We start from the raw sequence: 53,602 nt of genomic DNA, 5'->3' as shown, positions 1-53,602 counted from the left end.
ACTCGGCAGCGGCTTCGGCAGGAGCGGCTTCCGACGCTTCCGGACGGTCCACCAGCTCGACGAAGGCCATCGGCGCGTTGTCGCCAACACGGAAGCCCATCTTCAGGATGCGGGTGTAGCCGCCCGGGCGCGCGTTGAAACGCGGGCCCAGCACTTCGAACAGCTTCACCACGTTGTCGCGATTGCGCAGGCGGTCGAAGGCCAGACGCTTGTTGGCGACGGTCGGCTCCTTGGCCAGCGTGATGAGGGGCTCGACCACACGGCGCAGTTCCTTGGCCTTGGGCACGGTGGTCTTGATGGCCTCGTGCTCGATCAGGGAATTGGCCATGTTGCGCAGCATCGCCAGGCGGTGCGCAGAGGTACGGTTCAGTTTACGGAGGCCATTACGGTGGCGCATGGTGCTTTCCTTTCTTTATTGAACCCCGGCCGTATCAGGTACCGGGGGTTGCACGCACCCCGGTGGAACCGGGGCGACGGGGTGGCCACAGAAGGGTCCACCCCGGTTTTCCTAAACAGGATTAACGCTTGTCCAGGCCGGACGGCGGCCAGTTTTCCAGGCGCACACCCAGCGTCAGACCACGGGAAGCCAGAACTTCCTTGATCTCGTTGAGCGACTTGCGGCCCAGGTTCGGCGTCTTCAGCAGCTCGGTCTCGGTGCGCTGGATCAGGTCGCCGATGTAGTAGATGTTCTCGGCCTTCAGGCAGTTGGCCGAGCGCACCGTCAGCTCCAGCTCGTCCACCGGACGCAGCAGGATCGGGTCGAACTGCTGGCTGCGTTGCGCCGGCTGGTCGAAGGCGGCAATCTCGCTGCCTTCCAGCTGTGCGAACACGGCCAGCTGCTCAACCAGGATCTTGGCCGACGCGCGGATCGCTTCCTCCGGCGAAATCGCGCCGTTGGTCTCGATCTCCATCACCAGCTTGTCCAGGTCGGTACGCTGCTCGACGCGAGCGCTTTCCACCGTGTAGCTGACGCGCTTGACCGGCGAGAACGACGCATCCAGCACGATGCGGCCAATCGACTTGGTCGGCTCGTCACCAAAGCGGCGCAGGTTGCCCGGCACATAGCCACGGCCCTTCTCGACCTTGATCTGCATGTCGAGCTTGCCGCCTTGCGACAGGTGCGCGATCACGTGGTCCGGATTGATGATCTCCACATCGTGCGGCGTCTGGATGTCGCCGGCCGTGACCGGGCCTTCGCCTTCCTTGCGCAGCACCAGCGTGACTTCCTCGCGGTTGTGGAGGCGGAACACCACACCCTTGAGGTTCAGCATGATGTGGACGACGTCTTCCTGCACGCCGTCGATCGTCGAGTACTCGTGCAGCACGCCGGCGATCGTCACTTCGGTGGGCGCATAGCCGACCATGGACGACAGCAGCACGCGGCGCAGTGCGTTGCCCAGCGTGTGGCCATAGCCCCGCTCGAACGGCTCGAGCGTGACCTTCGCGCGGTGGCCGCCCAGCGGCTCCACGTTGATGGCTTTGGGTTTGAGCAAATTGGTTTGCATGAGGTCTTCCTGTCAATACCCTCGGCTCGTTACACCGATAAGGCTGATGGACCACCCGGGGGGCACTGCCCCTCCAGGGCCGGAACATGGCAAAACCCGCCAACGCACGGCGGGCCGCCGGGCGTTTGCGGGTTTCGGATCGAGAGAATCAACGCGAGTACAACTCGACGATCAGCGATTCATTGATCTCGGCGCCGAATTCGTCGCGGTCCGGGGCTTTCTTGAAGACGCCTTCCAGCTTGGCACCGTCGACCTGCACCCAGCCGGGCAGGCCGATGGAGTCCGCCAGCTTGAACGCGTCCTGGATGCGCAGCTGCTTCTTCGCCTTCTCGCGCACCGCCACCACATCGCCGGCCTTCACCAGGTAGGACGGGATGTTGACGACTTCACCGTTCACGGTGATGCCCTTGTGCGACACCAGCTGGCGCGCTTCGGCACGGGTCGAGCCGAAGCCCATGCGGTACACCACGTTGTCGAGGCGCGATTCCAGCAGCAGCAGCAGGTTCGCACCGGTGTTGCCGCGGCGACGCTCGGCCTCGGCGAAGTAGCGGCGGAACTGGCGTTCCAGCACGCCGTACATGCGCTTGACCTTCTGCTTCTCGCGCAGCTGCAGACCGTAGTCGGAGGTGCGGGAGCCGGAGGTGCGGCCGTGCTGGCCGGGCTTGGAGTCGAACTTCGCCTTGTCGCCGATGGCGCGACGAGCGCTCTTCAGGTAAAGGTCGGTGCCTTCGCGGCGGGACAGTTTGGCCTTGGGGCCGAGGTAACGTGCCACTTGAGTGTGTCCTCTGAGTGCTGACGTGTCCGGGCCTGGGGCCACAGGTCACGCGAGTCTGGCATGGTTGGAGAAAGTTCTTCGATGCGCAGACGGTGGGCTTCAACGAAACCGCCGGCCCGGGGTTTGCACACCGGCCGGCGAACCAAAAGCTTCGAATTCTAGCTTAGATGCGGCGACGCTTTTGCGGGCGGCAGCCGTTGTGCGGGATCGGCGTGACGTCCGAGATCATGTTGATCCGGATGCCCAGCGCGGCCAGCGCACGAACTGACGACTCGCGACCCGGGCCAGGGCCCTTGATCTCGACGTCCAGGTTCTTGATGCCTTGCTCTTGGGCGGCGCGACCCGCCACTTCCGCAGCCACCTGGGCAGCGAACGGCGTGGACTTGCGCGAGCCCTTGAAGCCTTGACCACCGCTGGACGCCCAGGACAGCGCATTGCCTTGGCGGTCGGTGATCGTGATGATCGTGTTGTTGAACGACGCGTGCACGTGGGCGATACCGTCCGCAACGTTCTTGCGGACCTTCTTGCTCACGCGGCGTGCCGCGGAATTCGCAGGGGCTTTAGCCATGGTGACCTTCTTTCAATCAGCTAGTGCGGCGGCTTACTTCTTCTGCGCGACGCCGGACTTGCGCGGACCCTTGCGGGTGCGGGCGTTCGTGCGCGTGCGCTGGCCGCGCATCGGCAGGCCGCGGCGATGACGGAAACCGCGGTAGCAACCGAGGTCCATCAGGCGCTTGATGTTCATCGTCGTTTCACGACGAAGGTCGCCTTCGATGGTCAGGCGGCCGACTTCTTCACGGATCTTTTCCAGATCGGCGTCGGTCAGGTCCTTGATCTTCTTGCTGCGCTCGATGCCGCAAGCGTCACAGATCTTCTGCGCCGTGGTGCGACCGATCCCGTAGATCGAGGTCAGACCGATTTCCGCGTGCTTCTGGGGCGGAATGTTGATACCAGCAATACGTGCCATGGGGTCCTCTAATTCGCGTTCATCAGATCGATCGGACTAGCCGATCAGCCCTGGCGTTGCTTGTGACGCGGGTCGGTGCAAATCACGCGAACCACGCCATTGCGACGGATGATCTTGCAATTGCGGCAGATCTTTTTGACGGATGCCGAAACTTTCATGGTCTTCTCCTTGACCTGTTGTGTTGCTCGCTACACCGACCTGCGGGCCTGATGAACGCTCTAGAAATTCCGGGTAGGAAGGGTTGCTCACTTCGCCCGGAACACGATGCGAGCTCGACTCAAATCGTAGGGCGTCAGTTCGACGGTCACTTTGTCGCCGGGAAGGATGCGGATGTAGTGCATGCGCATCTTTCCGGAGATATGACCGAGCACGACATGCCCGTTTTCCAACTTCACGCGAAACGTTGCATTGGGCAAGTTCTCTAGAATCTCGCCCTGCATCTGAATGACGTCGTCTTTCGCCATGCGTCGTTCGTCCGTTTCGCGTTGGAGCCGGCCTCAGCCAGCCTTGAAATTTGCCTTCTTCAGCAGCGACTCGTACTGCTGGGACATCACGTACGACTGCACCTGAGCCCAGAAGTCCATGGTCACCACCACGATGATCAACAGAGAGGTCCCACCGAAGTAGAACGGTACGTTGTACTTCAGGATGAGGAACTCCGGCAGCAAGCACACCGCCGTGATGTAGATCGCACCGGCCAGCGTCAGACGCGCCAGGATGCGATCGATGTAGCGAGCCGTCTGGTCCCCCGGGCGGATACCCGGGATGAACGCACCGCTCTTCTTCAGGTTGTCTGCCGTCTCGCGGCTGTTGAACACCAGCGCGGTATAGAAGAAACAGAAGAAGACGATCGCGGCCGCATACAGCATCACGTACACCGGCTGGCCGGGGTGCAATGCATCGGCAATGTTCTTCAGCCAGCGCAGGCTGTCACCGGTGCTGAACCAGCTCACCACGGTCGCCGGCAGCAGGATGATCGACGACGCAAAGATCGGCGGAATCACGCCGGCCATGTTCAGCTTCAAGGGCAGGTGCGACGATTGGCCGCCATAGACCTTGTTGCCGACCTGGCGCTTGGCATAGTTGACCAGGATCTTGCGCTGCCCCCGCTCGACGAACACCACGAAGTAGGTCACCAGACCCACCAGCGCAATGATCACCAGCGCTGCCACGACGCTCATCGCACCGGTACGCACCAGCTCGAAGAAGCCGCCGATCGCACCCGGCAGGCCGGCCGCGATCCCGCCGAAGATCAGGATCGAGATACCGTTGCCCAGACCCCGCTCCGTGATCTGCTCGCCCAGCCACATCAGGAACATGGTGCCGGCCGTCAGGCTGATCACCGCGCTCATGCGGAAACCAAAGCCCGGGCTGATCACCAGGCCCTGCGAGCTTTCCAGCGCGATCGCGATGGACAGCGACTGGAACAGGGCCAGGCCCAAGGTGCCATAGCGCGTGTACTGCGTGATCTTGCGCCGGCCCGCCTCGCCTTCCTTCTTCAGCTGCTCGAGCGAAGGCAGCACATAGCCCATCAGCTGCATGATGATCGATGCAGAGATGTACGGCATGATGCCCAGCGCGAACACCGTGAAGCGCGACAGCGCGCCGCCGGAGAACATGTTGAACAGGCTCAGGATGCCGCCGGCCTGCCCCTGGAAGAGCTGCTGCAGCTGCTCCGGGTTGATGCCCGGCACAGGGATGTGGGCACCGATCCGGTACACCACGAGCGCCATGACCAGGAACACGAGACGGCGACGCAGGTCGCCGAACTTCCCCGTCTTGGCCAGCTGGGTTGCGTTGGTTGCCACTGCTTGCTTGTCCTAGAGCCTGTTGCCTGCCGTCACTCGGCCAGGGAACCGCCGGCCGCCTCGATGGCTGCCTTGGCACCTGCCGTCGCGCCGATCCCCTTCAGAACGACCTTCTTCGTCAGTTGACCGGCTGCGATCACCTTGACGTTCTTGGCCAGTTCGGGAACCAGGCCCGCTTGCTTCAGCGCCAACAGGTCGACTTCCGCGGCGTCCAGGCGCTCGAGGTCCGTCAGGCGGATTTCGGCGTTGAACTTCAGCGACTGCGACTTGAAGCCACGCTTGGGCAGGCGGCGTTGCAGCGGCATCTGGCCGCCTTCGAAGCCCACCTTGTGGTAGCCACCGGCACGCGACTTCTGGCCCTTGTGGCCACGACCTGCCGTCTTGCCGAGGCCGGAACCGATACCGCGACCCACGCGACGCTTGGCGTGCTTGGCGCCAGCTGCCGGCTTGATGGTATTGAGTTGCATCTTGTCCTCAGCCGCTTCAGAGCACCTGAACCAGGTAGCTCACCTTGTTGATCATGCCGCGCACCGCAGGGGTGTCTTCCAGCACGGACTCGCTGTTCAGGCGGCGCAGGCCCAGACCACGCACGGTGGCGCGGTGGTCGGCACGGGTGCCGATCGGGCTGCGAACCAGCTTGATCTTCAGGGTTTTCTTCAAATCAACCATGACTTGCTCCCGGTGCTCAGCTGAAGAGCTCTTCGACCGTCTTGCCGCGCTTTGCAGCGATTTCGGCAGGCGTCGTCGAGTTGGTCAGCGCATCCAGCGTCGCGCGCACCATGTTGTAAGGGTTGGTCGAACCATGGCTCTTGGCCACGATGTCGGTCACGCCCATGACTTCGAAGACAGCACGCATCGGGCCGCCTGCGATGATGCCGGCACCGGCGGGAGCCGGTGCCATCAGCACGCGGGCCGCGCCGTGCTCGCCGTTCACCTTGTGGTGCAGCGTGCCGTTCTTCAGGCTCACCTTGATCATGTTGCGGCGGGCCTGCTCCATCGCCTTCTGGACAGCGACCGGCACTTCACGCGCCTTGCCCTTGCCCATGCCGATGCGGCCGTCGCCATCACCCACCACGGTCAGTGCAGCGAAACCGAGGATACGGCCGCCCTTCACCACCTTGGTGACGCGGTTCACCGCGATCATCTTCTCGCGCAGACCGTCGTCGCGACCTTCGTCGGCCACTTTCGGTTGAAACTTTGCCATTTCAGATTCCTTGAGGTCGTGCGCTTAGAACTGCAGGCCGCCTTCGCGGGCCGCCTCGGCCAGCGCCTTGACGCGGCCATGGAAGGCGAAGCCAGCGCGGTCGAACGCCACCTTCTCGACGCCGGCAGCCTTCGCCTTTTCGGCGATGCGCTTGCCAACCAGGGTGGCGGCATTCACGTTGCCGCCCTTGCCGGCACCACCCAGTTGCTCGCGCACTTCCTTCTCGGCGGTCGAAGCGGTCGCGAGGACCTTCTGGCCGTCTTCGGAAATCACGCTGGCATAGATGTGCGTGTTCGAGCGAAACACCGTCAGGCGCGCAACGCGCAGCTCGGCGATGCGGGCACGGGTCTGGCGGGAGCGGCGCAGGCGCTGTTCTTTCTTGGTCAACATCTCGCAGCTCCTTACTTCTTCTTGGTCTCTTTGATAGAGACCTTCTCGTCGGAATAGCGGATCCCCTTGCCCTTGTAGGGCTCGGGCGGACGGAAAGCGCGCACTTCAGCGGCGAGCTGGCCCACCACCTGACGGTCCGAACCCTTGATCAGGATTTCGGTTTGCGTCGGGGTTTCCACCTTGATACCTGCCGGCATTTCCTTCACCACCGGGTGAGAGAAACCGATTTGCAGGTTCAGCTTCTGGCCTTGTGCCTGAGCGCGGTAACCCACGCCCACCAGGTTCAGCTTCTTCTCGAAGCCCTTGGTGACACCGTTGACCATGTTCGCGACGAGCGCACGCATCGTGCCGGACATCGCATTGGCTTCAGCCGATTCGTTCACCGGAGTGAACGTCAGCTTGCCGCCTTCATTCTTGACCGTGACCAGCGAGTTCACGGGACGCACCAGCGTGCCCAGCGAACCCTTGACGCTGATCTGCTCGGCCGTGATCGCCACATCCACGCCTTGCGGGACGGCGACCGGCATTTTTCCAACGCGGGACATTGATTAGCCTCCCTCGATCAGGCGACGTAGCACAGCACTTCGCCGCCGATACCGGCTTGACGTGCTTTGCGGTCGGTCATCACGCCCTTGGGCGTCGTCACGATCGCCACGCCCAGGCCATTCATGACCTGAGGAATGTCGTGGCGGCCCTTGTAGATGCGCAGGCCGGGACGGCTCACGCGCTCCAGGCGCTCGATCACCGGACGACCGGCGTAGTACTTCAGCGAAATCTCCAGCTGCGGCTTGGCTTGTTCGCCACGCACCGCGAAACCGTCGATGTAGCCCTCGTCCTTCAGGACCTGGGCGATCGCCACCTTCAACTTCGAAGCGGGCATCGAAACGCTGGCCTTCTCAACGGTCTGTGCGTTGCGAATGCGGGTCAGCATATCGGCGATAGGATCACTCATGCTCATTGGATGTCTCCCTGCCGATTACCAGCTGGCTTTGACCACGCCCGGGATGTCACCCGAGAAGGCCAGTTCACGAATCTTGTTGCGGGCCAGGCCGAACTTGCGGAACGTGCCACGGGGACGGCCGGTCAGTTCGCAACGGTTGCGCTGGCGGGTCGGGTTGGCATTGCGCGGGAGCTTCTGCAGCTCCAGGCGAGCCAGGTAACGCTCTTCGTCGGACTTCTTGGCGTCGTTGGCGACCGCCTTCAGCTCGGCATATTTCTTCGCGTACTTGGCAGCCAGGTCGGCACGCTTCTGTTCGCGTTGCTTCATCGAAACTTTAGCCACGAGCCACCTCAGTTCTTGAACGGGAAACGGAACTCGGCGAGGAGCGCCTTGCACTCGTCGTCCGACTTCGCCGTCGTGGTGATGCTGATATTCAGGCCGCGCAGCGCATCGACCTTGTCGTACTCGATCTCGGGGAAGATGATCTGTTCTTTGACGCCGACGTTGTAGTTGCCGCGACCGTCGAAGGAACGACCCGAGATACCGCGGAAATCGCGCACGCGGGGCAGAGCCACGGTGACGAAGCGGTCCAGGAATTCATACATCTGGACGCCGCGCAGGGTGACCATGCAGCCGATGGGCACGCCGTCACGGATCTTGAAACCGGCGATTGCCTTGCGGGACTTGGTGACCACGGGCTTCTGGCCGGCGATCTTGGTGAGGTCGCCCACGGCGTGTTCCATCACCTTCTTGTCGGCGACCGCCTCGCTCACGCCCATGTTCAGCGTGATCTTGGTGATGCGCGGGACTTCCATCACCGACTTGTAGCCAAACTTCTGAACGAGGTTCGGCACCACTTTTTCGCGGTAAAACTCTTGCAAACGAGCCATCTCGAACCTCTTTAAGCCTTGATCTCTTCGCCGCTCGACTTGAAGACGCGCACCTTCTTGCCATCAGCCAGGAGCTTGATGCCAACGCGGTCGGCCTTGCCGGAAGCGGGATTGAAGATCGCAACGTTCGACTGGTGAATCGGCATGGTCTTGTCGACGATGCCACCGGTCGTGCCCTTCATCGGGTTCGGGCGCACGTGCTTCTTGACGACGTTGATGCCCTCCACCGTCAGGTGGTCGGCGTCGATGCGCGCGGACACGGTGCCGCGCTTGCCCTTGTCGCGGCCGGTCAACACGATGACCTGGTCGCCTTTACGAATTTTGTTCATGGCCTGCCCTCGCTCGCAGCTCAGAGAACTTCCGGGGCCAGCGACACGATCTTCATGAAGCGCTCGGTACGCAGCTCGCGCGTGACCGGGCCGAAGATACGGGTGCCGATGGGCTCCAACTTGGCGTTCAGCAGCACCGCAGCGTTGCCGTCGAACTTGATCAGCGAGCCATCCTGACGGCGCACGCCCTTGGCGGTACGCACGACCACAGCGCTGTAGACCTCGCCCTTCTTGACGCGGCCACGCGGTGCGGCTTCCTTGATGCTCACCTTGATGATGTCGCCGATACCGGCGTAACGACGCTTGGAACCGCCGAGCACCTTGATACACATGACGGACTTCGCGCCAGTGTTGTCGGCGACGTCCAGTCGCGATTGCATTTGAATCATTTATGTCCCCAACTTTTCCCGCTGCGCTCCTGCGCCCATCGCAGGAAGCTAGTGCGGTCAGTCTTGGGCCCGTCAGACCGAGCGAGCCCGGCCACTGGGCGAAGCCGGCTCGTCTTGCGTGCCTGCCATGTGCATGGCGACACCCACCCGAATTCCGGCGAAGCTGCAAATTATGAAGGGCGCCCTCAGCAATGTCAACTGCCGCTTGCGTGAAGGCGCAGGGAGAGCGGTCGGCCGCCCGTCAAGCGCGCAGTTGCCGCGCCTGCTCCAGCAGCGTCCGGGCGTCGCTCACCTCGAACTTGCCCGGCGCTTCGACATTGAGCGTTTTCACCTCGCCGTCGACCACCAGCATCGAGTAGCGCTGCGAGCGCACGCCCATGCCCTTGGCCGTCAGGTCCAGCGTCAGGCCGGCGGCGCGCGCGAAATCACCGCTGCCGTCCGCCATCATCCGCACCTTGCCGGCCGTTTGCTGGGTCCGCCCCCAGGCGCCCATCACGAAGGCATCGTTGACCGAGATGCACCAGATCTCGTCGACGCCGGCGGCCTTGAAGGCGTCCGCGCTCTCGACAAAACCAGGGACATGCTGCGCCGAGCAGGTCGGCGTGAAGGCGCCAGGCAGGGCAAAGATCGCAATGGTCTTGCCGGCCGTGGCCGCGTCGATATCAAAGGTGTTGGGCCCGAGCGAGCAGCCGTTGCCTTCGACCTCGATGAACTCCTGCAGCTTGCCCGCGGGCAGCTTGTCGCCAACTTTCAACATGATGGGGGCCTCCTCGTGTCAATGAAATCCAAATAAAAAACGGCCGGGCGCCAGGCGGCGCACGACCGTTCTCGTGCCGCAGCGCCGGACTGTGACGTCCGCCGCCGCATTGCATCACCTTCAGACGATGCGAGCCTTCTCGATCAGGCGCGTGACGACCCAAGATTTGGTCTTGGAGATCGGACGGCCTTCCGAGATCTCGACCAGGTCGCCCATCTTGTACTCGCCATTCTCGTCATGGGCGTGGTACTTGCGCGACCGGGCCACGATCTTGCCGTACAGCTCGTGCTTCACGCGGTTCTCGACCAGGACCGTGACGGTCTTGGCGCGCTTGTCGCTCACCACGCGACCAACGAAGGTGCGGGTGTTCTTCTGAGCGGCTTGAGCTTCCGTCATTTGGCGGCTCCTTCTTTCTTCTTCTCGGCCAGGATGGTCTTGGCGCGAGCGATGTCACGGCGGGTCTTCTTCAGCTGGGTGTGATCGCTCAGCTGTTGAGTCGCCTTTTGCATGCGCAGGCCGAAGTGGGCCTTCAACAGGTCCTTGACCTCCTGGTCGAGGCCGGCGACGTCCTTGCTGCGCAGTTCAGATGCTTTCATACAGTTCTCCGAATGCGTCGGTCAGGTACCCATCTGGCGCGCCACGAAGATCGTGCGCAGCGGCAGCTTGGCGGACGCCAGTTGGAAGGCCTCGCGGGCGAGTTCTTCCGGCACGCCGTTGATCTCGTAGAGCACCTTGCCCGGCTGGATCTCGGCCACGTAGTACTCGGGGTTGCCCTTGCCGTTACCCATACGGACTTCAGCCGGCTTTTGCGAGATCGGCTTGTCCGGGAAGATGCGGATCCAGATGCGGCCGCCACGCTTCACGTGACGGGAGATCGCACGACGGGCTGCCTCGATCTGGCGCGCCGTCAGACGACCGCGCTCGGTGGCCTTCAGGCCGAAATCGCCGAACGAGACGTTGGTGCCGCGCGTGGCGATCCCGGTGTTACGGCCCTTCTGCTCTTTGCGGAACTTGCGACGAGCGGGTTGCAACATGTTCTATTCTCCTTACGCCTCGCCCGTGCCGGAGCCCGGGGTGGCGGCTTTGCGCACGCGCTTGACCGCAGCGGTCTTGGCGTCGGCGGCTTCTGCAGGCTTGTCGCTGCCATCGGCCGGAGCTTCGTTACGGCCAGCGCCGGCACGAGCACCGGGGCCACCCCGCGGCGGGCGGCGGTCGCCGGACGGGCGATCACCACGCGGGCCACGGCGGTTGCGGCGGTCGTCTTCCGGACGCTCGTCGGTCTTGGCCGCCGGCGCTTCGCCACGGCCCAGACGGTCGCCCTTGTAGACCCACACCTTGACGCCGATGACGCCGTAGGTGGTCTTCGCTTCCGAGAAGCCGTAGTCGATGTCAGCACGCAGGGTGTGCAGGGGCACACGGCCTTCGCGATACCACTCGGTACGTGCGATTTCGATACCGTTCAGACGGCCAGCGGACATGATCTTGATGCCCTGCGCGCCCAGGCGCATCGCATTCTGCATCGCGCGCTTCATCGCACGACGGAACATGATGCGCTTCTCGAGCTGCTGGGTGATCGAGTCGGCGATCAGCTGGGCATCGATTTCGGGCTTGCGCACTTCCTCGATGTTCACTGCGACCGGCACGCCCAGGCGGCGCGTCAGTTCAGCCTTCAGGTTCTCGATGTCCTCGCCCTTCTTGCCGATCACCACACCCGGACGGGCGGAGTAGATCGTGATACGGGCGTTCTTTGCCGGACGCTCGATCAGGATGCGCGACACCGCAGCATTCTTCAGACGCGCCTTGAGGAACTCGCGAACCTGCAGGTCTTCAGCCAGCATGGTGCTGAAGTTGCGGTTCGACGCGTACCAGCGCGACGACCAGGCACGGGTGACGGGCAGCCGGAAGCCGGTCGGATGGATTTTCTGTCCCATAGTCTTCCTGTCTGCCTATCAGTTGCCGACGGTCACGAAGATGTGGCAGGTGGGCTTGCTGATGCGATTGCCGCGGCCCTTGGCGCGCGCGGTGAAACGCTTCAGCGTGGCGCCTTGCTCCACATAGATCGTCTTGACCTTCAGTTCGTCAATGTCGGCACCATCGTTGTGCTCGGCATTGGCGATTGCGGACTCCAGCGCCTTCTTGATGATCACGGCAGCTTTTTTCTGCGTGAACGTCAGGATGTTGAGCGCCTGGTCGACCTTCTTGCCGCGGATCAGGTCTGCCACCAGTCGACCCTTGTCGACCGACAGACGCACGCCGCGAACACTTGCACGGGTTTCCATGGCCTCTCCTTACCGTTTCGCTTTCTTGTCCGCCGGGTGACCCTTGAACGTGCGGGTCAGCGCGAACTCGCCGAGCTTGTGGCCGACCATCTGGTCGGTCACGTACACCGGCACGTGCTGCTTGCCGTTATGCACGGCAATGGTCAGGCCGATGAACTCGGGCAGGATGGTGGAACGGCGCGACCAGGTCTTGATCGGCTTCTTGTCCTTGGCCGCAACCGCCTTGTCCACCTTGTTTTGCAGGTGGTGGTCGACGAACGGACCCTTTTTGAGTGAACGAGCCATAGCCTACCTCTTACTTCTTGCGACGCGACACGATCATGTTCTGCGTGCGCTTGTTGTTGCGGGTGCGGTAGCCCTTCGTCAGCGTGTTCCACGGAGAGACCGGAGCACGTGCTTCGCCGGTGCGGCCTTCGCCACCACCGTGCGGGTGATCCACCGGGTTCATCGCCACACCGCGAACGGTCGGACGGATGCCCTTCCAGCGGATCGCACCGGCCTTGCCGTATTGGCGCAGGCTATGCTCTTCGTTGGACACTTCACCAATCGTGGCGCGGCACTCGACGTGAATGCGGCGCACTTCACCGGAGCGCAGGCGAACCTGAGCGTAGGTACCTTCACGAGCCATCAGCACCGCCGACGCACCGGCCGAACGCGCGATCTGCGCGCCCTTGCCCGGCAGCATCTCGATGCAGTGGATGGTCGAACCCACCGGGATGTTGCGGATCGGCAGGGTGTTGCCAGCCTTGATCGGCGCTTCCGAGCCGCTCAGGATGGTGGCGCCCACGTCCAGACCGCGCGGAGCGATGATGTAGCGACGCTCACCGTCGGCATAGCACACCAGGGCGATGTGAGCCGTGCGGTTCGGGTCGTACTCGATGCGCTCCACCTTCGCCGGGATGCCGTCCTTGTTGCGACGGAAATCGACCACGCGGTAGTGATGCTTGTGACCACCGCCCTTGTGGCGGGTGGTGATGTGGCCGTTGTTGTTGCGGCCAGCATTCTGCTTCTGCGGCTCGAGCAGCGACTTCTCGGGCGCGCCCTTGTGCAGGTGCTTGTGCACCACCTTCACCACGGCACGGCGGCCAGGCGAAGTGGGCTTGAGTTTGACGACGGCCATTTACGCAGCCTCCCCGGAGAAGTTGAGCTCTTGGCCTTCCTTCAGCGACACGTAGGCTTTCTTGACATGGTCACGACGCCCGATCGTGCGGCCAAAGCGCTTGACCTTGCCCTTCTGGTTCACCACCTGAACGGCATCCACTTCGACCTTGAACATCAGTTCAACGGCAGCCTTGATTTCCGGCTTGGTGGCGTCGCGCAGGACCTTGAACAGCACCTGGTTGTGCTTTTCCGCAATCGAGGTGGCCTTCTCGGACACGATCGGAGCGACCAGCACCTGCATCAGGCGGCCTTCATCGAATTTCAGAGTGCTCATGCGAACATCTCCTTGAGCTTCTCCATCGCGGCCTTGGTCACCAGCACCTTCTTGTAGAAGACCAGCGACAGCGGATCGGCGTAACGCGGCTCGACGACGAGCACGTTGGCCAGGTTGCGCGAAGCGAGATACAGGTTTTCGTCGACCTGGTCGGCGATCACCATCACCGACTCCAGGCCCATGGCCTTGAACTTCTGTGCCAGCGCCTTGGTCTTGGGCGACTCGACCGTCAGGGAGTCCACCACGGCCAGGCGGCCATCACGGGCCAGCTGCGAGAAGATGGCGGCCATGCCGGCGCGGAACATCTTCTTGTTGACCTTCTGGGTGAAGTTTTCGTCGGGGCTGTTCGGGAAAATCCGACCGCCTCCACGCCACAGCGGCGAGGACGTCATACCGGCACGAGCGCGGCCGGTGCCCTTCTGGCGCCACGGCTTCTTCGTGGAGTGCTTGACCGTCGCGCGATCCTTCTGGGCACGGGTGCCTTGGCGGGCGTTGGCTTGGTAAGCCACCACCACCTGGTGCACCAGGGCTTCGTTGTAATCGCGACCGAACACGGTGTCAGGAGCGTCCACCTTCGAGGCGGCCTGACCTTGTTCGTTCAGGAGCTCGAGCTGCATTACTGGGCCCCTTTCTTGACCTTGACCTTGACGGCGGGACGCACGACAACGTGGCCGCCCTTGGCGCCCGGAACGGCACCCTTCACCAGCAGCAGCTGGCGGGCTTCGTCGATACGCACGATGTCGAGGTTTTGCGTGGTGGTGGTCTCGTCGCCGAGATGACCGGACATCTTCTTGCCCGGGAACACGCGGCCGGGGTCCTGCGCCATCGAGATCGAGCCGGGCACGTTGTGCGAGCGGCTGTTACCGTGGGAGGCGCGCTGCGAACCGAAGTTGTGGCGCTTGATCGTGCCGGTGAAGCCCTTACCGATCGAGGTGCCCTGCACGTCGACCATCTGGCCCACGGCGAACATCGTCAGCGGCAGCTGGGCACCCGCCTTGTACTCGGCAGCGACTTCGGCACTCACGCGGAATTCTTTGAGCAGTTCGCCGGCTTCGACGCCCGCTTTCGCGAGGTGGCCAGCTTCGGGCTTGGTGACGCGCGAGGCTTTGCGCGTACCGAACGCCACCTGGATGGCGCTGTAGCCGTCGGTCTCAACGGTTTTCACCTGGGTCACGCGGTTGTTGGACACGTCCAGCACCGTCACGGGCACGGCGTCGCCGTCGTCCGTGAAGATGCGCATCATGCCCACCTTGCGGCCCAGCAATCCGAGGCGATTGCTAAGACTCATTGTTTTCTCCAATGTCCGACAGCGATTGGCCGGACTGACTGATTTGCGGCACCCCGCAGGGGCGCCACCGTAGAAACCACAAAGGCCCACCGAAGTGGGCACTTGTGGAAAAGCCGGGGATTATAGCAACCGCGGCCGTCGCCGCAATTGCCATGACCCCACGAGCGTCTAGTTTTGCCGCTTACTGCAGCTTGATCTCGACGTCCACGCCAGCCGGCAGGTCCAGCTTCATCAGCGCGTCGACGGTCTTGTCGGTCGGGTCGACGATGTCCATCAGGCGCTGGTGGGTGCGGATCTCGAACTGGTCGCGCGAGGTCTTGTTGACGTGCGGCGAACGCAGGATGTCGAAACGCTGCAGGCGGGTCGGCAGGGGCACGGGGCCCTTGACGATGGCGCCGGTACGCTTGGCGGTGTCGACGATTTCCAGGGCCGATTGGTCGATCAGCTTGTAGTCGAAGGCCTTGAGGCGGATGCGGATCTTTTGCTTTTGCATGACTCTGTCCTAAAGAGCGTTGCCGTTGGAGCGGCGGGGGTTCGGGGCTGCGCGCGAAGCGCTTGCGCGCCCCGCACTGAAGTCACGCAGACGCTTATTCGATGATCTTGGCAACGACGCCGGCGCCGACGGTGCGACCGCCTTCACGGATGGCGAAACGCAGGCCTTCTTCCATGGCGATCGGGGCGATCAGCTTGACGGTGATCGACACGTTGTCGCCCGGCATCACCATCTCCTTGTCCTTCGGCAGCTCCACGGCGCCGGTGACGTCGGTGGTGCGGAAGTAGAACTGGGGACGGTAGTTGTTGAAGAACGGGGTGTGGCGGCCGCCCTCTTCCTTGCTCAGCACGTACACCTCGGCGGTGAAGTGCGTGTGCGGCTTGATGGAGCCCGGCTTGCACAGCACTTGGCCGCGCTCGACGTCTTCACGCTTGGTGCCGCGCAGCAAGATACCCACGTTGTCGCCAGCCTGGCCCTGGTCCAGCAGCTTGCGGAACATCTCCACGCCCGTGCAGGTGGTCTTCTGCGTGGCCTTGATGCCGACGATTTCGATTTCTTCGCCGACCTTGATCACGCCGCGCTCGACGCGACCGGTCACCACGGTGCCGCGACCGGAGATCGAGAACACGTCTTCCACCGGCATCAGGAAGGTGCCGTCGATGGCACGCTCAGGCGTCGGGATGTAGGTGTCCAGCGCTTCGGCCAGGCGCATGATCGCCTGCTCGCCCAGCTCGCCCTTGTCGCCTTCCAGCGCCAGCTTGGCCGAACCCTTCACGATCGGGGTGTCGTCGCCGGGGAAGTCGTACTTGCTCAGCAGCTCGCGGACTTCCATTTCCACCAGCTCCAGCAGCTCGGCGTCGTCCACCATGTCGCACTTGTTCAGGAACACGATGATGTACGGCACACCGACCTGACGCGCCAGCAGGATGTGCTCGCGGGTCTGCGGCATCGGGCCGTCAGCCGCCGAGCACACCAGGATCGCGCCGTCCATCTGGGCCGCGCCGGTGATCATGTTCTTCACGTAGTCGGCGTGCCCCGGGCAGTCGACGTGCGCGTAGTGGCGGTTCTGCGTCTCGTACTCGACGTGCGCGGTGTTGATCGTGATGCCGCGCGCCTTCTCTTCCGGCGCCGCATCGATCTGGTCGTAGGCCTTCGCTTCGCCACCGAACTTGGTCGACAGCACCGTCGTGATCGCTGCCGTCAGCGTCGTCTTGCCGTGGTCCACGTGACCAATCGTGCCCACGTTGACGTGCGGCTTGGTCCGTTCAAACTTGCCTTTTGCCATTTCTTTTCTCCTCGAAAAAGAGCAACACCAGTGCTCGGTTTAAGGTCTCCACCGGGCCGCGGGCTCGCACGCCACTGGCAGCGTGCGGCGCCCCGACGAAGACCGGCTTGAAAATTACTTGCCGCGAGCGGTGATGATCGCGTCGGCCACGTTCTTCGGAGCTTCAGCGTAGTGCTTGAACTCCATCGTGTACGTGGCACGGCCTTGCGACATCGAGCGCAGCGTGGTCGAGTAGCCGAACATCTCGGACAGCGGGACTTCGGCCTTGATGACCTTGCCGCCGCCAGGCATGTCGTCCATGCCCTGGACCATGCCACGACGGGACGACAGATCGCCCATGACGTTGCCGGCGTAGTCTTCCGGGGTCTCGACTTCCACCGCCATCATCGGCTCCAGGATCACCGGGTTGGCCTTGCGGCAACCGTCCTTGAAACCGATGGACGCGGCCATCTTGAACGCGTTTTCGTTCGAGTCCACTTCGTGGTACGAGCCGAAGGTCAGCGTGACCTTGACGTCCACCACCGGGAAGCCGGCCAGCACGCCGTTCGGCAGCGTGTCGATCAGGCCCTTTTCCACCGCGGGGATGAACTCGCGCGGGACCACACCGCCCTTGATGGCGTCGACGAACTCGAAGCCCTTGCCCGGCTCCTGCGGCTCGATCTTCAGCACGACGTGCCCGTACTGACCCTTACCGCCGGACTGGCGCACGAACTTGCCTTCGACATCGGACACCGCCTTGCGGATGGTCTCGCGATAGGCCACCTGCGGCTTGCCGACGTTGGCCTCGACACCGAACTCGCGCTTCATGCGGTCGACGATGATTTCGAGGTGCAGCTCGCCCATGCCGGAGATGATGGTCTGGCCGGATTCTTCGTCGGTGCGCACGCGGAAGGACGGGTCTTCCTGGGCCAGGCGGCCCAGAGCGATACCCATCTTCTCCTGGTCAGCCTTGGTCTTCGGCTCGACGGCCTGGGAGATCACGGGCTCGGGGAACACCATCTTTTCGAGGGTGATCACGGCTTCCGGATCGCACAGCGTTTCGCCGGTCGTCACTTCCTTCAGGCCCACGCAGGCGGCAATGTCGCCAGCCAGAATTTCCTTGATTTCTTCACGCTGGTTGGCGTGCATCTGGAGGATCCGGCCGATACGTTCCTTCTTGCCCTTGATCGGGTTGTAGACGGAGTCACCCGACTTCAGCACGCCGGAGTACACGCGCACGAAGGTCAGCTGGCCGACGTAGGGGTCGGTCATCAGCTTGAACGCCAGTGCAGAGAACTTCTCGGTGTCATCGGCCTTGCGGGTGGCTTCCTTGTCGTCGTCGTCCGTGCCGGCGACCGGGGGGATGTCCACCGGGGACGGCAGGAAGTCGATCACCGCGTCGAGCATGCGCTGCACGCCCTTGTTTTTGAAGGCGGTGCCGCACAGCATCGGCTGGATCTCGGTCGCGATCGTGCGCTGGCGCAGGCCCTTCTTGATCTCTTCTTCGCTCAGCTCGCCGGTCTCGAGGTACTTGTTCATCAGCTCTTCGCTGGACTCGGCGGCGGCCTCGATCATGTTCTCGCGCCACTTCTGGCAGTCGGCTTCCAGCTCGGACGGGATCGGACCGTACTCGAACTTCATGCCCTGGCTGGCCTCGTCCCAGATGATCGCTTTCATCTTGAACAGGTCCACCACGCCCTTGAAGTTGTCTTCAGCGCCAATGGGCACGACGATGGGCACCGGGTTCGCCTTCAGGCGGGTCTTCATCTGGTCATAGACCTTGAAGAAGTTCGCGCCGGTGCGGTCCATCTTGTTGACGAAGGCCAGGCGCGGCACCTTGTACTTGTTGGCCTGACGCCAGACGGTTTCCGACTGGGGCTGCACACCGCCCACGGCACAGTACACCATGCAGGCGCCGTCGAGCACGCGCATCGAACGCTCCACCTCGATGGTGAAGTCGACGTGCCCCGGGGTGTCGATGATGTTGAAGCGGTGCTCAGGATAGGACAGGTCCATGCCCTTCCAGAAGCAAGTGGTCGCTGCGGAGGTGATCGTGATGCCCCGCTCCTGTTCCTGCTCCATCCAGTCCATGGTGGCGGCGCCGTCGTGCACCTCACCGATCTTGTGGTTCACACCGGTGTAGAACAGGATGCGCTCGGTGGTGGTGGTCTTACCAGCGTCGATGTGAGCCGAGATACCAATGTTGCGGTAACGCTCAATCGGGGTCTTGCGGGACATGATGTCACTCCAAATACAAAAGCCGCCCCGCGCGTCTCGTGGACCGAGCGGGGCAGCTGTGGGGCTTGCTTACGGTGCTTAGAAGCGGAAGTGCGAGAAGGCCTTGTTGGCTTCTGCCATGCGGTGCACTTCGTCGCGCTTTTTCATCGCGCCGCCGCGACCTTCGGAGGCCTCCAGCAGCTCGTTGGCCAGGCGTTGGGCCATCGACTTCTCACCGCGCTTGCGAGCGGAGTCCTTGAGCCAGCGCATGGCCAGCGCCATCCGGCGGACGGGGCGAACTTCCACGGGAACTTGGTAGTTCGCACCGCCCACGCGGCGGGACTTCACTTCGACCATCGGCTTCACGTTGTTCAGCGCGGTCAGGAACACTTCCAGCGGGTCCTTGCCCGACTTCTTCTCGACCTGCTCCAGGGCACCGTAGATGATGCGCTCAGCCACGGCCTTCTTGCCGGACTCCATCACCACGTTCATGAACTTGGACAGATCGACGTTGCCGAACTTCGGGTCCGGCAGGATCTCGCGCTTCGGTACTTCGCGACGACGAGGCATGATTCACCTTCCTTTTGCTTCAGTTGGCGCAGGCTGTTCTTTGCACCCGCACCCTGGGCGCCACCGACTTCTGGGGCCACCCACTTACTCGGCAAGCCTGAGGCCCACCGCGACACATCCGATCTCGCTCAGCATATGAGCGGACCGTGACAACTTGCTTAGCCTCAGGCCTTCTTCGGGCGCTTCGCGCCGTACTTGGAGCGGGACTGCTTGCGGTCTTTCACGCCTTGCAGATCCAGCGAACCACGCACGATGTGGTAGCGCACACCCGGCAGATCCTTGACACGGCCACCACGCACCAGCACCACGCTGTGCTCTTGCAGGTTGTGGCCTTCACCGCCGATGTAGGAGATGACCTCGAAACCGTTGGTCAGGCGCACCTTGGCGACCTTACGCAGCGCGGAGTTCGGCTTCTTCGGCGTCGTGGTGTACACGCGGGTGCACACGCCGCGACGCTGAGGGCAACCCTCCATCGCCGGCGACTTGGACTTCGTGACCTCGGTCTCGCGACCGTGACGCACGAGTTGATTGATGGTTGGCATGGGTAACTTGTTCCCGTTTGAAGTTACGTTACAGATTTCTTTTCCGACGTCGCCGCTGCTGTTGCCACCGTGGTTGCCCGCGCCGGGGTGGCCGTCGGCCGGTGCCGCGCCGTCAGCGCGGAGGGCCTTGGCGGTCAACCGGCTGGCGCACCAGGCGCTTGCTCGACCCCACGAGGCTCCGGATTCGCTCACCTCTTAACAAGGCAAGCCGCGGGCTCGCCGCAAATCCGGGTAAGCTGCGCAGCATGAAGCGCAGCAGAAACTGCCGAAAAGCCCTCGATTATATTCACCGCACCCAGCAGCCGCAAGCTTCGGCTGCGCTCGAACCTCACTGCCCGTAAGCCTGATGAGCCTTGCCCCCCTCCCCAGCGTGGTGCTGGACACGAATGTGCTGCTGGACTGGCTGGTGTTCCGCGACCCCGAGGTCCTGCACATCGCCGATGCGGTGACCTCCGGTCGCATGCGCTGGATTGCCACCCACTCGATGCGCGACGAATTGGAGCGAGTGCTCACCTATGAATGGATCGTGGCAAGACAGCCGGATTCCCTGCATATCGCAAGCACCTGGGAGCGGTATGCGACCGTGCAGGCAGCACCAGCGCTGCGAGCGCCGATGCGCTGCGGCGACCCCGACGACCAGAAGTTCATCGACCTGGCGGTCGCTGAAGGCGCACGCTGGCTGTTGACCAAGGACCGGGAGCTGCTCAAGCTCGCGAAGCGGGCACGCCTGAGGGGAGTGGCGGTGATCCGACCAGGCGAGTGGCGCGAAACGGCGCCAGCGCCTGACGCGTCAGCGGCGTAAGGCACCGAGCAGCAAGCGGGCGCTCGCCACATTGGTGGCACACGGGATGTCGTGCACGTCACAGGCACGCACCAGCGCGTTGATGTCGGGCTCGTGCGGCTGTGGTGTCATCGGGTCGCGCAGGAAGATCACGACGTCGACCCCGCCCACGGCCAGTCGTGCCCCGATCTGCAGGTCGCCGCCGAGCGGGCCGCTCAGCATGCACTCCACGGTGAGGCCCACCTCGCGTTGCAAGCGGCCGCCGGTGGTGCCGGTCGCGCACAGCTGGCATTGGGACAAGAAATCCTGGAACTCGCGCGCCAGCGCGATCATGTCGTCCTTCTTGCGATCGTGGGCGATCAGGGCGATGCGGTGTAGAGGCATGGATTGAACTCCGGAAGCCCGGACATGATAGGCACGGGACATTACCAAGCAGGAACAAGTTCTCGCCGCGCGTACCGGCCGCTCCATGCCCAGCCGGCCCGGCGTGGCTCGCTATGGCGATGTGAACCTGAGGCTGGCGCAGCCGGCCGGATCAGGAGTGTCCTTCGGGCCATCCGTTCCAGGCCAGGACGTCGGCTGCGGAATAGGTGCGGAGGTCCGTCTGGTTCACCACCGTCACCTCGGAAAGGTCCACGGCATACAGACGCAGCCGCTGGAGGACACTGGCCATGTGGCGTCCGGTGGGCCGGTAGTGTCCGCTCGCGTTCATGATCTGAGTGACCTGTCCCTTGTCGATCCGCATCATGCCGGCGGCCAGCGCTGGCGCGCCCGCGACCAACGACGAGTGGAAGAACTTGAAGGCGCGCGCGCGCTGCCGGTCGTAGCCGCAGTAGATGCGGCCACGCTCATCCATCACGAAGTGCGCTGCGCCGCGGCCGCGCTCGGTGTCATGCTCCGCAGTCGACAGCAGGCAGAACTCCGGGTCGACCAAGCCCGACTCCGGCCGCAGCGTGCGGTACGCCAGCCCGCCGCGAAAGCGCAGCTTGTAGGCGATGCGATCCTTGTCCTCCGACAACCAGACCATGCCGCCCTCGCGCCGGCGCCTCTCGTCGTCGGCTTCCTCGGTGTTGGAAACGCCGATGGGGTTCTTGGTGACCAAGGCCTTGCGGATGCCGGCGAGATCCCCTTCATCCACCCAGCGGTAGTACTTGCGCAGCTTCACCTGAGCCACGTCCCTCAAGGCAGTCACTGCCGCTGACACGGCCTGCTGATCAAGCCGGCGAAAGCGCGGCCCTGCCGCATCACGGCTGACAGCGGTCTTCGGGATGCGGTCACCCTTGGCCAGCCAGAACGTCGTCGCCTCGTGCAGGTACATGACGATGACATGCTTGCGAAACTGCTTGCTGCCCTTGTCGGCCGGTCGCAGCAGGTCGTAGTCGTCCAGCAGGTCGGCAATCGTGGCAAGGACATGGTCCTGCTTCGCCAAGGCTCCGAACTCCGCAACCTCCTTCGAATCCGCGGGCAGGCGGCCGATCTCGCTCACGCAGTCGGCGAGCCATTGATCAAGTGGCGGGATCTTCTCGTACTTCGGCATGTCGATTCTCCTATCGCGGCGGGCAGACGCTCCCTGGCGATCAGGATCTCGGCCGACTGGGAGCGGTCACGCCGAGACCGGGGCAGCCTGCATCGGAGAAGCGGCCGACCTCAAGCCAGCCCGAGGACAGGCCGGAAAGCGCGCCCGAGTGGCCAGTCAGACGTTCGCCGGCTTCCTTTGACAGCAATGCCTCAAGCATGCTCTGCCCAAAGGCGAAGGCACTGTATCCCTTGAACATGGGGCAGGGTTTGTACCTTCCCCGGCGACCTGCCTGTGCGCTGTCAAGGAGCCGGAGCGAGGCCAAGCCGTGGCGGCCGGGGGCGCCGCAGCAATTGAACCCGTCGTTGCCGATGGACTGCCATGCTGGGTGGGCAGTGGTGCGCTGAATGCGGCGATAGCCAAGCCGCAGCGCCTGCATGAGGTCTCGAAGGACGGGCCCAGCCTGGAGGGAGGTCGCTGTTCACGGCTGGCCCTATCCGCCGCGACGTCCCCGCTGCGCGGGCCGGCACGCGGGCCACCGGCAGCAGAGGTGCCAGCTGTGATGCGGTGTCGTGGGCGGCAGTCAACGTCCGGTGTGGACCGGACAAAAGAAAAGGCGGCCGAAGCCGCCTTTTCTACTGTGGAGCGGGCGCCCCTTCAGCCATTCACTCGCCAGTCGGCGCACCACCCTCTTCAGGGCCGGCGTCGACATGCGCCATCTGCAGGGCCGCCATTTCTTCGGCTTCCTGCATCGCGATCGCACGGCGCTCCTGCTCGTCCATCTCTTCCTTGGCCTTGCGGGCCTGGTGGAAGGCGAGACCGGTACCCGCCGGGATCAGGCGACCGACGATGACGTTTTCCTTCAGGCCACGCAGCTCGTCGCGCTTGCCCATGATGGCCGCCTCGGTCAGCACGCGGGTGGTTTCCTGGAAGGAAGCCGCCGAGATGAAGGAGTCGGTCGACAGCGAGGCCTTGGTGATGCCCAGCAGCACATCGCTGTGCGTCGCCTCGATCTTGCCTTCCTTGCGCATGCGGTCGTTGGTGTCCAGCAGCTCGGAACGCTCCACCTGCTCGCCGGCGATGTAGGTCGTGTCGCCCGGGTTGACGATCTGCACGCGGCGCAGCATCTGGCGAACGATCACCTCGATGTGCTTGTCGTTGATCTTCACGCCCTGCAGACGGTAGACGTCCTGCACTTCGTCGACGATGTAGCGTGCCAGCTCCTCGATGCCCAGCAGGCGCAGGATGTCCTGCGGATCCGCCGCGCCGTCGACGATCAGCTCGCCACGGTTCACCACCTGGCCTTCGTGCACGAGGATGTTCTTTTCCTTCGGCACCAGCTCTTCCCAGACCTTGCCGTCCGGATCGGTGATCTGCAGGCGGACCTTGCCCTTGGTTTCCTTGCCGAAGGACACCGTGCCGGTGACCTCCGCCAGGATGCCCTTGTCCTTCGGCGAACGGGCCTCGAACAGCTCGGCCACACGCGGCAGACCGCCGGTGATGTCACGGGTCTTCTGGCCTTCGACGGGGATCCGCGCCAGCACTTCACCGGGCGCCAGGTCCTGGCCGTCGCGGATCTGGATCAGCGAGCCGACCTGGAAGCCGATGGTCACCGAGTGGTCGGTGCCAGGGATCTTCACCTCGTTGCCGGTGGAGTCCAGCAGCTTGACCTGCGGACGCACCACCTTGGCGGCGCCGCGGCGCTTCGGGTCGATCACCACCAGGGTCGACAGGCCGGTGACCTCGTCGACCTGCTTGGCGACCGTCACGCCTTCCTCGACGTTCTCGAACTTCGCGCGACCGGCGAATTCCGTGATGATCGGGCGGGTCAGCGGGTCCCAGTTCGCCAGGATCAGGCCAGCCTTGATCTGCTGGTCAGCCTTGACGTTCAGGGTCGCACCGTAAGGCACCTTGTGGCGCTCGCGCTCACGGCCGTGCTGGTCGGAGATGATGATTTCGCCGGATCGCGAGATCACCACCAGTTCGCCCTTGCCGTTGGTCACGTAGCGCATCGTCGGGTTGAAGCCGATGATGCCGTCGCTCTTGGCTTCCACGCTGGAGGCTACCGCTGCACGGGTGGCCGCGCCGCCGATGTGGAAGGTCCGCATCGTCAGCTGCGTGCCGGGTTCACCGATGGACTGTGCAGCAATCACGCCCACGGCTTCACCGGTGTTCACCAGGCCGCCGCGGCCCAGGTCGCGGCCGTAGCACTTGGCACACAGGCCGAAGCGGGTCGCGCAGGTCAGCGGGGTGCGCACCTTGACCTCGTCGGCACCGGCCGCCTCGATCACGTCCAGCGCGTCCTCGTCCAGCATGTCGCCGGCACCGAGCAGGCCTTCCTGGGTCTCGGGGTGCACCACTTCGGTCGCGGTGACGCGACCCAGGATGCGGTCGCGCAGCGACTCGATGACTTCACCGCCCTCGACCAACGCGCGCATCGCGATGCCGTTGCTGGTGCCGCAGTCTTCCTCGGTCACCACCAGGTCCTGGGTCACGTCGACCAGGCGACGGGTCAGGTAGCCGGAGTTCGCCGTCTTCAACGCCGTGTCCGCCAGGCCCTTACGGGCACCGTGCGTGGAGTTGAAGTACTGCAGCACGTTCAGGCCTTCGCGGAAGTTCGCCGTGATCGGCGTCTCGATGATCGAGCCGTCCGGCTTGGCCATCAGGCCCCGCATGCCCGCGAGCTGGCGGATCTGCGCGGCGGAACCCCGCGCGCCGGAGTCGGCCATCATGTAGATGGAGTTGAACGACTCCTGGTCCACTTCCTTGCCGTGACGGTCGACGACCTTCTGCTTGGCGAGCTGGGTCATCATGACCTTGCCCACTTCGTCGCCGGCCTTGCCCCAGATGTCCACGACCTTGTTGTAGCGCTCGCCCGCGGTCACCAGACCGGAGACGTACTGCTGCTCGATCTCCTTCACTTCCTTCTCGGCACGCTCGATGATGGTGTGCTTCTCGGGCGGCACCAGCATGTCGTCGATCGCGATCGAGATACCGGCACGCGTGGCCAGGCGGAAGCCCGACTGCAGCAGCTTGTCGGCGAACACCACGGTGTCCTTGAGGCCGCACTTGCGGAAGGACACGTTGATGAGCTTGGAGATCTCTTTCTTCTTCAGCGCCTTGTTGATGTTCGAGAACGGCAGGCCCTTGGGCAGGATCTCGGACAGCAGCGCGCGGCCGACGGTGGTCTCGACCAGCTTGGTCTCGGGAACGAACTCCCCGGTGGCCTTGTCCTTGACGTACTCGGTCAGGCGCACGCTGATGCGGGCGGTGATCTCGACCACGCCGTTGTCCAGCGCACGGTGCACTTCGCCGATGTCGGAGAACACCATGCCTTCGCCGCGGCCGTTGGTGCGCTCGCGGGTGGCGTAGTACAGGCCCAGCACCACGTCTTGCGACGGCACGATGGACGGCTCGCCGTTGGCCGGGAACAGCACGTTGTTGGAGGCAAGCATCAGCGCGCGCGCTTCCATCTGTGCCTCGATGGACAGCGGCACGTGGACGGCCATCTGGTCACCGTCAAAGTCGGCGTTGAAGGCCGCGCAGACCAGCGGGTGCAGCTGGATCGCCTTGCCTTCGATCAGCACCGGCTCGAACGCCTGGATGCCCAGGCGGTGCAGCGTCGGGGCGCGGTTCAGCAGGACGGGGTGCTCCTTGATCACCTCTTCCAGGATGTCCCACACCACCGGCGTGCCGGCTTCCACTTCCTTCTTCGCCGCCTTGATGGTGGTGGCGATGCCCATCGCCTCCAGGCGCGAGAAGATGAAGGGCTTGAACAGCTCCAGCGCCATCAGCTTGGGCAGGCCGCACTGGTGCAGCTTGAGGGTCGGGCCCACGGTGATGACGGAACGGCCGGAATAGTCGACCCGCTTGCCCAGCAGGTTCTGACGGAAACGACCGCTCTTGCCCTTGATCATGTCGGCCAGCGACTTCAGCGCGCGCTTGTTGGCACCGGTCATCGCCTTGCCGCGACGGCCGTTGTCCAGCAGCGAGTCGACCGCTTCCTGCAGCATGCGCTTCTCGTTGCGCACGATGATCTCCGGCGCCTTCAGTTCGAGCAGGCGGGCCAGACGGTTGTTGCGGTTGATGACGCGGCGATAGAGGTCGTTCAGGTCGGAGGTCGCGAAGCGGCCGCCGTCCAGCGGCACCAGCGGACGCAGGTCCGGCGGCAGCACGGGCAGCACTTCGAGGATCATCCAGTTCGGCTTGATGCCGGACTTCTTGAAGGCCTCCATGACCTTCAGGCGCTTCGAGTTCTTCTTGATCTTCAGCTCGGAGCCGGTCATGTCGTTGCGGATCTTGTCGATCTCAACGTCCAGGTCCATTTCCGACAGCAGCTTCTGGATGCCTTCGGCACCCATCAGCGCGACGAACTCGTCACCGTACTCGGTGCGCTTCGCGTCGTAGTCGTCCTCGCTCATGATCGAGAACTTCTTCAGCGGCGTCATGCCGGGGTCGACCACGACATACGCTTCGAAGTACAGCACGCGCTCGATGTCGCGCAACGTCATGTCGAGCACCAGGCCCAGGCGCGACGGCAGCGACTTCAGGAACCAGATGTGCGCGCAGGGCGCGGCCAGGTCGATATGACCCATGCGCTCGCGGCGCACCTTGGTCTGCGTGACTTCGACGCCGCACTTCTCGCAGATGACACCGCGGTGCTTCAGGCGCTTGTACTTGCCGCACAGGCACTCGTAGTCCTTGATCGGGCCGAAGATCTTGGCGCAGAACAGGCCGTCACGCTCGGGCTTGAACGTCCGGTAGTTGATGGTTTCCGGTTTCTTCACCTCGCCGAACGACCACGAGCGGATCTTCTCGGGCGATGCGAGCCCGATCTTGATCGCGTCGAAGTGTTCGTCGGGGGTGAACTGCTTGAAAAGGTCCAACAAGCCTTTCATGCATGACTCCTTTAGTTGCGCTCGAGCTCGATGTCGATGCCGAGCGAACGAATTTCCTTGACCAGCACGTTGAACGATTCCGGCATGCCGGCATCGATCGCGTGTTCGCCCTTGACGATGTTCTCGTACACCTTGGTACGGCCGTTCACGTCGTCGGACTTCACGGTCAGCATTTCCTGCAGCACATAGGAAGCGCCATACGCCTCCAGCGCCCACACTTCCATCTCACCGAAGCGCTGGCCACCGAACTGCGCCTTACCACCCAGCGGCTGCTGCGTGACGAGCGAGTACGGGCCGGTCGAACGGGCGTGCATCTTGTCGTCCACCAAGTGGTGCAGCTTCAGCACGTGCATGTAGCCGACGGTGACCGGGCGCTCGAAGGCGTCGCCGGTGCGGCCGTCGTGCAGCGTGGCCTGGGTACGGGTCGCGGTCAGGCCCTTGGCCTTGGCGATCTCGTCCGGATAGGCCAGCTTCAGCATGCCGCGGATTTCTTCCTCGGCTGCGCCGTCGAACACCGGCGTCGCGAAGGGCACGCCCTTGGCCAGGTTCTGCGCCATCTCGATGACTTCGTCGTCGCTCAGCTCGTCGATGTTCTCGGTCTTGCCGCCGGACTTGTTGTACAGCTCATCGAAGAACTTGCGCAGCTCCTGCACACGGGTGTGCTGCTGCAGCATGTCGCCGATGCGCTGGCCAATGCCCTTGCCGGCCCAGCCCAGGTGCACCTCCAGGACCTGGCCGACGTTCATCCGCGAGGGCACGCCCAGCGGGTTGAGCACGATGTCGGCAGGCGTGCCGTCGGCCATGTAGGGCATGTCCTCGACCGGAACGATCTTCGACACCACACCCTTGTTGCCGTGGCGGCCGGCCATCTTGTCGCCAGGCTGCAGGCGGCGCTTGACGGCCAGGTAGACCTTGACCATCTTCAGCACGCCAGCCGGCAGCTCGTCGCCCTGCGTGAGCTTCTTGCGCTTTTCCTCGAAGGCGAGGTCGAAGCTGTGGCGGGTCTGCTCCAGCGAGTTCTTGATGCTTTCCAGCTGGTTGGCGATGTCGTCTTCCGCCGGACGGATGTCGAACCAGTGGTACTTCTCGACGTCGGCCAGGTAGGCCTTGTCGATCGTCGCACCCTTGGCCAGCTTCTTCGGGCCGCCGTTGGCGACCTTGCCGGTCAGCAGCTTCTCGATCCGGTCGAAGGCGTCGGCCTCGACGATGCGCAGCTGGTCGTTCAGGTCGAGGCGGAAGCGCTTCAGCTCGTCGTCGATGATCTGCTGGGCACGCTTGTCGCGCTGGATGCCTTCGCGGGTGAAGACCTGCACGTCGATGACGGTGCCTGCCGTACCCTGGTCGACCCGCAGCGAGGTGTCCTTCACGTCGGACGCCTTCTCGCCGAAGATCGCGCGCAGCAGCTTCTCTTCAGGCGTCAGCGTGGTCTCGCCCTTGGGCGTGACCTTGCCGACCAGCACGTCGCCAGCCTGCACTTCGGCGCCGATGTAGACGATGCCCGACTCGTCCAGGCGGGACAGCTGGTGCTCCGACAGGTTCGGGATGTCGCGCGTGATTTCCTCAGGCCCGAGCTTGGTGTCGCGGGCCATTACCACCAGTTCCTCGATGTGGATCGAGGTGTAGCGGTCATCGGCCACGACGCGTTCGCTGATCAGGATCGAGTCTTCGAAGTTGTAGCCGTTCCACGGCATGAACGCGACCAGCATGTTCTGGCCAAGCGCCAGTTCGCCCAGGTCGGTCGAGGCGCCGTCCGCGATCACGTCGCCGGCAGCCACCACATCACCACGGCGCACGATGGGGCGCTGGTGGATGTTGGTGTTCTGGTTGGAACGCTGGTACTTGATCAGGTTGTAGATGTCGACGCCGACTTCGCCTGCCACCGTCTCGTTGTCGTTGACACGAATCACGACACGGTTGGTATCGACATAGTCGACCACGCCGCCGCGCTTGGCAGCCACGACGGTGCCCGAGTCGACCGCGGCGACGCGCTCGACGCCGGTGCCGACGAAGGCCTTCTCGGGGCGCAGCGTCGGCACGGCCTGGCGCTGCATGTTGGCGCCCATCAGTGCGCGGTTCGCATCATCGTGCTCGAGGAAGGGCACCAGCGACGCGGCCACCGAGACGATCTGCGTCGGCGCCACGTCCATGTACTGGATGCGTTCCGGCGAGGTCAGCACCGACTCGCCCTTCTCACGGGCGGAGACCAGCTCGTCGATCAGCTTGCCTTCGGCGTCCAGCGACGCGTTGGCCTGCGCGATCACGTACTTGCCTTCCTCGATGGCCGACAGGTAGTCGATCTGGTCGGTCACCTTGCCGTCGCTCACGCGGCGGTAGGGGGTTTCGAGGAAGCCGTACTCGTTGAGCTGGGCGTACAGCGCGAGCGAATTGATCAGGCCGATGTTCGGGCCTTCAGGCGTTTCGATCGGGCAGACGCGGCCGTAGTGGGTCGGGTGCACGTCGCGCACCTCGAAGCCGGCGCGCTCGCGGGTCAGACCACCCGGGCCCAGGGCCGAGACGCGACGCTTGTGCGTGATCTCGGACAGCGGGTTGGTCTGGTCCATGAACTGCGACAGCTGCGACGCACCGAAGAACTCCTTGAGCGCCGCGGAAATCGGCTTGGAGTTGATCAGGTCGTGCGGCATCAGGGCTTCGGTCTCGGCCTGGCCCAGACGCTCCTTGACGGCCTTCTCGATGCGGGCCAGGCCCGAACGGTACTGGTTCTCGGCCAGCTCGCCGACGCAACGCACGCGACGGTTGCCGAGGTGGTCGATGTCGTCCACTTCGCCACGGCCGTTGCGCAGGTCCACCAGGATCTTGACGACGTCGAGGATGTCCTCGTTGGACAGCGTCATCGGGCCGGTCGGCTCGTCGCGGCCCACGCGGGCGTTGAACTTCATGCGGCCCACGCGCGACAGGTCATAGGTGTCGGCGCTGTAGAACAGGCGGTTGAACAGCGCTTCGACCGCGTCTTCCGTCGGCGGCTCGCCGGGGCGCATCATGCGGTAGATGGCCACGCGCGCGGCCAGCTGGTCAGCGGTTTCGTCGCTGGCCAGCGTTTGCGAGATGTAGGCACCCTGATCCAGCTCGTTGGTGTACAGGCACTGGATTTCCTTGATGCCGGCGCCGCGCAGCTTCTTCAGCAGCGAGTCGGTCAGCTCGTCGTTGGCCTTGGCGATGATCTCGCCGGTGTCCGGATCGACCTGGTTCTTGGCCAGCACGCGGCCGACCAGGAAGTCCTCGGGCACCGTGATGAACTGGGTGCCGGACTGCTCCATCGCCCGGGTGTGGCGGGCGGTGATGCGCTTGTCCTTCTCGACGATGACGTTGCCGGACTTGTCGGTGATGTCGAAGCGGGCCACTTCACCGCGCAGGCGCTCGGAGACGAACTCCATCTGCGCGCCCGAATCCATCAGGCGGAAGTTGTCGAAGACGAAGAAGTTCGCCAGGATCTGCTCGGGATTCAGGCCGATCGCCTTCAGCAGGATCGTGACCGGCATCTTGCGGCGACGGTCGACGCGGAAGAACAGGATGTCCTTCGGGTCGAACTCGAAGTCCAGCCAGGAGCCGCGGTAGGGGATGATGCGCGCGCTGAACAGCAGCTTGCCCGAGCTGTGGGTCTTGCCCTTGTCGTGCTCGAAGAACACGCCCGGCGAGCGGTGCAGCTGAGACACGATGACGCGCTCGGTGCCGTTGACGATGAAGGACCCGTAGTCCGTCATCAGCGGCACTTCGCCCATGTAGACTTCCTGCTCCTTGATCTCCTTGACCGTCTTCGCCTGCGGCGACTCGCGGTCATAGACGATCATCTGCAGCTTCGCGCGCACCGCGGAGGCGTAGGTCAGCCCACGCTGCTGGCACTCGCGGGTGTCGAACGGAGGCTTGGCGATGTTGTATTCGATGAACTTCATCTCCACGAACCCGTTGTGCGACACGATCGGGAAGGCGGAAAGGAAGGCTGCCTGCAAGCCCTCGGGCTTGCGCTTCTGCGGGGGCACATCCTTCTGGAGGAAGGCGACGTAAGATTCCCGCTGCATCGTCAGCAGGTAGGGGACGTTGAGGACGCTTTCGCGCTTGCCGAAGCTCTTGCGAATGCGTTTGCGCTCGGTGTAGGTATACGCCATAAACACTCCGTACGTTGAAGCGACCTGCTTGGCCTGAACAGGTGCTCAATCGGGCGACTGGCGATCAGGTCCGGGGGCTTCCCCCATAGGGCGGCGGGGGACGGAACTGAAGCTTGGTGGCTGGCCACTACCAGCCGCTGGCGGACGACCTCGGCGTTGCACCGCGGTCCGACCAAACCGTCTCTCTGCAGTCGGATCAGAGAACACTCGGAAAGGTACTCAAGGGTGCCTTGAATTCCCTTTCCGGGTGCGCTCCACGAGACAAATCCATGAAGCGCAAAAGGCTGGGAGCCCTTGAAAAGCCCCCAGCCCCATGCGGGAAACGCAATTACTTGAGTTCCACCTTGGCGCCGGCTTCTTCCAGCTTCTTCTTGGCGGCTTCGGCGTCGGCCTTGGCAATGCCTTCCTTGACGGGCTTCGGAGCGCCGTCGACCAGGTCCTTGGCTTCCTTCAGGCCCAGGCCGGTGATTTCGCGCACGGCCTTGATCACGCCGACCTTGTTCGAGCCGGCTTCCAGCAGCACGACGTTGAATTCGGTCTTCTCTTCAGCAGCCGGAGCAGCAGCGCCGCCGCCAGCAGCGGGAGCAGCCATCGCAGCGGCGGACACGCCGAACTTCTCTTCAATGGCCTTCACCAGGTCATTGAGTTCCATCACGGACATGCTGTCCAGGGCGGTCAGGAAAGCGTCTTTATCGAATGCCATTTTGGGTTCCTAAACTGTGGGTTCGTATGAATGAAATCAAGCTGCGGGGGCGGCTTCGGCAGCGGGTGCCTCGGCAGCGGCGCCTTCGCCACGCTTCTCGGACAGGGCAGCCAGCACGCGAGCCATGCGAGACACCGGCGACTGCATGAGGCCCAACAGTTGGGACAGCAGCACTTCCTTGCTCGGGATGGAGGCGAGTGCCTTCACGCCGGCGGCGTCGAGGGCTTTGCCACTGTAGGCGCCGGCCTTGATGACCAGCTTGTCGTTGCCCTTGGCGAAGTCAGCGATGACTTTCGCGGCGGCAACGGCATCTTCCGAAAAGCCGTAGATCAGCGGACCAGCCATGGACTCGGCCGCCACTTCGAACGGGGTGCCAGCGACAGCACGGCGAGCCAGCGTGTTCTTCAGGACGTGCAGGTACACGCCTTGGGCACGGGCTTGCTTGCGCAGCTGGTCCAGTTGAGCGACGGTGAGGCCACGGTACTCCGCCAGCGCGAGCGTCTGCGAGCGGGCTGCTTGCTCCGCCACTTCCGTCACGACGGCTTGTTTCTCGTTGCGATTCAGACTCAAGGTCTACTCCTCACATTCACACCCGGGTCACCCCGGGTGCACCAGTTAACAGCGACCTCTGTTCAGGAAACCAGGCCGGTCTTGCGACCGGCCTCACATCCATTCCAGCGGGTGCGCCATCTGCGTTGGCTGGGAGTGGGGCTTGGCGCCCTGCTCCGGATTAAGCGGCCCGAAAGCCGCACCAACGGTCTTTGATAGCCCACAGCCTTCCGTGAGAAAGGCTGCGGCCCACCAATTCAAGCGCCGCACGCGATGCGCGACAGCGCTTCAAATGCTTCTTCAGGCAGCCGGTGCAGCGTTGATCGTCGCTGCATCGACGCGCACGCCGATGCCCATCGTCGAGGACACGGCGACCTTGCGCAGGTACACGCCCTTGCTCGATGCCGGCTTGGCCTTGTTCAGGGCTTCCAGCAGCGCCGCCAGGTTGCCACGCAGCTTGTCGGCGTCGAAGGAACGACGGCCGATGGTGGCGTGGATGATGCCGGCCTTGTCGACACGGAACTGCACCTGGCCTGCCTTGGCGTTCTTCACCGCGGTGGCGACGTCGGGCGTGACGGTACCGACCTTCGGGTTCGGCATCAGGCCGCGCGGGCCGAGGATCTGGCCCAGCGTACCGACGATACGCATCGTGTCCGGCGAGGCGATCACGACGTCGAAGTTCAGGTTGCCGGCCTTGACTTGCTCGGCCAGGTCTTCCATGCCGACCACGTCGGCACCGGCGGCCTTGGCTTCCTCGGCCTTGGCACCCTGGGCGAACACGGCGACGCGCTTGGTCTTGCCAGTGCCGTTGGGCAGCACGACGGCGCCACGCACGACCTGGTCGGACTTCTTCGCATCGATGCCGAGTTGCACGGCCACGTCGATCGACTCGTCGAACTTGGCGACAGCCGCTTCCTTGACGAGCGACAGGGCTTGCTCGATCGGATAGAGCTTGGTGCTCTCGACCTTGCCCTGGTTAGCCTTTTGGCGCTTGGTCAGCTTGGCCATGATCAGACACCTTCCACGATGATGCCCATCGAACGGGCAGAGCCTGCAATGGTCTTGACAGCGGCGTCGAGGTCGGCGGCCGTCAGGTCCTTCATCTTGGTCTTGGCGATCTCTTCGAGCTGGCCACGGCTGATCTTGCCGACCTTGTCGAGGTGGGCGCGGCTGGAGCCCTTCTCGATCTTGACGGCCTTCTTGATCAGGACCGTCGCGGGCGGGGTCTTGATGACGAAAGTGAAGGACTTGTCTGCAAAGGCGGTGATGACCACCGGCAGCTTCAGACCGGGCTCGACGCCCTGGGTCTGGGCGTTGAACGCCTTGCAGAATTCCATGATGTTCAGGCCGCGCTGACCCAGCGCAGGACCGACCGGGGGCGAAGGATTGGCCTTGCCTGCCGGGATTTGCAGCTTGATGAAGCCGACAATCTTCTTGGCCATGATGGCTCCTAACCGAGTTCAATCGCCGGCCTTGCGGCCAGCTCCTCGTCGAAACAACCCACTTGCTTGCATGGCGGCGCGCCCCGGGGCTGGAAGGACACGCCACTGAAATTCAGGGCAGTGCGGGCCACGGCGGCGGGCGCTGGTCCCGGCCGCGCGGCACTCGGGCCACTGCGTCAGATCTTCTCGACCTGATGGAAGTCCAGCTCCACGGGCGTCGCCCGGCCAAAGATCGTGACCGAGACGCGCAGCTTGGACTTGTCGTAGTTGACTTCCTCGATGGCACCGTTGAAGTCGGTGAAGGGGCCTTCCTTGACGCGCACCACCTCGCCCACTTCCCATTCCACCTTGGGCCGGGGCTTCTCGATGCCTTCCTGCATCTGGTTGACGATCTTCATGACCTCGTCTTCCGAGATGGGCACCGGGCGGTTCCGGGCACCGCCGACGAAGCCGGTCACCTTGGACGTGTGCTTCACCAGGTGCCAGGTGTCGTCGTCCATCACCATCTCGACCAGCACGTAGCCGGGGAAGAAGCGGCGCTCGGTGACGGCCTTCTTGCCGTTCTTCACCTCGATGACTTCTTCGGTCGGGACCAGGATACGGCCGAACTTGTCCTGCATGCCGGCGCGGTCGATGCGTTCGCGCAGATTGCGCTCCACCGCCTTTTCCATGCCGGAATAGGCATGCACGACATACCAGCGCTTGGCCGAGGCTCCGCTTTCGTTTTCGCTCACGTCGTGCACTCCTTCAGCGCCAGTTGAGGATCAGGTCGTACAGCACCCATTCCAGCGTCTTGTCGGTCAGCCAGAGGAACAGCGCCATCACGACGACGAAGGCAAAGACATAGCCCGTCATCTGCATGGCTTCCTTGCGGCTCGGCCACACGACCTTCTTGACCTCGCGCCACGACTCGTTCGAGAAGCCGATCAGCTGCTTGCCCTGCTCGGCCGTGAAGAACAAGGCCACCGCAGCCACCAAGCCGAGGGCCAGCGCCACGACGCGAACCCAGGTGTCTTGCTGGTTCAGCAGGTAGAACGCCGCCACAGCGCCAATGACCAAGGCGCCCGAGAGGGCGAGCTTGGCTTTGTCTGCGCCGGTGGTGACGGTTTCGACTTGTGGTTGGCTCATTTGTTTCGTTTGGAATGTGACGGCTGGACCGCCACCATCAGCAGCAAAGCCCGCCGGGCTTGTCAGACCCTGTCGGGTCCTGCCTGCGGGCTGCTGGAGGGGCCAAATCCGGTCTCAGGCGGCTGGCGCCGGCGCCAGGCGCCTGAGTCACTGGTATCTGGCAGGGGCAGAGGGAATCGAACCCCCAACCTTCGGTTTTGGAGACCGACGCTCTGCCAATTGAGCTATACCCCTAAACCTCTTCTCTTACTCGATGATCTTGGCAACGACGCCGGCGCCGACGGTGCGACCGCCTTCACGGATGGCGAAACGCAGGCCTTCTTCCATGGCGATCGGGGCGATCAGCTTGACGGTGATCGACACGTTGTCGCCCGGCATCACCATCTCCTTGTCTTTCGGCAGCTCCACGGCGCCGGTGACGTCGGTGGTGCGGAAGTAGAACTGGGGACGGTAGTTGTTGAAGAACGGGGTGTGGCGGCCGCCCTCTTCCTTGCTCAGCACGTACACCTCGGCGGTGAAGTGCGTGTGCGGCTTGATGGAGCCCGGCTTGCACAGCACTTGGCCGCGCTCGACGTCTTCACGCTTGGTGCCGCGCAGCAGGATACCCACGTTGTCGCCAGCCTGGCCCTGGTCCAGCAGCTTGCGGAACATCTCCACGCCCGTGCAGGTGGTCTTCTGCGTGGCCTTGATGCCGACGATTTCGATTTCTTCGCCGACCTTGATCACGCCGCGCTCGACGCGACCGGTCACCACGGTGCCGCGACCGGAGATCGAGAACACGTCTTCCACCGGCATCAGGAAGGTGCCGTCGATGGCACGCTCAGGCGTCGGGATGTAGGTGTCCAGCGCTTCGGCCAGGCGCATGATCGCCTGCTCGCCCAGCTCGCCCTTGTCGCCTTCCAGCGCCAGCTTGGCCGAACCCTTCACGATCGGGGTGTCGTCGCCGGGGAAGTCGTACTTGCTCAGCAGCTCGCGGACTTCCATTTCCACCAGCTCCAGCAGCTCGGCGTCGTCCACCATGTCGCACTTGTTCAGGAACACGATGATGTACGGCACACCGACCTGACGCGCCAGCAGGATGTGCTCGCGGGTCTGCGGCATCGGGCCGTCAGCGGCCGAGCACACCAGGATCGCGCCGTCCATCTGGGCCGCGCCGGTGATCATGTTCTTCACGTAGTCGGCGTGCCCCGGGCAGTCGACGTGCGCGTAGTGGCGGTTCTGCGTCTCGTACTCGACGTGCGCGGTGTTGATCGTGATGCCGCGCGCCTTCTCTTCCGGCGCCGCATCGATCTGGTCGTAGGCCTTCGCTTCGCCACCGAACTTGGTCGACAGCACCGTCGTGATCGCTGCCGTCAGCGTCGTCTTGCCGTGGTCCACGTGACCAATCGTGCCCACGTTGACGTGCGGCTTGGTACGCTCGAACTTGCCTTTTGCCATTTTTCCGATCTCCTGACGGCCGAATGTCGGTGTTGGACGGTATGAATGAGGTGGTGCCCATGACGCGGATCGAACGCGTGACCTCTCCCTTACCAAGGGAGTGCTCTACCACTGAGCCACATGGGCATCGACACGGGTTTGGATGCTCATTGAACACCCAAACCGGTATCGACCCGGAAAAACCACTCTCGCGCGCCTGTCAGCGCTGGAGCGGGAGACGGGAATCGAACCCGCGTCATTAGCTTGGAAGGCTAAGGTTCTACCATTGAACTACTCCCGCCCGGGAGCGCCTTCGAGACCCCTTGCGGGAGACCTCTCAGGCCAGGCATCACTTCAACCGCGCCCAAGCCAAACAAATTTGTTTCGCCTTGGTGGAGGAGGCTGGATTCGAACCAGCGTAGGCGTAAGCCAACAGATTTACAGTCTGCCCCCTTTAGCCACTCGGGCACCCCTCCGCGGCGAAGCCACAGATTCTAGCGACATCTTTCCGGAAATGCCAAGCCCTCCTCGAAAAATCTTCAAATATTTTTGTGGGAGCAGCGCCGACACCGTGCGGCAGGCAAAAAAAGGGGCGCCAAATGGCGCCCCGAAGAGAAGCCGGCGCTCGCTCTCGCAAGGCGCGCCGGATGAGGAGAGGTGCCGCGAGGCGGCTCAGAAGGCGTACTCGAGGCCCAACAGGACCCGCGACTTGTTCCACCAGCCAGCGGTGGTGGCGGGGTTGGAGGCCTTCACGTAGCGCCCGAAGACCACCAGCGAGGGGTCGACGATGTAGAGCGCCTGCACCGCGCTGATGTGGCCGCCCTTGTCGGTGACCGGGCCGTCCAGGTCGTCGTTGCGGGCGTGGCTGGCCTTGAGCACCCAGTCGGCATTGGCCCACTGCAGCGCCAGCTGCCAGGTGTCGCGGTCGTAGTCGCCGGGGGTGTAGGTCACATCGCCTGCCTTGAACGATTCCTTCACGTCAGAAGCGCCGCGCAGCCAGGCGCCGTACAGCGAGAAGCCGTTGAAGGTCGGGCTCTGGGCCGCCAGCAACCAGTTGGACGAATGGCTGCCAACCTGTTCCATGTCGCCGTTGGCTGCGGAGCGACCGCGGTTGTACTCGTAGCCTGCATGCAGCGTGGCGCCGGCGATCGAGTAGTGCCCCACGATGGAGGCCGAGCGCGACTTGCGCTGGATGAAGTCGTTGTCCTTTTCCGCGTTGCGGTCGCCGCGGCCGAAGGACGCCGACACGGTGAAATCCCCGAACTTCGGCGAGTCCCAGCGCAGCTGGTCGGACACCCGCACGTAGGAGCCGCCGCCCGGCACGCTGGTCGCCTCCACCAGCGGGTTCACGCCGCCGTTGGCGAACGGCCAGTCGAGCGTTTCGCCATAAGGGGTCAGCAAGCGGCCGATGCGCAGCTTGCCGAAATTGCCTTCCAGGCCCGCCCAGGTGTCCCGCGTGCCGAGGGTGCCGGACTCATAGGTCTTCGCCGAGAGCCCGTTGGGGCCCAGGAAGCCGGTCTCCAACTGCCAGATGAACTTGGTTCCGGGGAACTTGCCCAGGTCCTTGGAGCCGCGAAAGCCGATGCGCGACTCGTTGAGCACTTCGTCGGTGCGCTTGCCCAGCTTGTTCTCGGTGGACATCAGCCCGAAAGCCACGACGCCGTAGATGTCGACGTTCTTGATGTCGGCAAAGGCCGAGGAGGCGCAGGTCAAGGCGGCCGCGGCGGCCAGCAGTTGGATGCGGTTCATGTTTTGTCTCTCCGTTGGAAGGTTGTGTGTGGAGTGGTCGTGAACAACACGCGGGGGAAATGCCTCAGCCGGAGGTCAAGCCGGCCGGGCGGGGAAAAGCGCGCCCCTGGCTGTCGAACAGGCAGGCACGCGTGGCATCGGGTTGCAGGCTGCAAGTGGCGCCGCTGGCGAACGGCAGGTCGGAGCCGGGCACGCGCACGATCAGCGGCTCGGCGAGCCCTTCGCAGCGCACATGCACCAGGGCCGCGTCGCCCAGGTACTCGATGAGGTCGATGCGTCCGGGCAGGCCCGGCTGGCCGGCCGCGGCGAGGCCCAGGTGGTCGGGGCGCACGCCGATCGTGCAGTCCGAGCCGGCGGCGGCGCCGCGGGCATCGGCGGCGAGCTGCAGGCGGGCGCCGCCCGGCGCCACCACCTCGGCCTGGTTGGCCGACACCGGGCCGAGCCGCGCGGGCAGGAAGTTCATGCGGGGCGAGCCCAGGAAGCCGGCGACAAACAGGTTGGCGGGATGCTCGTAGAGCTCCAGCGGGGTGCCGACCTGCTCGATGCGGCCGCCGTTGAACACGACGATGCGCTGGCCCAGGGTCATCGCCTCGACCTGGTCGTGGGTCACGTAGATCATGGTCGTGCCCAGCTCGCGGTGCAGCCGTGACAGTTCCACCCGCATCTGCACGCGCAGCGCCGCGTCGAGGTTGGACAGCGGTTCGTCGAACAGGAAGACCTGCGGCTTGCGCACGATGGCGCGGCCGATGGCCACCCGCTGGCGCTGACCGCCCGACAGGGCCTTGGGCTTGCGGTCGAGCAGGTGGGTGATCTGCAGGATCTCGGCGGCGCGGTCCACCGCCGCCTTCAGCTCGGCCTTGGGCGTGCCGGCGAGCTTGAGGGCGAAGCCCATGTTCTCGGCGACGGTCATGTGCGGGTAGAGCGCGTAGCTCTGGAACACCATGGCAATGCCGCGTTCGGCTGGCGCCACGTCGTTGACCACGCGGTCGCCGATGCGCAGCTCGCCGCCGCTGATGTCCTCCAGCCCGGCGATCATGCGCAGCAGCGTCGACTTGCCGCAACCGGAGGGGCCGACGAACACCATGAACTCGCCGGCCCGCACGTCGAGGTCGATGCCGTGGATGACCTGGACGCGGTCGTCGTAGCTTTTCTGGATCTTTTTGAGTTGCAGGCGTGCCATCGCAAGCGCTCCGGGTTCGTCAGTTCGAGGGTCAGTTCGGGGAAGAGGCCAAGGGCGCCAGGGCGACCGGGGCACGGCCTTCGGCGCGCAGGCTGCCAGCGAGCCAGCGGTCGAGGGCGTTGAGGGCGCCGTCGGCGTAGCCCCAGGTCACCGCGGCCGGCGCAGCGATGTCGAGCGCCTGAAACGGGTTCCACAGCACCAGGTGCAGGTCGGGCGCCCAGCCGCCACCGGACTCGGCCGGATAGCGCAGGCGGTGGTTGGAGGCCAGCACGTTGAAGCGGTCATCGGCCGGCAGCTCCGACCAGCGCATGGCCAGCAGGTCCTTCACCAGCACCGCCTCGACGTCGAAGTGGCGCGACAGCAGCGCGGCGACCTGCTCACCGTCGAGGCCCGCTTCGGACACCCCGTCGCAGGGCACCCGGCGCTGGGCGATGACGCGCACGCGCGAGCCGGGTGCCGGCGGGCGGGCCGGCCCGCACAGCGTCAGGCCGCGGCTCCAGGCGCCTTGCATCAGCTGCTGGTCGAGGCGGCGCTGCTCTTGCGGATAGGGGCGATGGTCGACCGGGAAGCGGTCGGCCAGGGCGTGCAGGCGGGCCTCGGCACGGCGGCACTGGGCCAGGTCCAGGCGACCGTCGGCCAGTGCATCTTCAATGGCCTGCACGGCCGCCGCCTGCTCCTCGAAACTGCCGAGCGCCATCACCATGTCGGCGCCGGCCGCCAGCGCCATCACCGCGGCACGGTGGTGGCCGTAGCGCTCGTGGATGGCCTTCATCACCAAGGAGTCGGTGATCACCACGCCGTCATAGCGCCAGTCGCGCCGCAGCAAGTCGCCGAGCACCGCGCGCGACAGCGTGGCCGGGTGTTCGGGATCAAGCTGGGGGTAGACGATGTGGGCCGTCATCATCGCGGGCGCCTCATCCTTCAGGGCCTTGAAGGGCAGCAGCTCCAGCGCTTCCAGCACGGCGCGCGGCTTGTCCACCACCGGCAGATCGAGGTGAGAGTCGACATGCGTGTCGCCATGGCCGGGGAAGTGCTTGACGCAGCAGGCCACGCCTTCGCGCAGCGCGCCACGCATCCAGGCGCCGGCGAGGCGGGCGACTTCCCGCGGGTCGGCACTGAAGCTGCGCTCGGCCACCACCGGGTTGTGCGGGTTGTTGTTGACGTCCAGCACCGGCGCGAAGTCCCAGTTGATGCCGAGGCTGCGCAGGCCACGGGCCACCGCAGCACCGACCTCTTCGCTCAGCGCCGCGTCACCGGTGGCGCCCAGCGCCATCGGGGCCGGCGCCTGCGGCAGGAACGTGGCCCGAACGACCGCCCCACCCTCCTGGTCGAGCCCGATCAGCGCGTGTGGGCCCATCACCGCGCGCAGGTCGGCGGTCAGGCGCTTGACTTCATCCTCGCTGCCCAGGTTGGCACGGAACAGGCAGACCGCCCGGATGCGGTGGCGGTGCAGGAAGTCGGCCTGCGCCGCGCTCAGCGAGGTGCCTTCGATGTTGACCATGACCAGCGAGCCCGCATGGAAGCCGCTGCCAGAAGAGGGCGTGGAGTTCATCATGTGCTTGTCGAAAGGGGGTGGACAGCCGCGCTCACTTGACGGCACCGTCGAGGCCGCGCATGAAGAAGCGCTGCGTGAAGAAGAAGACCAGCAGGGCCGGCGCGATGGTGAGCACCGCACCGGCGGCGATCACGCGGGTGGCGCTGCCAAAGGTGCCGGAGAGCTCGAGGATGCCGACAGCCAGGGGCATCAGCTCCGACTTGGTCAGCACCACCCCGGGCCAGAGGAAGTTGTTCCAGCTGGTCACGGTGGTGAAGATGATGAGCGTGGCGATCTGCGGCAGCGCCAGCGGCAGCATGATCTGCCAGAAGATGCGCAGCTCAGAGGCACCATCCACCCGCGCCGCGTCGATCAGGTCCTGAGGCACTTCCTCGAAGGCGCTCTTGAGCATGAAGATGCCGATGGCGCCGGCGATGGTGGGCAGGATCACGCCGAGGTGGGTGTTGACCAGGCCGAGCTTGCTCATCGTGATGAAGTTGACGAGGAAGTTGACCTCGGTGGGCAGCATCAGCGTCACGAGGATGATCGAGAACACCAGCTGCCGGCCCTTGAACTTCAGCCGCGCCAGCGGGTAGGCCGCCAGCGCGCAGACCACCACCGTCCACACGACGGTCCAGAAGGTGATCCAGATCGAATTCCAGTAGTAGCGCCCCAGGTCGATGACCTTGAACACTTCGGCGAAGTTGACCCAGGAGGGGGCGCTGGGAATCAGCGAGGGTGGAAAGGCGAAGACGTTGCCTTCGGTGCCGATGGCGGTGGACAGGGTCCACAACATCGGGAAGGCACAGAACAGCGCCACCAGCACCAGCACCAGGTAGTGCAGCAGTGCACCCAGGCGCCGGGCACGGCGTTGCGAGGACAGGATCTTGGGCAGCATCGCGAGGACTCCTTCAGCGATGGCGCGGGCGGATGAACTTGAAGTTCAGCCACGCGATCAGGATGCAGAACACCGACACCACCAGGCTGGCGGCCAGCGCGCGGGGGAAGTTGAACGAGCGGATGCCCATGTCGTAGGCGTAGTACAGGCCGGTGAAGGTGGAGCTGATGGGGCCACCCTGCGTCAGGATCAGCACCTCCTCCAGCACCTTCATGGCCGCCAGCGTGGACAGCACGCTGCACAGCAGGATGGTGGGCGCCAGCATGGGCACCGTGATGCGCCAGAAGCGCTGCCAGCGGTTGGCGCCGTCGAGGATGGCCGCCTCCTCCACCTCCTTGGGGATGGATTGCAGCCCCGCAAGGTAGAGCACCATGTACCAGCCCAGGCCCCGCCACATGGTGACGAACATCACCGCGTACAGAGCGATGCGGTCGTCGGTGAGCCAGCCCACCGGTTCGTTGATGACGCGCAGCCACTGCAGCACGGCGTTGATCAGGCCCTGCTCGTTGTACATCCAGCCCCACATGATCCCGACCACCGAGACCGAGGTGACCACCGGCACGTAGAAGGCCGCGCGGAAGAACTTGATGCCGGGCAGGCTGTTGTTGACGAGCACGGCCAGCCCCAGCGCGCCCAGCTGGATGAAGGGCACGATGAGCAGGTAGAGCAGCGAGTTCTTCACGCTGGTGATGAAGACCTCGTCGGCGAACAGCTCCTCGAAGTTCTTCAGCCCCACCCATTCGGGCGGCGTGATGACCTTGTATTCGGTGAAGGCCAGGTAGCTGCCCCACAACACCGGCCAGAAGGTGAAGGCTGCCAGCAGCAGCAGCGCCGGGGTCAGGAAGAGCCAGGCTTGCGCGCTGGCGGGCAGGCGCGGGCGCCGGGCGGCACGTGGGGTGTTCACGGCTGTGGTCTCCAGCGCGTCGGCAGTGGTGTCCATCGGCAGACCTTGTCTTGTCTCGTGTCGATCCGGGCCAGGCTCCGCCCAAGCCGCGGTCGCGGGCGCGACCACGGGCTCGGGGGTGCTTGGCGTCCGGGGGGCCGAGCCGCCGGATGGCGGCTGCGGCCGGGCTCAGGGCCCGCTTACTTCTTGGCGACCAGCTTGGCGTTCCAGAAGGCAGCGGCGTCGTCCAGCGAGGCCTTGATGTCCTTGCGGCCGATCACTGCCGCTTCGACGGCGTCCTGCAGGCGCTTGTTGAGCGTCTCGAAGTCCGGCACGCCGGCAACGTACAGGGTGCGGATGGCGTCCATCGTCTTGGCGCCGGTCGACACTGCCTTCTCGAAGGCACCGGCGTTCGCCGGCAGCTGCTGGAAGACCGGGTCGGCGGCCGCCTTGCGGGCGGTCGGGAAGGTGCCGGACTGCTTGGAGAACTCGATCTGGTTCTCGTCATTGGTGAGGTACTTGGCGAACTTGCCGGCCTCGGTGAACACCGCGCCGGTCGCGCCCTTGGGTACCGCGAAGTGGAACAGCCAGCCACCGGCGGCGACCTTGGTCGGGCCCACCGGTGCGGCCGTCACCTCGGTCACCGCGTAGATGTCCTTGGCGTCGTCACGGATGCGCACCAGCGCCTGCGGCGGCGCCACCAGCATGCCCAGGCGACCGGACTTGTAGGCGTCGATGGAGCTCTGGAAGTTGTCCTCGGCAAACAGCTTGTCCTTCAGCAGCGCGCCGGACTTGTAGGCGTCCTGGAACTTGGCCAGCAGCGCCACGTGTTGCGGCGAGTTGAAGACCGCCTTGCCGTTCTCCACCAGCGGCAGGCCTTCCTGCAGGAAGACGCCGGCGATCTTGCCCAGCGCCGGCGAGAAGCCCGCCTGGCCGGTCTTGGCCTTGATGGCCTTGGCTGCAGCCAGCTGCTCATCCAGCGAGGCCGGCGGCTTGGCAATGCCGGCCTGCTGGAACATCTTGGTGTTGTAGGCCGTGACGTTGGCGCCGTTGTAGTGCGGGAAGCCGTAGGTCTTGCCGTTGAAGGTCACGTCCTTGAGCGGGCCTTCGGCGTAGGCGGCGCGGTCGGCGCCGAGCAGGGCGTCCACCGGCTGGATCACACCGTCCTGGGCATAGTCGTAGGCCCAGGGCACGTTCAGCTGCACCAGTGCCGGCGCGCTGCCGGCGGCGATGGAGGCGGTCAGCTTGGCCTGCAGCACGTCCCAGGGCACGTCCACCCACTCAACGTCCACGTTGGGATTGGCCGCCTCGTACTTCTTGACCACCGAGTCGAAGTAAGGCGTGAACTTCGGCTTCATGCTCATGGTCCAGAACTCGACCTTGACCTTGTCGGCGGCGCTGGCGGCGTGGCTGAGCAACAGGCCGCAGGCGGCAAGGCTGGCCAATGCGAGATGCTTGATTTTCATGATTTGTCTTCCTTTCTCTTCTGGCGCTGTGAAGACGACAAGGCTCCGCCCGGGCCCTGGCAGGGCCATGTCGCCGGCTCTTCTCTCGGGGCCGCCGCTCACCGCGGCGGCGGGGTCACCGCGTTCGGGTCACCTTGGCAAGGTGGCGGGGGCGGTCAGGGTCCAGGCCGCGGGCGCGTGCGAGCGCCTCGACCATGGGGTAGAAGCTCTGGACGGCAGCGATCGGATCGAGGTCGGACATCGTGGTCTCCACCGTGAGCAGCTCGGCGCCGGGCGTGCCAGCGGGGGCAGCCAGCAGCACCTTCGCGCCGCGGCCGCGCATTTCCTCGGCCAGCGCGAGCAGGCTGGCCTGGGCCGGGCCGCGCGGCGCGAACACCAGCAGCGGGTAGCCTTCTTCGATCAGCGCCATCGGGCCGTGCTTGACCTCCGCGCCGGAGTAGGCTTCGGCCTGGATGCCGCAGGTCTCCTTGAACTTGAGCGCCGCCTCGTTGGCGATGGCGAGGCCCGTGCCACGGCCGATCACGAACAGCCGGTCGGCCCGCAGCAGCGCCTCGACACCAGCGCTCCAGTCGCTCAGCGCCGCACGCTGCAGCACTGCCGGCAGCGCAGCCAGGTGCTCGTCGAGCGCCCCGCCCTCCCAGGCGCTCACCAGGCGAGCGCCTGCCACGAGTTGCGCGATGAAGCTCTTGGTGGCCGCCACGCTCAGCTCGGGCCCGGCGCGCAGCGGGAAGACCCACTGCGCCGCCTCGGCCAGCGGCGAGTCCGGCGCGTTCACGAAGGCCGCGGTGGTCGCGCCGGCCCCCTGCAGGTAGCGGGTGGGCGTGATCAGGTCGGGGCTTTGCCCGGACTGCGAGAAGGCGACCGACAGCAGGCCATGCGCCTGCAGCTGCGACTGGTACAGCGTCACCACCGACATCGGCAGCGAGGTCACCAGCCGGCCCAGCCGGGCCATCGTGAGGTAGGCCATGAAGCTGGCCGCATGGTCGGAGCTGCCGCGGGCGATGGTCAGCACGCCGCTGGGGGCCTGGGCGCGCAGCAGCGCACCGAAGGCGGCATAGGCGTCGCCGTCGGCGGCGAGCTGGCGGGCGACGGCTGCCGGCGCTTCGCGGGCTTCGTCGAGCATGTGGGTGTTCACAGGGCCTCTCCTTCAACGATCACTTGTTTGAGCTGCAGCTGGCGGTCCATCACGACCACGTCGGCCCAGGCCCCCGGCGTCAGCCGGCCGCGCTCATGGAGCGCCAGGTAGTCGGCGGCGAAGGTGGAGACGCGGCGCGAGGCGTCGTCCAGCTCCAGGCCCAGGCCGACCAGGTTGCGCAGCGCCTGGTCCATCGTCAGGGTCGAGCCGGCCAGGGTGCCGTCGGGCAGGCGCACGCCGCCCATGCACTTGGTCACCTTGTGGCGGCCCAGCATGTAGTCGCCGTCGGGCATGCCGGCCGCGGCCGTCGAGTCGGTCACGCAGTACAGGCAGGGAATGGCCCGCAGCGCGACACGGATGGCCCCCGCATGGGCGTGCAGCAGGTCGGGAATGATCTCGGAGTAGCGGGCATGGGCCAGCGCCGCCCCCACCATGCCGGGCTCGCGGTGGTGCAGGCCCGTCATGGCGTTGAACAGGTGGGTGAAGCCGCCGGCGCCCAGGTGCAGCGCCTCGACGCCGTCCTCGTAGGTGCCCAGCGAGTGGCCAATCTGCACCTGGAAGCCTTCGGCCTTCAGCGAGGGGATCAGCTCCAGGTTGCCGTGCAGCTCCGGTGCCAGCGTGATCAGGCGGATCGGCGCCAACGCGTCCAGGCGCTTGAGCTCCTCCATGGAGGCCGGGCGCGCATAGTTGGGCTGGGCGCCGAGCTTGCCGGAGTTGATGTAGGGGCCTTCGAGGTGCACGCCGAGGATGCGCGCGCTACCGCGCTGCCGCTCGCGGCAGGCCGGGCCCAGCGCGGTGAGCGCGGTTTCCAGGTCGGACAGCGGCGCCGTCATGGTGGTGGCCAGCAGCGACGTCGTGCCATGCCGCAGGTGCAGCGAAGCCACCCGTTGCGCCGCGTCACCGCCCTGCATGATGTCGCGCCCGCCACCGCCATGCACGTGCAGGTCGATGAAGCCGGGCAGCACGATGTCGGTGGCGGTGTGGCGCACCACCCGCTCCTCGACCGGGTCGCCCGAGATGCGGACGATGCGGCCGTCTTCATGCGCCAGCACGCCCTGCACGAAGCCTTCCGGCGTCAGGATGTGCCCCTCGATCACCCCGGAGGTTTTCATGCCGCGTCCCGCCTCATTTCGGCCACGAAGTCGTAGTAGTCGCTGCGGCAGTAGGAATGCGTCAGCTCCACCGCCTGGCCCGATTCGAGGTAGCCGATCCGGGTGATGAACAGCACCGCCTGGCCGGTGGGCACCTCCAGCAGGTCGGCCAGCTTGGCCTGCGCGTTGAGGGCGCGGATGTGCTGCAGCGCTCGCACCGGCGCGTGCCCGCTGCGGGCCAGGAATTCGTACAGCGAGTTCTCCACCGCCTCGGGGTTGGGCAGCACCGCTTGCGGAATCACGCTGACCTCGTAGGCCATCACCGCCTCGTCGGCCAGCCGCAGCCGCTCCAGCCGGGCCACCCGGGTGCCGGGCGACAGGCCCAGGCTGAGCTGCTCCTCGGGCACCGACGGCGCAAGCGTGCGCTCCAGCCAGCGCGAACTCGGCGTATAGCCACGCTGGTTCAGCTCTTCGGAGAAGCTGGTGAGACGGGACAAAGGTTGCTCCAGGCGCGGCGCGATGTAGTTGCCCGAGCCGCGCCGGCGCACGATCAGGCCCTGATCCACCAGTTGGTCAATGGCCTTGCGCGCGGTCACGCGCGAAACGCTGAGCGATTCGGAGAGGGTGCGCTCCGAAGGCAGGGCCTCGTCGACCTGGTAGCGGCCGTCGCGGATGGCCTGGCTCAGCACCTGGGCCAGCTGCAGGTACAGCGGCGAGCTGTCCGCAGGGTCGGGTTTGAATTCGAGGGTTTTCATCAGCAGATCAATTTGCGCTTTGCATCAAGGCGCGGCGGACCAGGTGCAGGGCACCATCCACCGCGTCGCCTGCCGGCTCCACACGTCGCATCTGGGTCGCCTCGGAGAAGCGCGACGCCAGCCGCCCGCCAATGCTGCCGCACACCACCAGCGGCACGCCTCGCGGACCGTCGAGCGCCTGCGCCACCGCGTCCAGCGCCTGCACCGCGCGGCGCAACAGATGCGCCGCCGAGAGGTCGGCGGCCTCAGTATCGAACACCAGCGGCGCGAGCTGCGCGTACTCGAACTGCCCCGCCTCGTCGCACCAGGCCAGCAGGCGCTCACGGGTGGAACCGCAGACCTCCCAGACGGCATGCACGAGCGCGCTTTGGTGAATGCGGCCGTCCATGGCCCACTGGGCGAGCCGCACGGCCCGCTGCCCCAGCCAGGCGCCGCTGCCTTCGTCGCCCACCGGGAAGCCCCAGCCGCCCACGCTCAGGCGCGTACCGTCCTCGCGCCACAACTCGCCGACGCTGCCGGTGCCGGAGGCCACGATGGCGCCCGGCCGGCCAGCATGGGCGCCGAGGAGCATTGCGAACGCATCGGTTTCCAGCGCCACTTCAGCAAAGACCGCACCCGGCGACTCGGCGCGGGTGGCGAGGAAGCTGTCGCGCCAGCCATGGTTGTGCACGCCGGACAAGCCCATGCCCACCGCGCAGGCCCGCAGGGGTGGCTCCGACACGCCGGCGCTGGCGAAGGCGGCATCCACGGCGCGGCGCACCTGGAGCCATGCCTGCTCGATCCCCTGGCCCAGCGCGGACGGCCCGGCTTGCCCGGCACCGACGACCGTGCCGTCCGTGCGTATCACGCGTGCCCGCGTGCCGGTGCCTCCGCCATCCACGCCAACCAGGTAGTCGATCATCGCTGCGCCTGCGCTCCGTTGTGAAACCAGTCAACTGTGTTTTATGACACAGCATTGATACCAGTTTAATACCAGAAATACCAAAACTTCAAGTGGTATTTTGGCAGCCCGAAGGAAAGCCGCGCTCGATTTTTATCGAAGACGTGCGGACGCCGCACTCCTCCTGGCAGTACAAGGGCAAACCACTATTGCGCGGCCTTCAATCAAATGAGACCAAAGCAATACCAATTTACCCTGTGCGAAGCCGATCGGCTTACCAGGTGATGGGTTCGGTGCCAGGGCGGTGCTGGGCGAGCCAGGCGTTGGCCTGGGAGAAGTGCCGGCATCCAATGAATGGCACCGGCGGACGCAGGGCCGCCAGCGGGGAAGGATGGTTCGCGGTGAAGACCGCATGGCGCTGCGTGTCGATGAGCGCCTGCTTGCGCTGCGCCGGAGCGCCCCACAGCAGGAAGACGCAGGGCCCTGCATGCCGCGAGACGTGCGCGATCAGCTGGTCGGTGAGCCTCTCCCACCCTTGCTTGGCGTGGCTTTGCGGCTGGCCGTCCTCGACGGTGAGCACCGTATTGAGCAGCAGCACGCCCTGGGCGGCCCAGCGCGTGAGGTCGCCCTCGCGGCCCATGGGCTGGCCCAGGTCGGCGGCGACTTCCTTGTAGATGTTGCGCAGGCTGGGCGGCAGCCGGGTGCCGGTCGGCACCGAGAAGGACAGGCCGTGCGCCTGACCGGGGCCATGGTAGGGGTCCTGGCCAAGGATCACGACCCGCACCGCTTGCAGCGGCGTGAGTTCGAGCGCCCGGAAGACGTCTGCCGGATAGATGCGGGCCCCGGCGGCCACGCGCTGGTCGACGAACTCGATCAGCCGGCAACCCGGCTCGGACTGCCGGAAGGCGTCGGTGACTGGCCGCCAGCAGGCTGGCACCCGGTCGAAGCAGGCTTCCAGCGGCTCGCGCAGCAGGTTGGCCGCCTCGGGCCCGGCGGCAGGCACGGTAGGCGGCGCCGGCGCGGCAGCCGGAGGCGAGCCGAAGAGATCGGGCTGCTGCGGAGAGCGGCGCGTCATGCCAGGCTCCGGCTCAGTCGCTGAACAGCTGCGCGAGTGCCACCCCCGGATCGGCCGCGCGCATGAAGGCCTCGCCGACCAGGAAGGCGTGCACATCGGCGTCACGCATGCGCTGTACATCGGCCCGCTGCAGGATGCCGGATTCGGTGACCAGCAGGCGGTCGGCCGGCACCTCGGGCAGCATGCCCAGCGTGGTGTCGAGCGTCACCTCGAAGCTGCGCAGGTTGCGGTTGTTGATGCCCAGCAGCGGCGTCCTCAGCCGCAGCGCCCGCTGCAACTCTTGATGGTCGTGCACTTCCACCAGCACCGACATCTGGAGCGCCAGCGCGGTGGCCTCCAGGTCGGCCATCAAGGCGTCGTCCAGGCAGGCAGCGATCAGCAGGATGCAGTCCGCGCCCATCGCCCGGGCCTCGAACACCTGGTATTCATCGACCAGAAAGTCCTTGCGCAACACCGGCAGTTCGCAGGCCGCGCGGGCCTGTTGCAGATAGTCGGGCGAGCCGTGGAAGAACTGGCGGTCGGTCAGCACCGACAGGCAGGCGGCACCATGGCGGGCGTAGCTGGCCGCGATCTCGGCCGGCACGAAGTGCTCGCGCAGCACGCCCTTGCTGGGGCTGGCCTTCTTGATCTCGGCAATCACCGCGGCCTGGCCGGCGGCCACCTTGGCGCGCAGGCTGCCGGCGAAATCGCGCAGGCCGCCGCGTTGCTCGGCATCGCGGCGCACAGAGGCGGCGTCGCGCTGCGCGCGGGCGGCGGCGATTTCCTCGCGCTTGACCGCCACGATCTTGTTCAGGATGTCGCTCATTGGAAAACCTCCATGCTGCGGGCCGCGGCGCTCATGCCTGTCCCCCGGCGTCCTTCAGGCCCTGCGACACCCGCACGAACTGGCTCAGCTTGGCCAGCGCCCGGCCGGAGGCGACCGCCTCACGCGCCATCTTGACGCCTTCGGCCACCGAGGCTGCCACGTTGGCGCAGTACAGCGCGCCGCCGGCATTGAGCAGCACGATGTCACGCACCGGGCCGTCTTCATTGGCCAGCGCGCGCTGGATACAGGCCACCGATTCTTCGCGGTTGGCCACCCGCAGCACCCGGGTGTCGTAGACCGGCAGGCCGAAGTCGCTCGGATGCACGACGTACTCGCGCACCTCGCCGTCCTTCAGCTCGCCGACCAGCGTCTCGCCCGACAGCGAGATCTCGTCCATGCCGTTCATGCCGTAGACCACCATCACGTGCTCCGAGCCCAGGCGCTGCAGCACCCGCACCTGGATGCCGACCAGGTCGGCGTGGAAGACCCCCATCAGCTGGTTGGGTGCCTGCGCCGGGTTGGTCAGCGGCCCGAGGATGTTGAACAGCGTTCGCACGCCCAGCTCCTTGCGGACCGGCGCGGCATGCTTCATGGAGGCATGGTGGTTGGGCGCGAACATGAAGCCGATGCCGGTTTCCTCGAGGCAGGCCGCGACCTGCGCCGGCTTGAGGTCGATGTGGGCACCCAGCGCCTCCAGCACATCGGCGCTGCCGCTGCTGGACGACACGCTGCGCCCGCCATGCTTGGCCACCCGTGCACCAGCTGCGGCCGCCACGATCATCGCGGCGGTGGAGATGTTGAAGGTGTGCGCCGCGTCGCCGCCGGTGCCGCACAGGTCGACCAGGTGGGTCTTGTCGGGCACCGCCACGGGCGTGGCGAACTCGCGCATGACCTGGGCGGCGGCCGCGATCTCGCCGATGGTTTCCTTCTTGACGCGCAGGCCGACGGCCAGCGCGGCGATCATCACCGGCGACATCTCGCCGCTCATGATGCGGCGCATCAGCGCCAGCATCTCGTCGTGGAAGATCTCGCGGTGCTCGATGACGCGCACCAGCGCGTCGGTATTGGAGATGGGCATGATCGGCCGCCTGCGGGTGTCTATCGGACGTTGAGGAAGTTCTTCAGCATGGCATGGCCATGCTCGGTCAGGATGGACTCGGGGTGGAACTGCACACCCTCGATGGCCAGCTCCTTGTGCCGCACGCCCATGATCTCGCCGTCCTCGGAGGTGGAGGTCACCACCAGGCAGTCGGGCAGCGACTCGCGCTCGATGGCCAGCGAGTGGTAGCGGATCACGGTGAAGTCCGCCGGCAGGCCCTGGTAGAGGCCCTGGCCGTCGGTATGGATCACGCTGGTCTTGCCATGCATCTGGCGCTGCGCGCGCACCACCTTGCCACCGAGCGCCGCACCGATGCTCTGGTGCCCCAGGCAGACACCCAGGATGGGCAACTTGCCGGCGAAGTGCTGCACCGCCGGCACGCACACGCCCGCCTCGGCCGGCGAGCAGGGGCCGGGCGAGAGCACCAGGCGCTCGGGCTGCAGCTCGGCGATGCCTTCGAGCGTGATCTCGTCGTTGCGGAACACCCGCACGTCCTGCCCCAGCTCGGCGAAGTACTGCACCAGGTTGAAGGTGAAGGAATCGTAGTTGTCGATCATCAGCAGCATGGTCGTCCCCTCAGAAGCCTTCTTCCACCAGCTCTGCCGCCCGCAGCAGCGCCCGCGCCTTGGCTTCGGTTTCCTTCCACTCCAGCTCCGGCACGGAATCGGCCACCACGCCGGCGGCGGCCTGCACGTAGAGGGTGTTGTCCTTGACGATGCCGGTGCGGATGGCGATGGCCACGTCCATGTCGCCGGCAAAGCTCAGGTAGCCGCAGGCGCCGCCATAGATGCCGCGCTTGACCGGCTCCAGCTCGTCGATGATCTCCATCGCCCGGATCTTGGGCGCGCCGGTCAGCGTGCCGGCCGGGAAGCTGGCGCGCAGCACGTCGAGGTTGGTCATGCCTTCCTTCAGCACCCCTTCGACATTGCTGACGATGTGCATCACGTGCGAGTAGCGCTCGACCACGAAGGCTTCGGTCACCTTGACGCTGCCGGTCTTGGCGATGCGGCCGATGTCGTTGCGGGCCAGGTCGATCAGCATCACATGCTCGGCCCGCTCCTTGGGATCAGCAAGCAGCTCGGCCTCCAGCGCCTTGTCCTGCTCCACGGTGGCGCCGCGCGGGCGGGTGCCGGCGATGGGGCGGATCACGATCTTCTCGCCTTCCGGGCTGTGTTCGTGCCGCACCAGGATCTCGGGCGAGGCGCCGACGATCTGGAAGTCGCCCATGTCGTAGAAGTACATGTAGGGCGAGGGATTCAGCGAGCGCAGCGCGCGGTACAGGCTCAGCGGCGACTCGGTGTAGCGCTTCTTCAGGCGCTGGCCGATCTGCACCTGCATCATGTCGCCGGCGGCGATGTACTCCTTGCTCTTGAGCACCGCCTGGAGGTAGTCCTCCTTGGCGAACTCGCGCTCCACCGCATGCGAGACACCGCGCCTGACCGGCGGCGCGGTGACGCTGAAGCGCAGCTTGTCGGCCAGCTCCGCCAGGCGGCGCTTGGCCTTGAAATAGGCCTCGGGCTGGCCTGGGTCGGCATAGACGATCAGGTAGAGCCGGCCCGACAGGTTGTCGATGACGGCCACCTCCTCACACTGCAGCAGCAGGATGTCGGGCGTGTCCAGCCCGCCTTCCTTCTGCACCTTGGCCAGCTTGGGCTCGATGTAGCGCACGGTGTCGTAGCCGAAATAGCCTGCCAGGCCGCCACAGAAGCGCGGCATGCCGGGCCGCAGCGCCACCTTGAAGCGCTGCTGGTAGGCCGCCACGAAGTCCAGCGGATTGCCTTCGTGGGTCTCGACCACCTGGTCGTCGGTCACCACCTCGGTCTTCCAGCCGGTGGTGCGCAGCAGCGTGCGCGCGGGCAGGCCAATGAAGGAATAGCGGCCGAAACGCTCGCCCCCCACGACCGATTCAAGCAGGAAGCTGTACTTGCTGCGGCCGCTCGCATGCGCGAGCTTCAAATACAGCGAGAGCGGGGTTTCGAGGTCCGCGAACGCCTCGGCGATGAGCGGGATGCGGTTGTAGCCCTGTTGCGACAGGCTCTGGAATTCGAGTTCGGTGATCACGCGGCGGGCCCTCCGAGCCCGGCGCACCGCGGCCTGCGACAAGCGGGCCGGATGCGCTGCATAAGCAGGTGGTCGAGGGGAATCCCGAGCCCGCGATGCCGCAAAGGCTCACGCGCAAGGCGACAGGCGGCGGGGAAGGATTCCGGGGATACCGGCGATGCGCGCGGGGGGCTCATGGATCACAAGCAACCACCACGGCCGACGGCAAATCAAACCAGTGCGTGCGGGCGACGCCAGGGCCAGGCTCCCCGGTCGTGCGAACCTTTGGTTTGTTTGCGCGAGATGAACATGGATCGCAGTGTAGCAGCGAGCCGTGCCAACACCAGCGAGTTGGAACAGCGTCTCGCCCCGCTGTTCGAGGCCTGCCCCCCCTGAACCAAGGGGCCGGGTTTACG

Annotated in this window: 61 protein-coding genes and 4 tRNA genes (1 of these 65 only partly in view); 1 reads left to right on the top strand and 64 read right to left on the bottom strand. The window is 65.1% G+C overall.

What is annotated here, in order from left to right; genetic code table 11:
* The 34 genes from rplQ to rpsL form a co-directional block, all read right to left on the bottom strand.
* On the bottom strand, window positions 1-397 hold the 5' portion of the coding sequence (gene rplQ, locus N7L95_RS17625; RefSeq protein WP_301256553.1) for a 50S ribosomal protein L17. The gene continues 2 nt to the left of window position 1, outside the view; the window shows 397 of its 399 coding nt (coding positions 1-397); it begins with the start codon at window positions 395-397; its stop codon straddles the left edge of the window (only 1 of its three bases is visible, at window position 1).
* Between the two features lie 121 nt (window positions 398-518).
* Window positions 519-1,505: a DNA-directed RNA polymerase subunit alpha gene (locus N7L95_RS17620; protein ID WP_265403374.1), complete on the bottom strand. Its 987-nt coding sequence runs from the start codon at window positions 1,503-1,505 to the stop codon at window positions 519-521.
* Between the two features lie 148 nt (window positions 1,506-1,653).
* Complete coding sequence (rpsD, locus tag N7L95_RS17615) at window positions 1,654-2,277, bottom strand: 30S ribosomal protein S4 (protein WP_301256552.1); 624 nt, start codon at window positions 2,275-2,277, stop codon at window positions 1,654-1,656.
* 166 nt (window positions 2,278-2,443) lie between these two features.
* Complete coding sequence (gene rpsK / locus N7L95_RS17610; RefSeq protein ID WP_301256551.1) at window positions 2,444-2,848, bottom strand: 30S ribosomal protein S11; 405 nt, start codon at window positions 2,846-2,848, stop codon at window positions 2,444-2,446.
* 33 nt (window positions 2,849-2,881) lie between these two features.
* Complete coding sequence (rpsM, locus tag N7L95_RS17605; protein ID WP_301256550.1) at window positions 2,882-3,247, bottom strand: 30S ribosomal protein S13; 366 nt, start codon at window positions 3,245-3,247, stop codon at window positions 2,882-2,884.
* A 44-nt stretch (window positions 3,248-3,291) separates the two neighbouring features.
* Window positions 3,292-3,405 carry a 50S ribosomal protein L36 gene (gene rpmJ, locus N7L95_RS17600; protein ID WP_047196694.1) on the bottom strand — a complete coding sequence of 38 codons (114 nt, stop codon included), beginning with the start codon at window positions 3,403-3,405 and terminating at the stop codon, window positions 3,292-3,294.
* Window positions 3,406-3,492: 87 nt separating this feature from the next.
* The gene (gene infA / locus N7L95_RS17595) at window positions 3,493-3,711 is read right to left on the bottom strand and encodes a translation initiation factor IF-1 (protein WP_009855680.1); all 219 of its coding nucleotides are present in this window, start codon (window positions 3,709-3,711) and stop codon (window positions 3,493-3,495) included.
* 33 nt (window positions 3,712-3,744) lie between these two features.
* Window positions 3,745-5,055, bottom strand: a complete 1,311-nt coding sequence (gene secY, locus N7L95_RS17590; RefSeq protein ID WP_301256549.1) for a preprotein translocase subunit SecY — start codon at window positions 5,053-5,055, stop codon at window positions 3,745-3,747.
* A 32-nt stretch (window positions 5,056-5,087) separates the two neighbouring features.
* Window positions 5,088-5,522, bottom strand: coding sequence for a 50S ribosomal protein L15 (gene rplO / locus N7L95_RS17585; RefSeq protein ID WP_301256548.1), 435 nt, complete (start codon window positions 5,520-5,522; stop codon window positions 5,088-5,090).
* Between the two features lie 16 nt (window positions 5,523-5,538).
* The gene (gene rpmD / locus N7L95_RS17580; protein WP_301256547.1) at window positions 5,539-5,724 is read right to left on the bottom strand and encodes a 50S ribosomal protein L30; all 186 of its coding nucleotides are present in this window, start codon (window positions 5,722-5,724) and stop codon (window positions 5,539-5,541) included.
* A gap of 16 nt (window positions 5,725-5,740) precedes the next feature.
* A complete protein-coding gene (gene rpsE / locus N7L95_RS17575) occupies window positions 5,741-6,259 on the bottom strand; it encodes a 30S ribosomal protein S5 (RefSeq protein WP_301256546.1) in 519 nt (172 codons plus the stop codon).
* 24 nt (window positions 6,260-6,283) lie between these two features.
* Entirely contained in the window at window positions 6,284-6,649 is a 366-nt protein-coding gene (gene rplR, locus N7L95_RS17570; protein ID WP_301256545.1) for a 50S ribosomal protein L18, read from the bottom strand.
* Window positions 6,650-6,660: 11 nt separating this feature from the next.
* Window positions 6,661-7,194, bottom strand: coding sequence for a 50S ribosomal protein L6 (gene rplF / locus N7L95_RS17565; RefSeq protein WP_301256544.1), 534 nt, complete (start codon window positions 7,192-7,194; stop codon window positions 6,661-6,663).
* Window positions 7,195-7,211: 17 nt separating this feature from the next.
* Window positions 7,212-7,607 carry a 30S ribosomal protein S8 gene (rpsH, locus tag N7L95_RS17560; protein WP_301256543.1) on the bottom strand — a complete coding sequence of 132 codons (396 nt, stop codon included), beginning with the start codon at window positions 7,605-7,607 and terminating at the stop codon, window positions 7,212-7,214.
* An 18-nt stretch (window positions 7,608-7,625) separates the two neighbouring features.
* Complete coding sequence (gene rpsN / locus N7L95_RS17555) at window positions 7,626-7,916, bottom strand: 30S ribosomal protein S14 (protein ID WP_416136172.1); 291 nt, start codon at window positions 7,914-7,916, stop codon at window positions 7,626-7,628.
* 23 nt (window positions 7,917-7,939) lie between these two features.
* Window positions 7,940-8,479 carry a 50S ribosomal protein L5 gene (rplE, locus tag N7L95_RS17550; RefSeq protein ID WP_301256542.1) on the bottom strand — a complete coding sequence of 180 codons (540 nt, stop codon included), beginning with the start codon at window positions 8,477-8,479 and terminating at the stop codon, window positions 7,940-7,942.
* 11 nt (window positions 8,480-8,490) lie between these two features.
* The gene (gene rplX, locus N7L95_RS17545) at window positions 8,491-8,808 is read right to left on the bottom strand and encodes a 50S ribosomal protein L24 (RefSeq protein ID WP_301256541.1); all 318 of its coding nucleotides are present in this window, start codon (window positions 8,806-8,808) and stop codon (window positions 8,491-8,493) included.
* Window positions 8,809-8,828: 20 nt separating this feature from the next.
* Complete coding sequence (rplN, locus tag N7L95_RS17540) at window positions 8,829-9,197, bottom strand: 50S ribosomal protein L14 (protein ID WP_125241506.1); 369 nt, start codon at window positions 9,195-9,197, stop codon at window positions 8,829-8,831.
* Window positions 9,198-9,438: 241 nt separating this feature from the next.
* Window positions 9,439-9,954 (bottom strand): peroxiredoxin, encoded by a 516-nt coding sequence (locus N7L95_RS17535; RefSeq protein ID WP_301256540.1) that lies wholly within the window; start codon window positions 9,952-9,954, stop codon window positions 9,439-9,441.
* Window positions 9,955-10,074: 120 nt separating this feature from the next.
* Complete coding sequence (rpsQ, locus tag N7L95_RS17530; RefSeq protein WP_301256539.1) at window positions 10,075-10,350, bottom strand: 30S ribosomal protein S17; 276 nt, start codon at window positions 10,348-10,350, stop codon at window positions 10,075-10,077.
* Window positions 10,347-10,550: a 50S ribosomal protein L29 gene (gene rpmC, locus N7L95_RS17525; protein ID WP_301256538.1), complete on the bottom strand. Its 204-nt coding sequence runs from the start codon at window positions 10,548-10,550 to the stop codon at window positions 10,347-10,349. The genes rpsQ and rpmC overlap by 4 nt, the downstream gene beginning before the upstream one ends.
* A 21-nt stretch (window positions 10,551-10,571) precedes the next feature.
* The gene (rplP, locus tag N7L95_RS17520) at window positions 10,572-10,988 is read right to left on the bottom strand and encodes a 50S ribosomal protein L16 (protein ID WP_301256537.1); all 417 of its coding nucleotides are present in this window, start codon (window positions 10,986-10,988) and stop codon (window positions 10,572-10,574) included.
* Between the two features lie 12 nt (window positions 10,989-11,000).
* Entirely contained in the window at window positions 11,001-11,885 is an 885-nt protein-coding gene (gene rpsC, locus N7L95_RS17515) for a 30S ribosomal protein S3 (RefSeq protein ID WP_301256536.1), read from the bottom strand.
* Window positions 11,886-11,903: 18 nt separating this feature from the next.
* A complete protein-coding gene (rplV, locus tag N7L95_RS17510) occupies window positions 11,904-12,233 on the bottom strand; it encodes a 50S ribosomal protein L22 (protein WP_265403393.1) in 330 nt (109 codons plus the stop codon).
* Window positions 12,234-12,242: 9 nt separating this feature from the next.
* Complete coding sequence (rpsS, locus tag N7L95_RS17505) at window positions 12,243-12,518, bottom strand: 30S ribosomal protein S19 (RefSeq protein ID WP_301256535.1); 276 nt, start codon at window positions 12,516-12,518, stop codon at window positions 12,243-12,245.
* A 10-nt stretch (window positions 12,519-12,528) separates the two neighbouring features.
* On the bottom strand, window positions 12,529-13,353 hold the full coding sequence (gene rplB / locus N7L95_RS17500; protein WP_301256534.1) for a 50S ribosomal protein L2: 825 nt from the start codon (window positions 13,351-13,353) through the stop codon (window positions 12,529-12,531).
* Window positions 13,354-13,668, bottom strand: a complete 315-nt coding sequence (gene rplW / locus N7L95_RS17495; RefSeq protein WP_301256533.1) for a 50S ribosomal protein L23 — start codon at window positions 13,666-13,668, stop codon at window positions 13,354-13,356.
* Entirely contained in the window at window positions 13,665-14,285 is a 621-nt protein-coding gene (gene rplD, locus N7L95_RS17490) for a 50S ribosomal protein L4 (protein ID WP_301256532.1), read from the bottom strand. Before rplD ends, rplW begins: the two co-directional genes overlap by 4 nt.
* The gene (gene rplC, locus N7L95_RS17485; protein ID WP_301260177.1) at window positions 14,285-14,956 is read right to left on the bottom strand and encodes a 50S ribosomal protein L3; all 672 of its coding nucleotides are present in this window, start codon (window positions 14,954-14,956) and stop codon (window positions 14,285-14,287) included. Before rplC ends, rplD begins: the two co-directional genes overlap by 1 nt.
* A 181-nt stretch (window positions 14,957-15,137) precedes the next feature.
* The gene (gene rpsJ, locus N7L95_RS17480) at window positions 15,138-15,449 is read right to left on the bottom strand and encodes a 30S ribosomal protein S10 (RefSeq protein ID WP_104357074.1); all 312 of its coding nucleotides are present in this window, start codon (window positions 15,447-15,449) and stop codon (window positions 15,138-15,140) included.
* A 94-nt stretch (window positions 15,450-15,543) separates the two neighbouring features.
* Window positions 15,544-16,734, bottom strand: a complete 1,191-nt coding sequence (tuf, locus tag N7L95_RS17475; protein WP_301256521.1) for an elongation factor Tu — start codon at window positions 16,732-16,734, stop codon at window positions 15,544-15,546.
* 114 nt (window positions 16,735-16,848) lie between these two features.
* Complete coding sequence (gene fusA, locus N7L95_RS17470) at window positions 16,849-18,951, bottom strand: elongation factor G (protein ID WP_301256531.1); 2,103 nt, start codon at window positions 18,949-18,951, stop codon at window positions 16,849-16,851.
* A gap of 78 nt (window positions 18,952-19,029) precedes the next feature.
* Window positions 19,030-19,500: a 30S ribosomal protein S7 gene (rpsG, locus tag N7L95_RS17465; protein ID WP_265407219.1), complete on the bottom strand. Its 471-nt coding sequence runs from the start codon at window positions 19,498-19,500 to the stop codon at window positions 19,030-19,032.
* Window positions 19,501-19,664: 164 nt separating this feature from the next.
* The gene (rpsL, locus tag N7L95_RS17460; protein WP_301260176.1) at window positions 19,665-20,042 is read right to left on the bottom strand and encodes a 30S ribosomal protein S12; all 378 of its coding nucleotides are present in this window, start codon (window positions 20,040-20,042) and stop codon (window positions 19,665-19,667) included.
* A 346-nt stretch (window positions 20,043-20,388) separates the two neighbouring features.
* Here rpsL and N7L95_RS17455 point away from each other — a divergent pair, with 346 nt between their 5' ends.
* Entirely contained in the window at window positions 20,389-20,844 is a 456-nt protein-coding gene (locus tag N7L95_RS17455; RefSeq protein ID WP_301256530.1) for a putative toxin-antitoxin system toxin component, PIN family, read from the top strand.
* Here the strand turns inward: N7L95_RS17455 and N7L95_RS17450 are convergent.
* The 30 genes from N7L95_RS17450 to trpE form a co-directional block, all read right to left on the bottom strand.
* Window positions 20,833-21,207, bottom strand: a complete 375-nt coding sequence (locus N7L95_RS17450) for a methylglyoxal synthase (protein WP_301256529.1) — start codon at window positions 21,205-21,207, stop codon at window positions 20,833-20,835. The two genes, N7L95_RS17455 and N7L95_RS17450, sit on opposite strands and share 12 nt — an antisense overlap.
* 151 nt (window positions 21,208-21,358) lie before the next feature.
* Window positions 21,359-22,360 carry an IQM protein middle domain-containing protein gene (locus tag N7L95_RS17445; RefSeq protein ID WP_301256528.1) on the bottom strand — a complete coding sequence of 334 codons (1,002 nt, stop codon included), beginning with the start codon at window positions 22,358-22,360 and terminating at the stop codon, window positions 21,359-21,361.
* A gap of 644 nt (window positions 22,361-23,004) precedes the next feature.
* Window positions 23,005-27,237, bottom strand: coding sequence for a DNA-directed RNA polymerase subunit beta' (gene rpoC / locus N7L95_RS17440; RefSeq protein WP_301256527.1), 4,233 nt, complete (start codon window positions 27,235-27,237; stop codon window positions 23,005-23,007).
* A gap of 11 nt (window positions 27,238-27,248) precedes the next feature.
* The gene (rpoB, locus tag N7L95_RS17435) at window positions 27,249-31,358 is read right to left on the bottom strand and encodes a DNA-directed RNA polymerase subunit beta (RefSeq protein WP_301256526.1); all 4,110 of its coding nucleotides are present in this window, start codon (window positions 31,356-31,358) and stop codon (window positions 27,249-27,251) included.
* A gap of 328 nt (window positions 31,359-31,686) precedes the next feature.
* Window positions 31,687-32,061 carry a 50S ribosomal protein L7/L12 gene (rplL, locus tag N7L95_RS17430; protein WP_301256525.1) on the bottom strand — a complete coding sequence of 125 codons (375 nt, stop codon included), beginning with the start codon at window positions 32,059-32,061 and terminating at the stop codon, window positions 31,687-31,689.
* 36 nt (window positions 32,062-32,097) lie between these two features.
* Window positions 32,098-32,631, bottom strand: coding sequence for a 50S ribosomal protein L10 (gene rplJ, locus N7L95_RS17425; protein ID WP_301256524.1), 534 nt, complete (start codon window positions 32,629-32,631; stop codon window positions 32,098-32,100).
* Window positions 32,632-32,910: 279 nt separating this feature from the next.
* A complete protein-coding gene (gene rplA, locus N7L95_RS17420) occupies window positions 32,911-33,618 on the bottom strand; it encodes a 50S ribosomal protein L1 (RefSeq protein WP_301256523.1) in 708 nt (235 codons plus the stop codon).
* Between the two features lie 2 nt (window positions 33,619-33,620).
* Window positions 33,621-34,052 carry a 50S ribosomal protein L11 gene (gene rplK, locus N7L95_RS17415; protein WP_265407208.1) on the bottom strand — a complete coding sequence of 144 codons (432 nt, stop codon included), beginning with the start codon at window positions 34,050-34,052 and terminating at the stop codon, window positions 33,621-33,623.
* 176 nt (window positions 34,053-34,228) lie between these two features.
* Window positions 34,229-34,723, bottom strand: coding sequence for a transcription termination/antitermination protein NusG (gene nusG, locus N7L95_RS17410; protein ID WP_301260175.1), 495 nt, complete (start codon window positions 34,721-34,723; stop codon window positions 34,229-34,231).
* Between the two features lie 76 nt (window positions 34,724-34,799).
* Window positions 34,800-35,180, bottom strand: a complete 381-nt coding sequence (gene secE / locus N7L95_RS17405) for a preprotein translocase subunit SecE (protein ID WP_301256522.1) — start codon at window positions 35,178-35,180, stop codon at window positions 34,800-34,802.
* A 158-nt stretch (window positions 35,181-35,338) separates the two neighbouring features.
* Window positions 35,339-35,414 (bottom strand) — tRNA-Trp (locus N7L95_RS17400).
* 12 nt (window positions 35,415-35,426) lie between these two features.
* Window positions 35,427-36,617, bottom strand: a complete 1,191-nt coding sequence (tuf, locus tag N7L95_RS17395; RefSeq protein ID WP_301256521.1) for an elongation factor Tu — start codon at window positions 36,615-36,617, stop codon at window positions 35,427-35,429.
* A gap of 51 nt (window positions 36,618-36,668) precedes the next feature.
* A tRNA-Thr gene (locus N7L95_RS17390) sits at window positions 36,669-36,743 on the bottom strand.
* Window positions 36,744-36,823: 80 nt separating this feature from the next.
* Window positions 36,824-36,897 (bottom strand) — tRNA-Gly (locus N7L95_RS17385).
* Window positions 36,898-36,986: 89 nt separating this feature from the next.
* Window positions 36,987-37,072 (bottom strand) — tRNA-Tyr (locus N7L95_RS17380).
* Between the two features lie 196 nt (window positions 37,073-37,268).
* Window positions 37,269-38,345, bottom strand: a complete 1,077-nt coding sequence (locus N7L95_RS17375; protein ID WP_301256520.1) for a porin — start codon at window positions 38,343-38,345, stop codon at window positions 37,269-37,271.
* Between the two features lie 64 nt (window positions 38,346-38,409).
* Window positions 38,410-39,525 carry an ABC transporter ATP-binding protein gene (locus tag N7L95_RS17370; protein ID WP_301256519.1) on the bottom strand — a complete coding sequence of 372 codons (1,116 nt, stop codon included), beginning with the start codon at window positions 39,523-39,525 and terminating at the stop codon, window positions 38,410-38,412.
* Window positions 39,526-39,556: 31 nt separating this feature from the next.
* Window positions 39,557-41,077, bottom strand: coding sequence for a beta-N-acetylhexosaminidase (nagZ, locus tag N7L95_RS17365; protein WP_301256518.1), 1,521 nt, complete (start codon window positions 41,075-41,077; stop codon window positions 39,557-39,559).
* Window positions 41,078-41,111: 34 nt separating this feature from the next.
* A complete protein-coding gene (locus N7L95_RS17360; protein ID WP_301256517.1) occupies window positions 41,112-41,957 on the bottom strand; it encodes a carbohydrate ABC transporter permease in 846 nt (281 codons plus the stop codon).
* A gap of 13 nt (window positions 41,958-41,970) precedes the next feature.
* A complete protein-coding gene (locus N7L95_RS17355; protein ID WP_301256516.1) occupies window positions 41,971-42,897 on the bottom strand; it encodes a carbohydrate ABC transporter permease in 927 nt (308 codons plus the stop codon).
* A 143-nt stretch (window positions 42,898-43,040) separates the two neighbouring features.
* Entirely contained in the window at window positions 43,041-44,306 is a 1,266-nt protein-coding gene (locus tag N7L95_RS17350; RefSeq protein ID WP_301256515.1) for an extracellular solute-binding protein, read from the bottom strand.
* A gap of 115 nt (window positions 44,307-44,421) precedes the next feature.
* Window positions 44,422-45,441: an SIS domain-containing protein gene (locus tag N7L95_RS17345; RefSeq protein WP_435870026.1), complete on the bottom strand. Its 1,020-nt coding sequence runs from the start codon at window positions 45,439-45,441 to the stop codon at window positions 44,422-44,424.
* A complete protein-coding gene (gene nagA, locus N7L95_RS17340) occupies window positions 45,438-46,553 on the bottom strand; it encodes an N-acetylglucosamine-6-phosphate deacetylase (RefSeq protein ID WP_301256514.1) in 1,116 nt (371 codons plus the stop codon). The genes N7L95_RS17345 and nagA overlap by 4 nt, the downstream gene beginning before the upstream one ends.
* The gene (locus N7L95_RS17335; RefSeq protein WP_301256513.1) at window positions 46,550-47,287 is read right to left on the bottom strand and encodes a GntR family transcriptional regulator; all 738 of its coding nucleotides are present in this window, start codon (window positions 47,285-47,287) and stop codon (window positions 46,550-46,552) included. The genes nagA and N7L95_RS17335 overlap by 4 nt, the downstream gene beginning before the upstream one ends.
* Window positions 47,288-47,294: 7 nt before the next feature.
* Window positions 47,295-48,188, bottom strand: coding sequence for a glucosamine kinase nucleotide-binding domain-containing protein (locus tag N7L95_RS17330; protein WP_301256512.1), 894 nt, complete (start codon window positions 48,186-48,188; stop codon window positions 47,295-47,297).
* A 253-nt stretch (window positions 48,189-48,441) separates the two neighbouring features.
* On the bottom strand, window positions 48,442-49,242 hold the full coding sequence (locus N7L95_RS17325) for a uracil-DNA glycosylase (RefSeq protein WP_301256511.1): 801 nt from the start codon (window positions 49,240-49,242) through the stop codon (window positions 48,442-48,444).
* 13 nt (window positions 49,243-49,255) lie between these two features.
* Window positions 49,256-50,047, bottom strand: coding sequence for an indole-3-glycerol phosphate synthase TrpC (gene trpC, locus N7L95_RS17320; RefSeq protein ID WP_301256510.1), 792 nt, complete (start codon window positions 50,045-50,047; stop codon window positions 49,256-49,258).
* Between the two features lie 31 nt (window positions 50,048-50,078).
* Window positions 50,079-51,125, bottom strand: coding sequence for an anthranilate phosphoribosyltransferase (gene trpD, locus N7L95_RS17315; RefSeq protein WP_301256509.1), 1,047 nt, complete (start codon window positions 51,123-51,125; stop codon window positions 50,079-50,081).
* A gap of 20 nt (window positions 51,126-51,145) precedes the next feature.
* On the bottom strand, window positions 51,146-51,712 hold the full coding sequence (locus tag N7L95_RS17310) for an aminodeoxychorismate/anthranilate synthase component II (protein WP_301256508.1): 567 nt from the start codon (window positions 51,710-51,712) through the stop codon (window positions 51,146-51,148).
* A gap of 10 nt (window positions 51,713-51,722) precedes the next feature.
* A complete protein-coding gene (trpE, locus tag N7L95_RS17305) occupies window positions 51,723-53,207 on the bottom strand; it encodes an anthranilate synthase component I (protein ID WP_301256507.1) in 1,485 nt (494 codons plus the stop codon).
* Window positions 53,208-53,602: the final 395 nt, after the last annotated feature.

It is taken from the genome of Eleftheria terrae (genome assembly GCF_030419005.1).
Lineage (GTDB): Bacteria > Pseudomonadota > Gammaproteobacteria > Burkholderiales > Burkholderiaceae_C > Caldimonas > Caldimonas terrae.
Note: the sequence above shows the minus strand (reverse complement) of the source record. Positions and strands in the feature narration are given on the sequence as shown.

What these genes read in the sequence shown, in the direction of transcription:
- rplX (WP_301256541.1), bottom strand. Translation starts at nt 8,808, where the DNA reads ATGAACAAAATTCGTAAAGGCGACCAGGTCATCGTGTTGACCGGCCGC.
- rplO (WP_301256548.1), bottom strand. Translation starts at nt 5,522, where the DNA reads ATGCAACTCAATACCATCAAGCCGGCAGCTGGCGCCAAGCACGCCAAG.
- N7L95_RS17445 (WP_301256528.1), bottom strand. Translation starts at nt 22,360, where the DNA reads ATGCCGAAGTACGAGAAGATCCCGCCACTTGATCAATGGCTCGCCGAC.
- N7L95_RS17355 (WP_301256516.1), bottom strand. Translation starts at nt 42,897, where the DNA reads ATGGACACCACTGCCGACGCGCTGGAGACCACAGCCGTGAACACCCCA.
- rpoB (WP_301256526.1), bottom strand. Translation starts at nt 31,358, where the DNA reads ATGGCGTATACCTACACCGAGCGCAAACGCATTCGCAAGAGCTTCGGC.
- rpoC (WP_301256527.1), bottom strand. Translation starts at nt 27,237, where the DNA reads ATGAAAGGCTTGTTGGACCTTTTCAAGCAGTTCACCCCCGACGAACAC.
- N7L95_RS17455 (WP_301256530.1), top strand. Translation starts at nt 20,389, where the DNA reads ATGAGCCTTGCCCCCCTCCCCAGCGTGGTGCTGGACACGAATGTGCTG.
- nagZ (WP_301256518.1), bottom strand. Translation starts at nt 41,077, where the DNA reads ATGAACTCCACGCCCTCTTCTGGCAGCGGCTTCCATGCGGGCTCGCTG.
- N7L95_RS17370 (WP_301256519.1), bottom strand. Translation starts at nt 39,525, where the DNA reads ATGGCACGCCTGCAACTCAAAAAGATCCAGAAAAGCTACGACGACCGC.
- N7L95_RS17450 (WP_301256529.1), bottom strand. Translation starts at nt 21,207, where the DNA reads ATGCCTCTACACCGCATCGCCCTGATCGCCCACGATCGCAAGAAGGAC.
- rplC (WP_301260177.1), bottom strand. Translation starts at nt 14,956, where the DNA reads ATGAGTCTTAGCAATCGCCTCGGATTGCTGGGCCGCAAGGTGGGCATG.
- N7L95_RS17375 (WP_301256520.1), bottom strand. Translation starts at nt 38,345, where the DNA reads ATGAACCGCATCCAACTGCTGGCCGCCGCGGCCGCCTTGACCTGCGCC.
- tuf (WP_301256521.1), bottom strand. Translation starts at nt 36,617, where the DNA reads ATGGCAAAAGGCAAGTTCGAGCGTACCAAGCCGCACGTCAACGTGGGC.
- rplP (WP_301256537.1), bottom strand. Translation starts at nt 10,988, where the DNA reads ATGTTGCAACCCGCTCGTCGCAAGTTCCGCAAAGAGCAGAAGGGCCGT.
- rplL (WP_301256525.1), bottom strand. Translation starts at nt 32,061, where the DNA reads ATGGCATTCGATAAAGACGCTTTCCTGACCGCCCTGGACAGCATGTCC.
- N7L95_RS17350 (WP_301256515.1), bottom strand. Translation starts at nt 44,306, where the DNA reads ATGAAAATCAAGCATCTCGCATTGGCCAGCCTTGCCGCCTGCGGCCTG.
- rpsC (WP_301256536.1), bottom strand. Translation starts at nt 11,885, where the DNA reads ATGGGACAGAAAATCCATCCGACCGGCTTCCGGCTGCCCGTCACCCGT.
- rpsK (WP_301256551.1), bottom strand. Translation starts at nt 2,848, where the DNA reads ATGGCTAAAGCCCCTGCGAATTCCGCGGCACGCCGCGTGAGCAAGAAG.
- rpsL (WP_301260176.1), bottom strand. Translation starts at nt 20,042, where the DNA reads ATGCCAACCATCAATCAACTCGTGCGTCACGGTCGCGAGACCGAGGTC.
- rplE (WP_301256542.1), bottom strand. Translation starts at nt 8,479, where the DNA reads ATGGCTCGTTTGCAAGAGTTTTACCGCGAAAAAGTGGTGCCGAACCTC.
- rplW (WP_301256533.1), bottom strand. Translation starts at nt 13,668, where the DNA reads ATGAGCACTCTGAAATTCGATGAAGGCCGCCTGATGCAGGTGCTGGTC.
- infA (WP_009855680.1), bottom strand. Translation starts at nt 3,711, where the DNA reads ATGGCGAAAGACGACGTCATTCAGATGCAGGGCGAGATTCTAGAGAAC.
- rplN (WP_125241506.1), bottom strand. Translation starts at nt 9,197, where the DNA reads ATGATTCAAATGCAATCGCGACTGGACGTCGCCGACAACACTGGCGCG.
- secE (WP_301256522.1), bottom strand. Translation starts at nt 35,180, where the DNA reads ATGAGCCAACCACAAGTCGAAACCGTCACCACCGGCGCAGACAAAGCC.
- rpsG (WP_265407219.1), bottom strand. Translation starts at nt 19,500, where the DNA reads ATGCCTCGTCGTCGCGAAGTACCGAAGCGCGAGATCCTGCCGGACCCG.
- rplF (WP_301256544.1), bottom strand. Translation starts at nt 7,194, where the DNA reads ATGTCCCGCGTTGGAAAAATGCCGGTCGCCGTCCCGCAAGGCGTGGAT.
- N7L95_RS17535 (WP_301256540.1), bottom strand. Translation starts at nt 9,954, where the DNA reads ATGTTGAAAGTTGGCGACAAGCTGCCCGCGGGCAAGCTGCAGGAGTTC.
- rplA (WP_301256523.1), bottom strand. Translation starts at nt 33,618, where the DNA reads ATGGCCAAGCTGACCAAGCGCCAAAAGGCTAACCAGGGCAAGGTCGAG.
- rplV (WP_265403393.1), bottom strand. Translation starts at nt 12,233, where the DNA reads ATGGAAACCCGTGCAAGTGTTCGCGGCGTGCGTCTGTCGGTCGACAAG.
- fusA (WP_301256531.1), bottom strand. Translation starts at nt 18,951, where the DNA reads ATGTCCCGCAAGACCCCGATTGAGCGTTACCGCAACATTGGTATCTCG.
- rpsH (WP_301256543.1), bottom strand. Translation starts at nt 7,607, where the DNA reads ATGAGCATGAGTGATCCTATCGCCGATATGCTGACCCGCATTCGCAAC.
- tuf (WP_301256521.1), bottom strand. Translation starts at nt 16,734, where the DNA reads ATGGCAAAAGGCAAGTTTGAACGGACCAAGCCGCACGTCAACGTGGGC.
- rplD (WP_301256532.1), bottom strand. Translation starts at nt 14,285, where the DNA reads ATGCAGCTCGAGCTCCTGAACGAACAAGGTCAGGCCGCCTCGAAGGTG.
- rpmC (WP_301256538.1), bottom strand. Translation starts at nt 10,550, where the DNA reads ATGAAAGCATCTGAACTGCGCAGCAAGGACGTCGCCGGCCTCGACCAG.
- N7L95_RS17360 (WP_301256517.1), bottom strand. Translation starts at nt 41,957, where the DNA reads ATGCTGCCCAAGATCCTGTCCTCGCAACGCCGTGCCCGGCGCCTGGGT.
- rplR (WP_301256545.1), bottom strand. Translation starts at nt 6,649, where the DNA reads ATGTTGACCAAGAAAGAACAGCGCCTGCGCCGCTCCCGCCAGACCCGT.
- rpsN (WP_416136172.1), bottom strand. Translation starts at nt 7,916, where the DNA reads ATGAAGCAACGCGAACAGAAGCGTGCCGACCTGGCTGCCAAGTACGCG.
- rpmJ (WP_047196694.1), bottom strand. Translation starts at nt 3,405, where the DNA reads ATGAAAGTTTCGGCATCCGTCAAAAAGATCTGCCGCAATTGCAAGATC.
- rpsS (WP_301256535.1), bottom strand. Translation starts at nt 12,518, where the DNA reads ATGGCTCGTTCACTCAAAAAGGGTCCGTTCGTCGACCACCACCTGCAA.
- rplB (WP_301256534.1), bottom strand. Translation starts at nt 13,353, where the DNA reads ATGGCCGTCGTCAAACTCAAGCCCACTTCGCCTGGCCGCCGTGCCGTG.
- trpD (WP_301256509.1), bottom strand. Translation starts at nt 51,125, where the DNA reads ATGCCCATCTCCAATACCGACGCGCTGGTGCGCGTCATCGAGCACCGC.
- N7L95_RS17620 (WP_265403374.1), bottom strand. Translation starts at nt 1,505, where the DNA reads ATGCAAACCAATTTGCTCAAACCCAAAGCCATCAACGTGGAGCCGCTG.
- nagA (WP_301256514.1), bottom strand. Translation starts at nt 46,553, where the DNA reads ATGAAAACCTCCGGGGTGATCGAGGGGCACATCCTGACGCCGGAAGGC.
- trpC (WP_301256510.1), bottom strand. Translation starts at nt 50,047, where the DNA reads ATGAGCGACATCCTGAACAAGATCGTGGCGGTCAAGCGCGAGGAAATC.
- N7L95_RS17335 (WP_301256513.1), bottom strand. Translation starts at nt 47,287, where the DNA reads ATGAAAACCCTCGAATTCAAACCCGACCCTGCGGACAGCTCGCCGCTG.
- rpsE (WP_301256546.1), bottom strand. Translation starts at nt 6,259, where the DNA reads ATGGCAAAGTTTCAACCGAAAGTGGCCGACGAAGGTCGCGACGACGGT.
- N7L95_RS17310 (WP_301256508.1), bottom strand. Translation starts at nt 51,712, where the DNA reads ATGCTGCTGATGATCGACAACTACGATTCCTTCACCTTCAACCTGGTG.
- nusG (WP_301260175.1), bottom strand. Translation starts at nt 34,723, where the DNA reads ATGGAAAAGGCGGTGGAGCGCAATCTGCGCGAACGCATCGACCGCGCC.
- rpsM (WP_301256550.1), bottom strand. Translation starts at nt 3,247, where the DNA reads ATGGCACGTATTGCTGGTATCAACATTCCGCCCCAGAAGCACGCGGAA.
- rpsQ (WP_301256539.1), bottom strand. Translation starts at nt 10,350, where the DNA reads ATGACGGAAGCTCAAGCCGCTCAGAAGAACACCCGCACCTTCGTTGGT.
- rplK (WP_265407208.1), bottom strand. Translation starts at nt 34,052, where the DNA reads ATGGCCAAGAAGATTGTCGGCTTCATCAAGCTGCAAATCCCGGCAGGC.
- N7L95_RS17325 (WP_301256511.1), bottom strand. Translation starts at nt 49,242, where the DNA reads ATGACGCGCCGCTCTCCGCAGCAGCCCGATCTCTTCGGCTCGCCTCCG.
- N7L95_RS17330 (WP_301256512.1), bottom strand. Translation starts at nt 48,188, where the DNA reads ATGATCGACTACCTGGTTGGCGTGGATGGCGGAGGCACCGGCACGCGG.
- rpmD (WP_301256547.1), bottom strand. Translation starts at nt 5,724, where the DNA reads ATGGTTGATTTGAAGAAAACCCTGAAGATCAAGCTGGTTCGCAGCCCG.
- rpsJ (WP_104357074.1), bottom strand. Translation starts at nt 15,449, where the DNA reads ATGCAAAAGCAAAAGATCCGCATCCGCCTCAAGGCCTTCGACTACAAG.